Below are 42,080 nucleotides of genomic sequence, written 5' to 3'. Positions count from 1 at the left end.
CAGGCGGCTATCTTCCTTTCCTCATCCAGTCCGGCGCCACCTTTGGCATTGACCGGAAAGCCTACGAAATCGTTTCGCGACAGGCGAACCTTACGGCAACAAGCCTCTCTCTCCGGCAACAATGCCAGAGCAAACTCCTGCCTCGCCTACAGATCGCCCCACTCGCATCGAAGACAAAGCTTCGCCATCCACGGCGTAGCCGCGCCCCTCGCTGTCTGCCATTTTGGCTTGGTCGTCGAGCCTGATGCTCGCTGCCTTCGATGCCCCAGACACTACAAAAATCGCTGTGGAAAGGGCAAGGGCGCGGCTAACTGATTTTTTACGAATCTGCTCATGTCGCCGCCGGAATTCACTGAGCCCACAGGGGGCGAATTCGATAAAGTGTTCTGATTCAAAACGTTCTCGTCCCACCTCGGATACCGGCTCTGCCGGAGAAATAAATTGAAAAAAATTGCTTGACAGGGAGTTGTCCCTCTCTGGTCATCCCCGGTATGGACAATTTGTGGACAACCATGCGCAAGCATCTGATTTCATTGGGAAATTTCTGACAGCGCAATTTTGACGACTTCGCCTGCGTGACGTTTTTTTGAATGGCGGGACCGGGTGCACGCCGGCAAAGCACAATCCGCACCCCAGAGTTGAAGCGGGGGCGTCTTGCCAAGTCATTGCTTGGCAAACAAAAAAACCCGGCGGCGTAACCACCGGGTCGATGTGCGGAGAAGTCAGCCGTGGATCAGACGGACAGGGCCTTGAGGCGCTGAGCCAGGCGCGACACCTTGCGGGATGCGGTATTGCCGTGCAGAACGCCCTTGCCCGCGGCGCGCATCAGTTCGGGCTGGGCCGCCTGGAAGGCGGCTGCGGCGGCAGCCTTGTCGCCTGCCGCCAGCGCTTCCTCGACCTTGCGAACGAAGGAGCGAACGCGCGAACGGCGGTTCTTGTTGACCGCCGTGCGACGGGCGATCTTACGCGTAGCCTTTTTGGCCGAGGAGGTATTGGCCATGATGCCTCTCTATGATCTACCGAATGGCGCCCTACAGCGCGATGCGCGGGCGCAAAAAACACTCGGGACAGCCGCGGGCCGTCCCGGTTGTCGCGGCTTATAGTGCAGCTTTGGCGGGGCGTCAACGCTGCAGTTCCCGTCAGACTCAAGAAGCCAATGGACGGAACCGCATAAATTACGTATTTTAGGTATGTCGAACCTCGGAGCGTGCCACTTGAAGCAATTCACCTTCAGCGACATGAATCGGGCATCAGGCGAAATACTCGAGACCGCCTTGGTGGAGCCCGTTGCGCTTACCAAGCGCGGCAAGGAAAAGCTCGTCATCCTGTCCGCCGCTGAGTACCGCAAGCTTGTTGGCCGTCCCCATGTCACGGCCTACACACTGGAGGGTGCACCGGATGACGTTCATGAAGAGCTGATGACCGGCCTCGACGCAATCATTGGCAGCGATGACGACAATGCTTAAGGCCGGCGACGTCCTGCGCTACTACTATCTTTGGGCGAGACAGGCGACCACGGCGAGGAATCAGGCCGCAAGGACCGGCCGGTTTGTCTTCTGGTGAAGACCCCGACCGAGCCGGCCAGGCTGTTCCTGTTTGCGATCACGACGCAAAAGCCGGACCAGTCCACCGTACACATCGCCATCAGCGAAATTGAATGCCGCCGTGGCGGTCTCCGTTTCCCGTCCTGGCTTATCCTCGACGAGTACAATCGGGTTGAGCTCGACGAAGCCTATGATTTCGTGACGACGACACCGGTCGGCGCCTTCAGCCCGGCTTTCGTGCGCAAGGTCGCCACGCTGATCAAGCAGGCGGCGGCACAGCGCCGCGTCCGCGCCGTCATCCGCAAATAGCGGGCAACCCGCGGCCGTTCCAGGTCCGCGCGTCGAGCGGGCCAGGAACGGTGCGAGCGGAGGGAAAGCCGCGGCCCCGCATCCCCCTCGTGCGGCATGGCCTCCTGTTGTCCCGGGCGATGGCGGAAACACCGGTCCGGAAGGCGGCGCGAGGGCGTCGCCTCGATTGCGGCGAGCACGGCGTCCCGCAGGCACGAGGGAAGATGCCCGGCCCTTCTGATTGCTCTACCTTGCGCGAGGCTTGCCGCCGGGCAGAGACGGCTCGACCCCAGGACGATAGGAAAGATGGTATCGGCCGGAGGGCAGGACAACCGGAGCAAATCGCCTTCCGGGCCTGTCGGCGATTCGGCCTTTGTGTATGAGGCTGCTCGGCAACGCTGGCCTGTAGAAGGGGCGGCCGAGGCCGAATGGCGCTGTGGTCGGCGACGAGAATCGACGACCTGCCGGGGACTGACCTGCCGGGGACTTGCGCCCGGCATCGGCCTTCGCGTGCCGGACCCGAGGGCGGATATCGGTTGCCCAATACGGCAGCGCAGACGGATTCGACGCTGCCGCTGCTCGGGAAGCCCTCGTGTGGCGGCCCGCCCAGCCGCTCAGCGGTTGGCGAAATTCGCCGGTCGCTTTTCGGCGAAGGCGGCCATGCCTTCCTTTTGGTCGTCCAGGGCGAACATGGAATGGAACACGCGGCGCTCGAAGCGCAGCCCTTCGGCCAGCGTCGTCTCGTAGGAGCGGTTCACCGCTTCCTTGGTCATCATCACAGCCGGCAGCGAGAAGCCGGCGACCTTATCGGCGGCATCGAGCGTTTCCTGGAGCAGGTCGGCGACAGGGACGACCCGCGAGACCAGGCCTGAGCGCTCCGCCTCCGCGGCATCCATCATCCGGCCGGTCAGGCACATGTCCATCGCCTTCGACTTGCCGACGAAACGCGTCAGCCGCTGCGATCCGCCCATGCCCGGCATGACGCCCAGCGTGATCTCGGGCTGGCCGAATTTGGCGTTGTCGGCGGCGATGATGAAATCGCACATCATGGCAAGTTCGCAGCCGCCGCCGAGCGCATAGCCGGCCACGGCCGCGATGACCGGCTTGCGGATGCGGGTCAGCGCCTCCCATCCGGCGAAGAAGTCCTCCATATAGACGTCGATATAGCTCTTCGGCTGCATCTGCTTGATGTCGGCGCCGGCGGCGAAGGCCTTTTCGGAGCCCGTGAGCACGATGGCCCCGATCCCGGGGTCGGCATCGAACGCCTGCAGCGCCGAGATCACGTCCTGCAGCACCTGTGTGTTCAGCGCGTTGAGCGCCTTCGGCCGGTTGAGCGTCACCAGCCCGACCTTGCCCCGCATTTCGACCAGGATCGTCTCGTAGGTCATGGGAATGCCTCCTTCCGGCGCTTCGGATTGCCACATACGGACGGCTTAGCTCAGCGCTGGCAGGCGGGGCAATAGAAAGTCGAGCGGCCGCTCTGCACAATCCGGGTGATGATTCCCTCACAGCCCGGCCTGCGGCAGGGTTCGCCCTCGCGGTCGTAGACGCTGAAGGCGTGCTGGAAATAGCCGAGCGAGCCGTCGGCCTGGACATAGTCGCGCAGCGACGAGCCGCCGGCGGCGATGGCGTCGGCGATCACGTCGCGCACCGCCCCGGCGAGGCGGTCGGCGCGAACGGAGCGCTTGCCCGGGCCCGGCGCGATCGAGCCGGCCGAGCGGCGCGGCGAGAGGCCGGCGCGCCACAGGGCCTCGCAGACGTAGATGTTGCCGAGCCCGGCGATGAGCTTCTGGTCGAGCAGCGCGGCCTTGAGCGGCGCGGCGCGCCCCTTGAAAAGACTGCCGATCAGTTCGCCGTCCAGCGTGTTTCCGGTCGGCTCGACGCCGAGGCCAGCGAGCATGGGGTGCTCGCGCCATGTCTTTTCCTCCGCCAGCAGCATGAAGCCGAACCGGCGCGGATCGTTGAAGACGACACGCGAGCGCTCGCCGGTCGGCGCGGCCATGTGGAAAACGACATGGTCGTGCGCGGTATCCTTGGAGCGCTCGTGATGGAAGCGGCCGGGCGTTGCGGCGTCTCCTTCGGCCTCGACGCGGAACGATCCCGACATGCCGAGATGGCAGATCAGCACCGGTCCGCCCTCGAGATGCGCGGTCAGATATTTCGCCCGCCTGCCGAGAGATTGGACGAACTTGCCGCCCAGGCGCTCGCCGAACTTCTCGGGAAAGGGAAATCGCAGGTCCGGTCGCCGGGTCTCCACCCGCTCTATCCGCGAGCCTTCCAGCACCGGCTGCAATCCGCGCCGGACGGTCTCGACCTCGGGTAGCTCAGGCATGATGGCCGATCGACGCCGTGCCGGTCTCACGGCCTGCCGCCGGGGAACCGCGAAACAAATTGAAGACGCGCGCCATTCTTGAAGAGCCGGACGGGGTTTCCTGATGGATGCCAGACATAGGTACGATCCGGCCGCTTGGCAATTCGTAAGAGGTCAGCAGTTTGCGCAGGGGATCGTCGGGCTCATGCGCGGCCGCAGATAGTAGCCTTCGTCCATCTTCAAGACCCCGTTCGTCAGTATGACGTCCATCACGCCAAGTCCTGCTTCCCGGCTGGCCGCCCAGGTGAGGATGGGCTTGTAGTCGAGGCAGCCCTTCACGTGAATGAGAAAGGTGCCCCTGACCTTGAGCCTCGGCGGCAGGTCGGGCGTGGAGCCGACGGCCGCCGCCTGGCAGGGAGCGGTCGCACCGGCATTTGCCCACGACCAGGCAATCTGGGCCTTGGGTGCGTCCTCGTCGGTGATTTCGATGGCTGTCGCGACAAATCTGATGTCGCTTCGCCCATAGGGTTTCAGGATCGCTTTGCCGACATCCATGATGTCGCCGAGCTGGCTGGCGGTCATTGCCTGCTGCTGGGTAACGAGGTCGGCGACCGTGCTGGCCGCCCGGGCGAGCTTCTTGTTCGTCTCGATGCCCTGGCTGACCTCGATGGTGACGAAATACATGGCCATCAACAGTGGCACGACCAGTGCGAATTCCAGCGCCGCGACCCCTTTCCGGTCGGCGCCGAGACGCCGAAGCGAACGGCGCAGGCGAGAGACGCCGTGGTTGAGCACGATCGGCATCGTTCGTCCCATCATGGCACCTCAGTCATCGAACGGTTCGTTCTGCCATACGGCCATCGCGAAATGCGTCGTGGCGGCCGTGTCTCCGGGAGCCTTGCCCAGCCACTGCGCATAGCTGGTGATGGCGGGCCATGGATACTTCACCCGCAGGACGTTCCTCGTGAGCGCCTTGCCGAGCTGGGTCTTGGGATCGTTCCAGCTCGTCGTCATCGCCGCGGCCGTCTGGAAGGTCTGGATCTCGCGCAGATCGAAGACCAGGCCCGGGCAGCCCTTCGCCACGATGACCTCGAGTTCGTCGCAGATCAGGCTCCGCAGTTCCTGGTCGGTGTCGACATCGGCCGGCTTCAACTGCCCCGTGCGCATCCTGCGGGCGAGGTCGTCGGTCGTGTTGGCCAGGACCTCCTGGCCGGCGAAGGAGATGCAGCTCTCGAAAATCGCCAAAACGAGCGCGCAGAACGGCAGGGCGAGCAGGACGAACTCGACCGACGTGCTTCCGCTTCGATTGCGCAGGAACGACCGGGGAGAAGGGCGCGGCGCTCCGCTGCGCCGCCCGTATCCGCCACGAGACTGCTCGATGCTCATGCCTGGCCCTGCCCGATGCCGAAGTGCAACCCGGCGGAACCCTAGCCGATACCCGTTGAAGTCCGGTTTGGATGGTTTCTAAAACTGCGGGCGACGCCTTGAGATTCCGGTAACCATCCCTTCGCCCGCAGCGGCAGCGTCATTGGCCGCCATTCATCTCGTTTTCCGAGGTCCTCTCGGCGTCGCCCTTGTAGGAGCTCTCGCAATAAGGGGTGCATGACAATGTCTGCACATGGGAGCGACGGTAGATGCGCACGGACAGCGGGTCATGCCGGGAAACGATGACCTGTTCGTCGACGATCGGGCTGCCCTCCTTGTCGAGCACCACGATATTGGTCACGCCGAATCCCTTGCCGGTCAGGACGATGGTCGTGGCATCTTGCACCGCTGCATCGGCGATTGCCGGATTGCCGATAACGATCGTGTCGGCCGGCCGGGCGATCTTGACGATCTTGGCTTGGTTCAGGACGACCGCAATCCCGGTGTCGGCAAAGGCGGGCGTCGCGAGGAGCGCCGCGACGACGGCAAGCAGGCTTGAGCGTCGGGCTGCGCGGCGCGCCATTTCTCGATCTCCGGACACGGGACTGTTTGGCGAAGGATGAACGAGATTGGTGAAGCGAGGGTTAAAGAGGCGGCGAGCGGATCGCGGACCGGCCTCGTCGACGGCGAGAACCCCGGCACGTCTTGCGATTTCAGGTCAAGCCGGCCGTGTGCCTGTTCAAATGCGATTAACCACAGCTTATGAAGCAAATACGAAAGCTTTCGGTAAGGCTGTTTATTAAGCGCATCGAAAGAGCTTCCCGATAGATTGCGAACCATCCGATCGATCCATCAGAGTTTTCGACGGTAGTGCTGTAACACGTGGAGTCAGGAGCTCTCGCATGTCTAAGCTTTTTGCGCGCTTTGCAAAGGACGAGTCCGGCGCAACCGCTATCGAATACGGCCTCATCGCCGCACTCATCGCTCTCGCCATCATGGTCGGAGCGTCCCAGTTGGGCGGCGCGATCGATGCCAAGTTCACGAACATCGCCGAAAGGCTCGAAAACGCCAACTGATCTCCTTAGGGAGATTCTTGTCGAGAGATCATGCAGGGCCGTCCTTTGGGCGGCCCTTCATGCATCGGAAAATCAAGATCGGACTGCTCGACCGAAAGCGACAATGCCGGTTGATGCGGCCCGGTCATAAACTGCCGCTCGAACCAAGGCACCGGCTGGTCACCATGCTCGAAGCATCCATATTGGTCATATTCCCGTTCTGTATGGTCTTCGCCGCGATTTCCGACATGCTGTCGATGACGATCGCCAACCGGGTCCCGGCGCTGCTGGTCGTCGCCTTTGCGGTCATCGGCCCGATGACCGGGATGGACTGGCAGACCTTCGGCTGGCATTTCGCAGCCGGCGGGATCGTGCTCGCGGCGACCTTCGCGCTTTTTGCCGTCGGCGGCATGGGCGGTGGCGACGCCAAGCTGCTCGCGGCGACGTCGCTCTGGTTCGGCATGAGCCTGGAACTCCTTTCTTATCTGGTTGCGGCCACATTTCTGGGAGGGCTTCTCACGATCGCCATCCTCGCGCTGCGCAAATCGCCGCTCGTCTTTCATGTGTCGGACAACCTTTTCCTGCGCAATCTCGCCGACGAAAGGCTCGGGGTGCCCTATGGCATCGCGCTGGGTATCGGCGGATTGCTCACCTATCCGTCGTCGCCGCCGATGGCGTGGGCGCTGGGCCGTCTCGCCGGGCACTGACGGCTGCCGAACCTTCGCGGACCGGCGGTCGCCCATCGGGCGCTATTCTGGTCAAACCCTGAATTAATCTCGTCCGTAAGGAATCCATTAACCATAATTTGACGATTGCCGCCGCAATGTCCGTACCGGCTAGGGTTAACCGGGCAGGGGTATGGTGCGATGGCGGCGTCGAGGCTGATCATTCTGGGCGTGGCGGTGGCCGCGGCTGGCGGTGCCGGCTATGTCGCCAAGAACATGGCGGTCACGCCGCAGGCGGTCGTCGCCGCCGCCTTGCCCGCGGAGCCCGCGATCGAACTTACCGATGTCCTGGTCCTCTCCGCCGACGTGCCCATGGGCGGCCTGGTCGACGGCGCGCTGGCCTGGCAATCGTGGCCCGCAGACGGCATCAACGAGAATTTCATCACCAAGGCGGCCGAGCCCGAAGCGCTCGAGGCACTGAAGGGCTCGCTGGCGCGCGTGGCCATGTTCGCCGGAGAGCCGCTGCGGCGCCGCAAGCTGGTCGGCGACGGCAAGAGCTTCATGTCGTCGATCCTGCCGTCGGGCCGGCGCGCCATCGCAACCCAGATCTCGGCCGATACCTCCGCCGGCGGCTTCATCCTGCCGAACGACTATGTCGACGTCATCATGACGCGCCGCGCCGCCGCGGGCGGCGCGGATGCTTTCGTAACCGAGACGATCCTCAAGAACATCAGGGTTCTGGCCATCGACCAGACCATCCAGGAAGACGAAGAAGGCAAGAAGGTGAAGGTCGGCCAGACGGCGACGCTGGAGCTTACCCCGCGACAGGCCGAGATCATCACCGTCGCCCAGCAGATGGCCGACCGGCTGACGCTTTCGCTGCGTTCGGTGGCCGACAGCCAGGAAAAACCGACCGGGGAGGCCGACTATCTCGTCTCGGGCAGCGGGCGGCGCGGCACGGTGCGGCTGATCAGGTCGGGCGAGGTTTCGGAAGTGGGTGCCAGGAAATGAAGACGAGCGGGACGACACCCACGGGCAAGACCGCGCGGATCCCGCGGCTGGAGATGCTTGCCGCCATGGCCGCTGTCGCCCTTGCGGCCGGCGCATCGACCGTCGGCTTCGCCGAAGCGGCGGGACAGGGCGCGGTGAACATCGAGACGTCCACATCGCGCAGCCAGCGTGTGAAGCTGGGCCTGAACAAGTCGATCGTGGTCGACCTGCCGGCCGACGCCTATGACATCCTCGTCGCCAATCCCGCCGTTGCCGACGCCGTGACCCGGACGGCGCGCCGCATCTATCTGTTCGGCAAGTCGGTCGGCCAGACCAATATCTTCGTCTTCGGCGCCAATGGCGAACAGGTCGCCAGCCTCGACCTCGCCATCGAACGCGACGTCGCCGGTCTCGAGGACTATCTGAAACGCTTCATCCCGAATTCGGATATCGACGTCGAGCTCATCAACGACAACGTCGTGCTGACGGGGACGGTCGACACGCCGCTCGACGCGCAGCGCGCCGCGAGGCTCGCCGAGGTGTTCGTCAGCGGCGGCGAGGCGACGACCGGCCAGTATTCGCAGACCGCGGCTGGCGGCTCCGTCAATGGCGGCGTCGACATCAACAATCCCGACCACGAGCGTCGCACGAGCCAGATCGTCAATCTGCTGCAGATCGTCGGCGAGGATCAGGTCACGCTGAAGGTCACGGTGGCGGAGGTCAGCCGCAACGTGATGAAGCAGCTCGGCGTGAACATGTTCGGAACCGGTGGCAACCAGAACGGCATCACCTGGGGTGCGATAAGCGACAATCCGATGGGGCTCGGCAGCGCGCTTTCCTCGTCGCAGCTCGCCATCGGGACCTCGTCGCTCAAGGCCTATGTGAATGCCATGGAGCAGGCCGGCGTCATGAAGACGCTGGCTGAACCGACATTGACCGCCGTGTCCGGCGAGAAGGCGACGTTCAAGGTCGGCGGTGAGTTCAATCTTCTGACCGACCAGTCCGTTCAGCAGGGCGATACGAGCAAGGGCCAGTCGGATCAGGTCGTCTACACGGTCGAGAAGCTCGAATACGGTATCGGTCTCGAGTTCCTGCCGGTGGTTCTGTCGCCGGGACGGATCAGCCTCAAGGTACGCACTTCGGTTTCCGAGCCCACGACGGAAGGGTCGTTCTCCATACCGGCGGCCTCCCAGGGCGGTCGTTTCAACGTTCCCGGCGCCACGGCTCTTTCCATCCGCAAGCGCCTCGCCGACACGACGGTGGAACTGCCGTCCGGCGGCTCCATGATGATCGCCGGCCTCGTGCGCGACGACATCCGCCAGGCTGTCAACGGACTGCCCGGCCTGTCGAAGATCCCGGTCCTCGGCACTCTCTTTCGCAGCCGCAACTTCGTGCGCAACGAGACCGAGCTGGTGGTCATCATCACGCCCTATCTGGCCCGTCCGGTGGCCCGCAACGAACTGGCCAAGCCCGACGACAACTTCAATCCTCCCAGCGACGGCGCAGGCATGTTCCTGGGGCGGGTCAATCGCGTCTACGGAACCATGCAGACCAGCAGGCCGAACGGCCGGTATTACGGCGTCGTAGGCTACATCTACAAATGATCGGAAACGGCCATGGCTGAAACGACGGCAGTGCACGCGACCATGACCGCATCGGCGGCACGGCAAGTCCTGCGGCTCTCCCTCCCGCTCTGCGCGGCGGCTCTGGTGCTGGCTTCAGGCTGCGCCAGGCGCGACAGCGTCACCGTCGGTTCGGTTCCCGACGACTACCGGACCAACCACCCGATCGTGATCGCCGAGAAGGAGCAGAATCTCGACCTGCCGGTGGGTGCGAGCGACCGCGGCATGACGCGCGGGCAGAAGGTCGCCATCGAGGGCTTCCTCTACGGCTATGACCGAAGTGCGGCGCCCGTCGTCCGGGTGATGGTGCCGTCGGGCTCGGCCAACCACGTCGCTGCCTCCGAAGCCTCGTCGGATTTCGTGCGCGTGCTCCGGTCCAACGGCGTGCCAGAGGGGCGCATCGCCGTCATATCCTACCAGGCCGGATCTCCCGAACTGTCGCCGCCGGTGCGGCTCTCCTTTTCCGCCATGAGAGCCCAGACCGGCAAATGCGGCCGCTGGCCCGAGGATCTCCTGAACACGGTGGAAAACAAGCACTATGCCGATTTCGGCTGCTCGTCGCAGAACAATCTGGCCGCCCAGATTGCCAACCCCGAGGACCTTCTGGGACCGCGCAAACCCAGCCCGGTCGACGCGGACAACCGCTCCGACGCGATCGACCAGTATCAGGCCCGCGCGATCTCGGGCGAATTCATCGACACGTCGGAAGTGAGCTACTGAGATCGAGACAGGCAGATGACCAATTTGGCTTACGATCCCGGACATGGCGACGACCTGGCATCGCAGCAGGATGTCGTCGCCATGCACGCCCTGCGGCCGGTGCCGCGCATATCCATCCAGGCATTCTGCGAGACCGAAAGCATCGCCAGCCCGATCGAGCGGGCGGGCGAGGACCGGCGCATGGCCAAGACACATCTCAAGGTTCATATGGGCGGCATCGGCACGGCCATCGACTATTACAAGAGCGCGCCGACGCCGAACCTCATCCTGCTGGAATCGCGCAGCGAACCAAAGCATCTGATGGATCAGTTGCGCCAGCTCGCCGAGCACTGCGATCCCGGCACCAAGGTCGTGGTCGTGGGCCACTACAACGATGTCTGGCTGTATCGGGAGCTGATCCGTTCCGGCATTTCGGAATATGTCGTGGCGCCTGTCTCCATGGCCGACATCGTCAGCGTGGTCGCCGCGATCTTCACCGACCCCGAGGCCGAGCCGATCGGGCGCTCCATCGCCTTCGTCGGCGCCAAGGGCGGGGTGGGCTCCTCGACCATCGCCCACAACGTCGCCTGGGCCATGTCGACGCTTTTCAGTTCGGAGGTCGTGGTCGCCGATCTCGACCTGGCCTTCGGCACGGCCAATATCAATTTCGACCAGGATCCCGCACAGGGCATCGCCGAGGCGGTTTTCGCCCCGGAACGCATCGACGAGGTCTACCTCGACCGGCTCCTGGCACAGTGCGCGGAACGTCTTTCGCTGCTGGCGGCGCCGTCCACCCTCGACCGTGTCTATGATTTCGACCCCGACGCCTTCACCCAGATCATCGACGTCGCCCAGCGCACCGCCCCGCTGCTGGTGCTCGACGTTCCTCATCTCTGGAGCGGCTGGGCCAAGAGCATCCTGACCCAGGCCGACGATGTGGTCATCACTGCGACGCCGGAGCTCGCCAATCTGCGCAACACCAAGAACCTGGTCGACATGCTGAAGAAGCTCAGGCCCAACGATCCGGCGCCGAGGCTCATCATCAATCAGGCCGGCGTTCCGAAGCGCCCCGAGATCTCGGCCGCCGACTTCGCCGAGCCGCTCGGCATCGCGCCGATGGCCGTCATCCCCTTCGACGCCCAGCTGTTCGGCAACGCGGCGAACAATGGCCGCATGCTGGGCGAGATGGAAAAGCAGAACCCGATCGTTCTGAAGATCAACGAGATCGCCCACATGCTGACCGGCCGCAGCGAGGTCAAGGCGCGGACGAAGCCGGGCCTGTCGAGCCTGCTCGGCAAGCTGAAGCGCGGAAAGAAATAGAGCGCCATGTTCGGCAAGCGAGGCAGTGAAGACGGAAGCCGGGTGGTGCCGGAATTCCGTCCGCCGGCACCGTCCCCCGCGGCGGCGAGCCGCCCGCCTGTGGTCACGCCGGCCGGATCCGCGCCCGCCGCCGCACCGCGCCGCGCCGCCGAGGCGCCGGCACCCACGCCCCCGGCGCCGCCGCGCAGCCAGCAGCGCGAGCGCAGCGAAACCTATTACGATACCAAGTCCCAGGTCTTCTCGGCTCTTATCGACACGATCGACCTGTCGCAGCTCGCCAACCTCGATCCGGAGAGCGCGCGCGAGGAAATCCGCGATATCGTCAACGACATCATCGCGATCAAGAACTTCGCGATGTCGATCTCCGAGCAGGAGGAACTGCTCGACGACATCTGCAACGACGTGCTCGGCTACGGGCCGCTGGAGCCGCTCCTGGCCCGCGACGACATCGCCGACATCATGGTGAACGGCGCCCGGCAGGTCTTCATCGAGGTCAACGGCAAGGTCGAGCAGACCGGCATCCGCTTCCGCGACAACCAGCAACTGCTCAACATCTGCCAGCGCATCGTCAGCCAGGTTGGCCGCCGCGTCGACGAGTCCTCGCCGATCTGCGACGCGCGCCTTCCCGACGGGTCCCGCGTCAACGTGATCGCACCGCCGCTCGCCATCGACGGCGCCGCGCTCACCATCCGCAAGTTCAAGAAGGACAAGCTGACGCTTGACCAACTCGTGCGCTTCGGCGCGATCTCGCCGGAAGGCGCCGAGGTGCTGAAGATCATCGGGCGCGTCCGCTGCAATGTCGTCATCTCCGGCGGCACCGGCTCGGGCAAGACCACGCTGCTCAACTGCCTGACCAACTATGTCGATCGCGACGAGCGCGTGATCACCTGCGAGGACTCCGCCGAACTGCAGCTCCAGCAGCCGCACGTCGTCCGGCTGGAGACGCGTCCGCCCAACCTAGAGGGCGAGGGTGAGGTGACCATGCGCGATCTCGTCAAGAACTGCCTGCGCATGCGACCCGAAAGGATCATCGTGGGCGAGGTGCGCGGCCCCGAAGTGTTCGACCTGCTGCAGGCCATGAACACCGGCCATGACGGCTCGATGGGCACGATCCACTCGAACTCGCCGCGCGAATGCCTGAACCGCATGGAGTCCATGATCGCCATGGGCGGGTACGCGCTGCCGCAAAAGACCGTGCGCGAGATCATCGTCGGCTCGGTCGACGTCATCATCCAGGCAGCGCGTTTGCGCGACGGCTCACGCCGCATCACCCACGTCACCGAGGTTGTCGGCATGGAGGGCGACGTCATCATCACGCAGGACCTCATCCTCTACGACATCAAGGGCGAGGATCAGAACGGCCGTCTGCTCGGCCATCACATCTCCACGGGCATCGGACGCCCGAGCTTCTGGGACCGGGCCCGCTATTATGGCGAGGAGCAGCGGCTGGCCAACGCGCTCGAAGCCATGGAAAAGCAGGCCGGCTGACGAGGGCGGGAGCGATGTTCGGCATCGACAGGGACATATTGGTATTCGTGGTCCTGGCCGCCGTGAGCGCGGGCGCGATTGCCTATGCGCTGCTCTTCAAGAGGATCGCCAACGAACGCAACGTCGAGAAGCGCCTCGACACGGTGCGGCGCGCCGACACCGACCATGCCGGCGTGAAAGCCTCACGCGACCGCGCGGCCGAGGCCGCCAAGCGGCGCAAGTCGGTCCAGGATTCGCTGAAGGAACTCGAGGAGAAGCAGAAGGTCCGCGACCGGAACAGCAAGAAGGCGCCGCTCAAGGTGCAGATCAGGCAGGCCGACCTGTCGCTCTCCATCGAGCGCTTCTATCTCTTTTCGGCGGTCGTCGGCGTGGTTCTGGGAACTGTGGCCTATCTCGCCGGCGCGCCGCTGCTCGTCGCCCTCGGCGCGCTCGTGGTCGGCGCGGTCGGCCTGCCGCGCTGGTTCGTCTCGTTCCTGCGGGCGCGCCGGGTCAAGGCCTTCCTCGAGGAGTTTCCCAATGCGCTTGATATCATGGTGCGTGCCGTGAAGTCGGGCCTGCCGCTCAACGACGGCATCCGGCTCATCGCCAGCGACTCCCCGGAGCCTGTGCGCACCGAATTCCGGCGCATCGTGGAAGCGCAGCAGATGGGGCTTTCGACGCCCGAGGCGGCCCTGCGCATGGGCGAGACGATGCCGTGCCCCGAAGCGGGCTTTTTCGGGATCGTCATCCAGATCCAGCAGCAGGCAGGCGGCAATCTCTCCGAGGCGCTCGGCAACCTGTCCAAGGTGCTGCGCGACCGCAAGAAGATGAAGGCCAAGATCCAGGCCTTGTCCATGGAAGCCAAGGCCTCGGCCGTGATCATCGGCGCGCTGCCCTTCCTCGTCGCTTTTCTCGTCTATCTTTCCAGCCCGGCCTACATCATGCCGCTGTTCGTCACGAGCACGGGACACATGATCCTCATCGTCTCCGGCGTCTGGATGGCGATCGGTATCTTCGTCATGCGCAGCATGATGAATTTCGAGATATGATACCAATGGTCGATCTCATCGACCGTTGGCGCGCGCGACCGGGCCCCGCGCCCGTTGGCGCGAAAGCCGGGCGGGCCGGATGGGCCGCGCCGGCGATCGAGGTCGCGTGGATGCGCAGCATCCGCGCCCGCTGGATGTGCGAACATCCAGTGCCAGGCAAGGGGCGGAGGCTGGAGCCGTGACCGAAACCATCGTCGAGACCGTCACCGATCCTTCCTTCATGATTGCGATGCTGGTTGCGATCGCCGTCTTCGCGACCTTGTTGACATTGCTCCAGACGCTCGGCGGCAACTCGCTGAAGTCCCGCATGAAGGCTGTTGCCCTCGAGCGGGAGGAACTGCGGGCCCGCCAGCGGATGCGGCTCGCGGCGGAGGCGGACCGGCGGCGCAAGGGGTTGCGCGAAGAGCAGTCGATCGGCATGCGCAACGTCGTGGAGCGGCTCGATCTGCGCCGCGCGCTGGCCGACGAGAAGACGCTGAATTCGCTTCGCGTGGCCGGCTTTCGCGGACAGAATCCGCTGACGCGCTTCCTGTTCTTCCGTCTTGTGCTGCCTTTCGTCGGGCTCGCTCTGGCGGCGTTCTACGTGTTCCTGCTCGACGGCCTGGCTGAGCGCCCGCTCTTCATGAAGCTGTTCGTCTGCATCCTGGCCGCCTATGCCGGCTTCTATCTGCCGGTGCTCTACGTGTCCAACCGCGCGACCAAGCGCAAGGCGTCGATCCAGAAGGCATGGCCCGACGCGCTCGACCTGACGCTGATCTGCGTGGAATCGGGCATGTCGGTGGAGGCGGCCTTCCGCCGCGTGGCTGAGGAGATCGGTTCGCAGTCGGTCGAACTCGCCGAGGAACTCGTGCTGACCAATGCGGAGCTTTCCTTCCTTCCGGAACGCAAGCAGGCTTACGACAATCTCGGCTCGCGCACCGGGCTGGAAACGGTGAAGTCGGTGGCCCAGGCGCTGATCCAGGCCGAACGCTACGGCACGCCGGTAGCGCAGGCCCTGCGGGTGCTGGCCAATGAAAGCCGCGAGATGCGCATGAACGCCGCCGAGAAGAAGGCGGCTGCCCTACCGCCCAAGCTGACCGTGCCGATGATCCTGTTCTTCCTGCCGGTGCTGTTCGCCGTGATCCTGGGCCCGGCCGGCATCACCGTCAGCGAGCGCGGAATTTTCTAGCGGGCGGTTCACCGAAAATCGGCATCGCTTTTCTGAAGACACGTTGTGCGATTTTGTAAGCGATAGGGCCCAGTGCGTAGCATACCCTCATCCGACCGCGCGGAGCCTGTCCTCGGGCTTGCCGGAGGCAAGACCCGTGGGCGCGGCCACCTTCTCCCACAAGGGGAGAAGGAAGGGCTGACGCAACGCTTCCGCCAGTCATTGACGTTGGCGATTTTGCAGAGCCGGCAAGGCCAGGCTCCTGCCTTCTCCCCTTGTGGCAGAAGGTGGCCTCGCGAAGCGAGGTCGGATGTGGGGTGCGCCACGCAGTGCGCTCTCGGACGGTGCGCCGGCTCAATCGTCGAGCCGCCCGATGGCGGTCCGCGTCAATTGACCTTGGCTTCCTGCTTGTCGGCCTTCTTCAACTGGCTCCAGGCGTTCTGCTGCGACAGCATGGAACGCAGATAGGCGACATTGGCCTGGGCCTGCTCGGGCGACAGCTCCTGGCGGGCGATCTGCTCGGCTTCGTCGAAACGGCCCTGCAGCCCGACCACGAGAGCGAGGTTCTGGCGGACCCGGCTGTCGGCGCCGGGTTTTTCGGCGGCGGACCGCAGATAGGTTTCGGCCGTTCGGAGGTCGCCTTCCAGCACATAGGACATGCCGAGATTGGAAAGGATCGAAGGTTCGTCCGGCTTGAGGTCGAGGGCGCGCCGGTAGAGATTGCGTGCCTCGGCCGACTGGCCGAGCTGGTCGAGGATGGCGGCCTCGGCCGAGACCAGCTTCCAGTCGGGATATTCGGGCGTCTGCGCGCGGCGCACGGCGTCGAGCGCCGGCTCGAGCTGCCCGGCGGAGGCAAGCGCCTTGCCATAGGCGGCGAGCACGTCGCGGTCCTTCGGATAGCCGATCGCGAGCTTGCGCATTACGGCCAGCGCCTGGTCGGAACGGCCGTTCATCTGCAGGACGGCCGCGTAGCGCATTGCCGTCGCCTTGTTCTTGGGATCGCGCGCAAAGGCCGCGCCGAGCGCATTGGCCGCACCCTGAAGCTCGTTTGTCGACATCTGCTCGACCGGCTTGCCGGAGGTGGAGCGGGAGATCGAGCCCGTGGTCATGTTCCGGTCGGCGCAACCCGCGACGCCGGCGGCCAGGAGCAGAAGGGAGACGGTCAGGAGCCGTCGTCCAGCGGTTCGCTTTTCGTGGATGGTCGACATCGCCGCTCCCGTTCCGTCACGGCCCCCCGGCGGCCGTCCTGCCGTTCCGGAGAAATATTCCGTTAACCCTAACGGATGGTTAAGACATGCCCTCTATGAGCGTCATGCAACGAGCTGGAGTATGCGATGCCGTTGGAACTGATCGAAAAGAAGCCGCGTGGCAGCCTGCCCGTCCACCTGGTCGGCAAGAACGGGCTTGAAGCGGCGGGGCTGGAGCCGTCGGCGCTGGCCTGGGCGAAGGCAAACGGGTTCTCTGGCGAGGCGGGCAAGGTACTGATGTTGCCCGGCGAGGACGGCAAGCTGGCCGGCGCGCTATTGGGCATGGGCAATGGCGACAACGGCTTCGGCGCGCTGGCCACGGGAACGCTGGCCCGCAGCCTGCCCGAAGGCGACTGGCATTTCGTGGCGACACCTGCCTCGGCCGAGATCGCCACGCTGGGTCTCGCGCTCGGCGGCTACGCCTTCACCCGCTACGGCAAGAAGCCGGGCCAGGCGCTGCGCTTCGCCGCGCCGGCCGGCGTCGATCTCGGCAGGGTGAGACGCATTGCCGAGGGCGTGTTCCTCGCCCGCGACCTTATCAACACGCCGACCAACGATTTGGGGCCGGAGGCTCTCGAAGAGGCCGTCCGCAAACTCGCCAGGACGCATAAGGCCACTGTCTCGGTGGTCAAAGGCGACGCCCTGCTCGCCGGGAACTTTCCGATGATCCATGCGGTCGGGCGCGCCTCGGCCGAAGCGCCCCGGCTGATCGACCTCGGCTGGGGCCCGAAATCGGCGCCCAGGGTGACGCTGGTCGGCAAGGGCGTGTGCTTCGATACCGGCGGGCTCGACATCAAGCCGGCAAGCGGCATGCTCCTGATGAAGAAGGACATGGGCGGTGCGGCCAATGTGCTCGGCCTCGCCGCGATGATCATGGCATCGGGCCTGAAGGTCAGGCTGCGCGTGCTGATCCCCGCTGTCGAAAACGCCATTTCAGGCAACGCCTTCCGCCCGGGCGACGTCTTGCAGAGCCGCAAAGGCCTCACCGTCGAAATCGGCAACACCGACGCCGAAGGCCGGCTGATCCTCGCCGACGCCCTGGCGCTGGCCGACGAGGAGGAGCCGCAGCTCCTGGTCGACATGGCGACCTTGACGGGTGCCGCACGCGTGGCGCTCGGACCGGACCTGCCGCCGTTCTACACATCGGACGAGGCGCTTGCGGCCGAAATCACGAAGGCGGCGCAGACTGCCGCCGATCCGCTCTGGCGCCAGCCGCTGTGGAAGCCCTACGACGCCAAGCTGTCGTCGAAGGTGGCCGACATGAACAACGTCACGTCAGACGGTTTCGCAGGCTCGATCACCGCGGCACTGTTCCTCAAGCGGTTCGTGGAGAAGACCGAAAGCTGGGCTCATTTCGACATCTTCGGCTGGAGCCCTGCCGACCGGCCGCATTGCCCGACCGGCGGCGAGGCGCAAGGCATCCGGGCCCTGGAGCAACTGATCAGTCGGCGCTACGCCGGCTGACGGGTTGCGCGGCATCGCGATTCCGTCTTCAATGGAACGGGACCGAAACAATTTGCGGGCATGCTTCCATGGCAGTCGTCTTGCGGCCGATCGAAGCGCTGCGATTGTGGCAGCAGGTGAGCCTTTCCCAGGTGCATGAGGGCACGCCTGATCTCACCATGCGGCAGTGGGCGATCCTGCTTACCATCTATCTCGACCCGCCGCCGCATACGGTGCGCGGGCTCGCCGCCCGGCTCGGCGTGACGAAACCCGTCGTTACGAGGGCCCTGGACACGATGGGCGCGCTCAAATTCGTCTCGCGCCATCGCGACCAGAAAGACAAGCGCAACGTTCTGGTGAAGCGCACCGTCGACGGGGCGCTCTTCGTCGAGCGCTTCGGGGACGATATCATCGCGCGTGCCGGAGAACTTCCGCTGTGACGACTTTGGACAAGCGGCTGCATGCCTATCGCCCCGATCTCGCCGACATGCGCCTCGAAGGCCAGGTCGAGGCAGCGCGTTTCGTCGCCGGCCGGCCGGCGCGCATCGCGGCGGCGATAGCCGACGTCAGGGGCGCGCCGCGGCCCGATGCCGGCCTATCGACGCAGATGATGCGCGGCGAGGATGTCGTCCTGTTCGACGAGGCTGAGGGCTGGTGCTGGATCCAGTCCGAACGCGATCGCTATGTCGGCTATGTCGCCGATACTGCGCTCGAGCCACGCGGCGGGGCCGCGACCCATGTCGTTTCCGTGCCGCGCACCTTCGTCTATCCCGGCCCCGACATGAAGCTGCCGCGTGGCGATGCCCTCTCGCTCGGTACGGAACTGGTTGTGACGGGTGCGGCCGAGACGCGCGGCACCGCCTATGCGCTGCTTGCCTCCGGCGAGGCGGTGATCGCCCGGCACATCGCGCCGGTCGGCCGGCATGCGGCCGATTATGTCGCGGTCGCGGAGGAACTCTTGGGCACGCCCTATCTGTGGGGCGGCGTCTCGGCCTTCGGCATCGACTGCTCGGGCCTGGTGCAACTCGCCATGCACATGGCGGGAAGGGAAGTGCTGCGCGATTCCGACATGCAGGCCGCGACGGCCGGCGAGGCCTTCGATCCCGGCCTGGACTTCGCGGACCTTGCGCGTGGCGATCTGGTCTTCTGGAAGGGCCATGTCGGCATCATGCTCGATGCCACGACACTGATTCACGCGAACGGCCACACCATGATGGTTTCGCGCGAGCCATTGCGCGAGGCGATCGACCGCATAGGCTATCTCTATGGCGGCCCCACGGGGTTCAGGAGACCGTAGGGCGGGCAACGGCTGGAGGAAACCGCGGCCCGGACAGATATGCTTCAGTCCCCCATCTTCAGCGCCTGGATGAAGGCTTCCTGCGGGATGTCCACCTTGCCGAACTGGCGCATCCGCTTCTTGCCTTCCTTCTGCTTCTCCAGGAGCTTGCGCTTGCGGGTGACGTCGCCGCCATAGCACTTGGCGGTCACGTCCTTCCTGAGCGCCGAGATGGTCTCGCGCGCGATGATGCGGCCGCCGATGGCAGCCTGGATCGGAATCTTGAACATGTGCTGCGGGATGAGCTCCTTGAGCTTCTCGCACATGGTGCGCCCGCGCTTCTCCGCCGCCGTGCGGTGGACCAGCATGGACAGCGCATCGACCGGCTCGTCATTGACCAGGATCGACATCTTCACGAGGTCGCCCTCGCGATAGTCGGTGAGGTGATAGTCGAAGGAGGCGTAACCCTTGGAGATCGACTTCAGCCGGTCGTAGAAATCGAACACGACCTCGTTGAGCGGCAGGTCGTAGACCAGCATGGCACGCTTGCCGACATAGGAAAGGTCGGCCTGGATGCCGCGCCTGTCCTGGCACAGTTTCAGGATGCTGCCGAGATAGTCGTCGGGCGTCAGGATGGTGGCGCGGATCCACGGCTCCTCGATATGGTCGATGCGGACCAGATCGGGCATGTCGGCCGGGTTGTGCAATTCCTTCACCGTGCCGTCGGTCAGATGCATGCGATAGACCACGCTCGGCGCAGTGGCGATGAGATCGAGGTTGAATTCGCGCTCCAGCCGCTCCTGAATGATCTCCAGATGCAGCAGGCCGAGGAAGCCGCAGCGGAAACCGAAGCCAAGCGCGGCCGAGGTCTCCATCTCGAACGAGAAGGAGGCGTCGTTGAGGCGCAGCTTGCCCATGGCGGCGCGCAGGTCCTCGAAATCGGCGGCGTCGACAGGGAACAGGCCGCAGAAGACGACCGGCTGCGCCGGCTTGAAGCCGGGCAGGGGGGTGTCGGTCGGCCGGCGGTCCTCGGTGATGGTGTCGCCGACGCGCGTATCGGCCACTTCCTTGATCGAAGCGGTGATGAAACCAAACTCTCCCGGGCCGATCTCGTCGGCCTGGATCATCTTCGGCGTGAAATAGCCGGTGCGCTCGACCGGATATTTCGCGCCCGTCCCCATCATGCGGATGGTCTGGCCTTTCTTCAGCACGCCGTCGATGACGCGCACCAGCACGATGACGCCGAGATAGGCGTCGTACCAGCTGTCGACCAGCATGGCCTTGAGCGGCGCCGAGGCGTCGCCTTCGCGCGGCGGCGGCAACTGCTGCACGATCGCCTCCAGCACGTCCTCGATGCCGATGCCTGTCTTGGCCGAGATCAGCACGGCCTGGCTGGCGTCGATGCCGATCACCTCCTCGACCTGCTCGCGGATACGGTCGGGCTCGGCGGCCGGCAGGTCTATCTTGTTGAGCACCACGACGATCTCGTGGTTGTTGTCGATCGCCTGATAGACATTGGCGAGCGTCTGCGCCTCGACGCCCTGGGAGGCGTCGACGACCAGCAGCGACCCCTCGCAGGCGGCGAGCGACCGGGAGACCTCATAGGCGAAGTCGACATGGCCCGGCGTGTCGATGAGGTTGAGGACATATTCCTCGCCGTTCCTGGCGCGGTAGCGCAGGCGCACGGTCTGTGCCTTGATGGTGATGCCGCGCTCGCGCTCGATATCCATGTTGTCGAGCACCTGCTCCTTCATCTCGCGCGCGTCGAGCCCGCCCGTCATCTGGATGAGGCGGTCGGCGAGGGTGGACTTGCCATGGTCGATATGCGCGACGATGGAGAAGTTGCGGATGTGGGAGATCGGGGTGCTCATGGAGCGAGCGCTATAAAGCATTCGCGGCGAAAGTGGAAACCGGTTTTCGGCGCGCAATCGCGGCAATACGGCAGGATTTGCAGGGGTGCCGAGAGTGCATCCGGGATTTTCCCCGAAATAGGGAAAGTCGTTGCCGAAGCCAGGTCCTTATCGTCATGCGGGTCGCGGCTAGACTCTCCTGCAGACGTTGCGGGAGAGAAGCGATGATCGAAGCTGGAATTCCGAAAGACATGACGGCGGATACGCCCACGGCAGCGGATGCAACCGACCTGGAGCGCGGACCATGCGGCGGCATCTGCGCGCTCTGTCCGAAGCGCCACGCCGCGGTTCGGTCGGCGCTCGCCGCCGGGGAAGGCGAGCGCAACGGACGGAAACATTAGATTTCGGATGTCATAACGATGCCGAAACGGTTCTGGTTGCGGCCAGGCAAGTTGCCGCGCGTCCAACCGAACGCGCGGCAAAGGGATAATCAGGCCAGCCAGGTCTTCTCGAAATGCTGCTCATAGGCCTGGTGCATGCTGTAGCCTTTGACGTTGGGCCGCATATGGCAGAAAAGCTTGCGCCAGAAGGGCTGAACGATAACGCCGGAATCCTGCAGGATCTGCTGCAGTTCCTTCATCACGGCGCGGCGCTGGTCGGCATCGGCGATGGCATTGGCCTGCTGCAGCTTGGCGTCGAAATCGGGGTCGGAGAAGCCGCTCTCGTTCCATGCCGTCCCGGACTGATAGGCCAATGCGAGCGTCTGTATGCCGAGCGGTCGGGCGTTCCAGTTGGTGGTCGAGAAGGGATATTTCGTCCAGTCGTTCCAGAAGGTCGATTCCGGATAGACGGTTCGCTTCACCTTGAAGCCGGCGTCACGCATCTGCTGGGCGATCACGTCGGACGACTCCTTGCGATAGTCCGCATCGACCGAGATCAGTTCGAACTCGTGGTCGGCCTGGCCCGCCTCGGCGAGCAGGGCGCAAGCCTTTTCCGGGTTGCGGCGAACCGGCGGCAGTGCGGCATAGTCCGGGTGCATCGGCCCGACATGATGGTTCTCCGCGACCGCGCCCATGCCGTTGGCGCCGAGCTTGAGCACCACCTCGTTGTCGACGGGGCGAGCTGGATGGCGTTGCGCACGCGCTTGTCGTCATAGGGCTTGGCGTTGACATTGGTGCGCGCGACGATGGTCGTCGCGGTCACGATCTCGGACATAACGAGCCCCATGGCGTCGAGCATGGCTACGTCGGATGTCTGGGTCTGGCCGTTGAGATCGATCTCGCCGGATTCGAAGGCCGACACGGTGGCGGCGGAGTCGGTGCCGTAGTCGATCCAATCGATGCCGTCGAGATGGACGTCGCCGCCCCACCAGGAACCGTCCGGCCGGCGCCGCACGGAAGCCTTCACACCGACATCCATGGCGGTCAGCTCGAACGGGCCGGTGCCGATCGGCTGGGCGGAGAGCAACTCCCCGCGCTCGTCGAAGGAATGATGAACGATCAGGGCCGGATAGTCGGTCATGGCCGGGATGATGGTGATGTCGGGCCGCGACAGCTTGAGCACCACCGTGTGGTCGTCCTTGATGGAGATGGCGCCTTCGCGCGCCTTCTTGGTGTCGGGGTCGACGAGGGCGCTCATTCTGCCGGCCATCGAGTTGCCCGGCGCATCCTTGTCGCACCAGCGGGTGATGTTGAAGGCCACGTCCTTGGCGGTGAAGTCGTCGCCGTTCGACCATTTCACCCCTTTGCGCGCATTGAGCACATATTCGGTTGCGTCGGCGTTGACCTGCCAGCTTTCCAGCAGCATCGGGCGGAAGGTGAAGTCGTGGTTCCAGCGCACCAGCGGCTCGAGAAACTGCATGGCGACGTTGCCCATCTGCGAGACGCTGAATTTTCGTGGGTCGTCGAGCGCCATCACCTGCATGCTGACGCGCAATACACCGCCCCTTCTCGGCTGGACCGTTTCCTCTGCGGCGGCGGGCACGGGCAGGCCGATAAGGGCGTAGGCGGCGGCCGCGCTCGCGCCCAGCGTGCCGGCGAGCGCGAAGAACTCACGCCGGTCGAGCCGCCCGCGCCTGGTCTCGCTGGCGAACATCGCGATGGCCGGATGCTGCTTGCTGGATGTCATGTCGGTTTCTCCCATTGTTGATTTCACGTCCAAAGCTGTTGGATTTCTGGCTCCGCGGTTCGGCTCGCCACGGTTTGATGGCTGATCGAAGCGCCTGGGGATCGGAGGGCTCGCCGGAATGAATTTGCTGACCGCGATGAAGGTGTTCGACCGCGTCTGCCTGCTGGGCAGCCTGTCGGCGGCCGCCCGCGACCTCAACATGTCGACGACGGCGGTCAGCCGCACCATCAAGGAACTGGAGGACGACCTCGGCGTTCGCCTGATCAACCGCACGACACGCCGGCTCGCACTGACGGAGGCCGGACGCGAATATGGCAGCCGCGCCCGAACGCTTCTCGACGAGGTGCAGGAACTTCAGGACGCCACACGCGGGCTGCACCGGGAGGCGCGCGGCGTGATCCGCATCTCCTGCTCCAACGTGCTCGGCCACACCCGCATCACCAGGCTGGTGCCGAAGTTCCTCGAGGAGAATCCGCTGATAACGGTCGAATTCAACCTCACCTCTCGCTATGTCGTCGGCGTGGTCGAGGAGGGCTATGACGTCGCCATCCGCTTCGAGCAGCAGAACGATTCCGCGCTCATCTCGCGCCGGCTCGGCGAGGTGCGCAACTATGTGTGCGCGACGCCGGAATATTGCGAGAGACATGGCCGGCCGATGCATCCCGGGGAACTGGCGGGGCACAGCTGCGTGCTCAGCAACTTCGCCAAGCGCATCGGCACCTGGCCCTTCACCACGCCCGAAGGGCCGTTCGCGGCGCCCGTCGGCGGACGCATATCGACCAACAGCGTCGAGGCCGCCTATCAGATGACGCTGGCCGGTTTCGGCATCGGCAACCTGCCGAGCCTGCTCGTCAACAATGCCGTCCGTAGCGGCCAGCTTGAAGTGCTGCTCGAGGAGTTCCGACCGGAATCGAGCCCGATCTACGCGCTTTATCCACACCGCACCTATGTCGCGGCCAAGGTGCGCGCCTTCGTCGATTTCCTGATCCGGGAATTGTCCCCGGACCTGGAGGGGTAGTCTGAACTCCACATTGTCGGTGAGCGCGCGGCGCCCCCTCACCCAGCCTCCGCGGAGGCCGGGTGAGGGGGGCGGGGCGGGAAGGAACGGGTGACACGCCGACCGTTGCTCTCGCCTGCACGCAAACGCCTTCGGGACCCCGCGCGAACGCGGGATCCCGTCACAAGCGACACGGCGCGGTCCGGTCACTTCCACCATTCGGTCGTGTCGTAGGATGGGCCCGGCTCCTCGAAGAGCTTGTCGTATTTGCACAGCTTCGGGGTGTCGCCGAGCGGGGTGGAGACACCGTCCTTGAAGGCCCATTCGCCGCGCGGGCTGGCGTCGGCCCGCACATAGCTCGACAGGAGGAAGGCGCGGTCGTGCCCGGACTGGTTGGGCGCCGAGCCGTGCACCGTCAACAGCCCCCACATTGCGAGATCGCCGGGCTCCAACTCGAGCGCGACGATATCGGACGGGTCGATACCGACCTCGGCCAATTCGTCCTCGGCGGTCAGGCCCTTCATGAGCTGACCGTGTCCTTCGTCCGAGAGAGCGAGATAACCACGCTTGTGGCTTCCCGGCACGACCTGAAGGCAGCCGTTTTCCCGCGTTGCGCGATCCACTGCGAGGCCGGTCGTGACAGTCGCGTCGACGACCGTGTCATACTCGCTCTGGCTGCGGAAGCGCAGGTCCTGATGGAAGCGATAGCCGGTGACATTCGCGCCCGGCGGCTTCCAGTGGAGTTGCTGCGCGATCTGCTTGATGTCGCGCCCGATCAGGCCTTCGAGCAGCTTGAGATAGTCGGGGTTGCGCCGGAACTCCTCGAAATACTTGTTTACCCAGGAGAACCAGTAGGCCTGAAGCACGTAACGCTTGCCGAACTGCGCTTCGGGCAGGATCTGGAAATTGAGATTTCCGTGGCGATAGGTGGCCTGATGTTTCAGGCCTTCGTCGTAGACGGCCCGGGATTCCGTCTGGAGGCGGATGAGTTCGTCGCCGTCGACGAAACCTCTGACAACGGCATATCCCTCTTCGCGGTACTGTTCGACGGCATCCCGCGCCTGCGCTGCCGATATCATGACGACCTCTTCGCCGGTTGATCCCGGAAGCGATCATAACCGGGGGTGGTCGAGCGATAAGGCGCTCAATCGGGAAACGACTTTCCCGAAAATCGGCAAAATGGCTCAGGCCGACAGCGCGAGCATGGCGACGGGCGGCAGGATCCCGATCTGGAATTCGGCATGGGCGAACATCAAGCTTTCGAGGTCGTGCCGCGCGAAGATCCTGTGCGGTGCTGAACTGCCAGCCCGGCAACATTCTGGGCATTCCGAAAGCCGGGCAGTGGCGGCTGCAAAAAGCTGGGGCGGCGGCCGAATCGAAGTGCCGGCACGTCCGCCCCAGGGGCCTACCGAAATCCAGAGGCTTGGGGGCAAGTCCTGGAGCTTCGGCTGGAAGTTCGAACTCTGACCGGAATCCCTTCGTGGCGGTGGTGCAGGGCTCCAAGACGGCGTGCCGGCGCGATCGCCCCGCCAGGCTCTCGATTGCCATAGCCGTCGGCTCTTGGTTCCTGCCCGCCGGTTGCCAGGGTCCCGCCTCGGCGGCATGAGCTTTATCACGGGGCGACTGAGTCGCGTCTGGCTATTTCTGGGTGCATTATGCCTGAATCGCCGACCGCATCGGGGCGCAACCGATCCAGATATTGGTATTGGTCTCGCAACTTGTCGTTTTGGGGGCCTTCGCTCGCAGACTTACCGTGCCAGAAGCAGCCGCGGCGACATCTGCAGCCGGCGCGTGCAGCTTTCGTAACGTCATGCCCCATTTGGGAGTAGACTGCTGCAGATATCGGCGCGATAGCTTAGGCTCTTTTGTAGCTGGCCCCAACCGGCGACATCCCGGCGGAGGTCTCCACTGTGGGGCGCTTCCGCCGGCTTTTTCCCCCCACCCAATCCCGCTGCGATCGCCAGTTTTCGCTTGGTCGAAGCGGCAAGCCTCGCGCAATGTCGGGCTGCTACAGCGTGTCGCGTGAAAAAGAATTCACGCGACACGCTGTAGATACCTGATCTTGCGCATGTCTTTATCCCGAATCCGCGGCACACTTTCGGGAGACATGCTTTGGACTCGGCTGCTCGATGACCTGTGCCACGAGGACTCGCCTTGCCGATCGTCGGTCCGGTTTCCGCTGCAAGGACCTTTCGCGCCGAAGCCGTCGCCGGCCGCGCCGCGCGGCGTTCGCCGGGCCCGTCCATTCGACCTGTCCGTCCAGGCTTGCCGTCCGTCGCCGAGACCGGCCCGGAACGGCCGCGCGTTCCAGTACCGATCCTGCCGGAGCAATGCGCAAGGCCGGTTTCGGCGAGGTTTGAGACCAGCGCCAAGGCCGCCTGCAACATCGAGCCGCCGCTTCGTGAAGGCGGCTGGGCCGAGGCGATCACGCTGCTGACCATCGTGGCGGCCGTCTGCCTCGGCGTGTGGATGCTGTTCTGACGTCTCACCATCGCGCCACGCGCGGCGCGAGCACGGCGCCGAGCAAAGCGAGCATTGCGACCGCGATCGTGTACCAGGTCGCGACGAACAATGGCGAGTCGTCCGTGCAGTGGGCGGCGTAGAACGTCGCGGCGAGCCCGCCGGCAGCGAGGCCCGCGACGGCGCCGGCAAGCACCGGTCGTGTCGGCGCCCCATGGCGAAGCGCCGTGAGGAAGATGGCGAGCGGGCCGATCCCGATCAGAGGAATGAAGGTGAGGCACACTGCCAGATTGGTGCCGACCAACCGTGTGGCCAGTTGATCGGCTGGGACGGCCAGGATCTCGGCGACGACTGCGAGGCCGAGCAGAGCCGGCGCCATCAGAAGCCAGGACCAGGCGCGCAGTCCGGGCGCGGGCCGCGACAAGGCCCGCACCGACCCGAAGGCGGTCACTGCGAGCAGCGTCGTCACGACGAACTTGAACGGGAAGCGAACGGTCTGGACGGCGGCTGCGATGTCGGTGCGAGGACCGAGCACGATGAAGAAGACCACCGCTGCGACCGCTGCGCCGAGGGCGGCGGCGATCCACCAGGCACGGCCAATCGGCATGACCGGCCGGATATCGGCGCTCAGCGCCTTGATGAGATCGTCGGTCTTCATCTCATTCACGTCCGAACTTTCGCGCTATCGCGGCAAGCCCGCGATGCAGCGCGACCCGAATGGCGACCTCGCTCATGCCGAGCCTGCGCGCCGTCTCGGCGATCGACTGGCCCTCCACCGAGATCGCCGAGACGACCGCCCGCTGGCCCGGAGACAGCGTGCCCAGGGCCCGGTCGATGTCGCGGTCGCTCGCCCCTTCTCGTTCGGGCTGGGCAATCGTTTCGGCGACGTCGTCGAGATCGACCGTAAGGTGACGGCCGCGGCGGCGGAACGCATCGATCAGCTTGTGGCGAGCGATCGTGTAGACCCAGGGCAAGACCGCGGCATCGGCCATCCAGGTATGGCGTTTCAGGTGAATTGCGAGCAGCGTATCCTGCACGACGTCCTCGGGATCGACCCCGCCCTGCACGATCTTCCGGCGAACGAAGCCGCGCACGAGCAAGGCGGTCCGTTCCAGAAATTCGGCATAGGCTCTTTCATCTCCTGCGATTGCTCTACGCAGAAGCCTGGCGAGTTCGGCCTCGTCCTTGCCGGTCACCAATGCTTCCTCCCCACTACGCATCGAGGCCGGGTTTGTTACGCGGCTGCGCGAATATCCTCCAAGGGCGATCGGCTGTCGATCACGAACTTGTGTCCGCGCTGCCGGGTAACGGACGGGCTGCCCCCTTCGAAAGGCAGATGCGCGGCCGATCCCGGTGCGCGAAAACCATCAAGAGGAGATGTTCCATGAACCGTTCGACGCTTGCGCTCGCCCTTGCCGGCTCTTTGACCTCGGCATTCGCTTCGGCAACCTTTGCCGCACCGCTTCCCGCCTCCGAGATGGTCGGCAAGGAGAAATGCTACGGCATCGCGCTCAAGGGCCAGAACGACTGCGCCGCCGGCGCCGGCACGACTTGCGCGGGCACGTCGACCAAGGACTATCAGGCCAATGCCTGGAAAGCCGTTCCGGCCGGAACATGCACGACGATGGAGGTCGATGGCCACAAGGGGTCGCTGGAGCCCATGGAGAGCTGACGCCGAGCGGGAGGCTCGGGCGACCGCGCCTCCCGCGCCAGCGGTTGCGCCGATCGAAACGACGCTGCCGTTCCGCCTGTTGTTCGCGCATCGGATTGCGATGCTCTGCCCGTTTCGGGAGGAAAGCGATGACCGCATCGACCACAGCCGTTGCGCTGCCGCGCCGCGCTGGGCTCGGCCTCAAGCCGGAGCACTATGCCGATGTCCTCGAAGACCGGCCGGATGTCGGATTCTTCGAGGTCCATGCCGAGAATTACATGGGGGCCGGCGGGCCGCCGCTTCGCTTTCTCGATGCGGTCGCGGAACTTTATCCCTTGTCCCTTCACGGGGTCGGTCTGTCGATCGGCGCCGAAGGCCCGCTCGACCGTGAGCACCTGAAGCGGCTGCGGGGCCTGATCGACCGCTACGAGCCGTGCAGTTTCTCGGAGCATCTCGCCTGGTCGACACACGATACCGGCTTCCTCAACGATCTCCTGCCGCTACCCTACACGGCCGAGACCCTTGCTCGCGTGGTCGACCATGTGGACGAGACCCAAGAGGCGCTCGGGCGCCGGCTGTTCCTCGAAAATCCATCGACCTATGTGCTGTTCAGGGAAAGCACGATCGAAGAGGTCGACTTTCTCGGGCAGGTCGCCCAGCGCACCGGATGCGGGCTGTTGCTCGACGTCAACAATGTGATGGTGTCGTCGGTGAACCACCGGCTGGACGCGGTCGCCTATGTCGACCGCTTCCCGATCCGGCATGTGGGCGAGATCCATCTCGCCGGCTACGAGGAAACAGTCGACGGCATCGGCGATCGCCTGCTGATCGACGCCCACGGCACTGCCGTCAGCAGCGACGTGATCGCGCTCTACCGCCATGTGCTCTCGCGCAGCGGTGCGCTGCCGACGCTCATCGAATGGGACAACGATGTCCCCGACTTTCCGACGCTGCATGCCGAAGCTCGCCGCGTCGACCTGATGCTGGCCGATGACCTGGCCCGTCGTGACCATCGCCCGGCGGCTTGAGCCATGTCGTCCGACAGTCTTCGCTCTTTCGCCGAAGCTTTGCTCGACCCCGAGAGGCCGGTCCCGGATACCGTCATGACGTTCCGCGGCGACATCGACGCCGTACGCTTTGCCGTCTATCGCAACAATGTCCATGCCGGTCTGACGCGCGCGCTGGCGCAGCGGTTTCCCGTGACGGAACGTCTGGTCGGCAAGGATTTCTTCGCCGGAATGGCGCGTGCCTATCTGCAGGGCCACATGCCTTCGTCGCCGCTCATGTTTCGCCATGGAGACGACTTTCCGGACTTTGCTCGGTCGTTCGAACCGGCGCGGGGACTAGCCTATCTGCCCGACGTCGCGCAGATCGAAGCAGCGTGGAGCCGGGCCTATCACGCTGCAGACGCGGCTCCCCTGGCCGCTGCCGAACTGGCGTCCATCCGACCGGAGATGCTGCCGGCTTCGAGGCTCGTTCCACATCCGTCGGCGTGCCTTATCCGCTCGCAGCACCCAATCGGTTCGATCTGGGCCGCGCATCAGAAGCCCACGGTCGTGCGGCCCGCGGACTGGAGACCCGAAGCCGTTCTGGTCGTGCGGCCCGACATGGCGGTCGTCGTGCATGTGCTGCCGCCGAGCGATGTCCTGTTCGCCGCGGCGCTTCTCGGCGGTGCGGCGCTCGGCGAAGCGGCTGAGGAAGCGTCCGGCGCGGACGAGCAATTCGATTTCGGATCCGCTCTCCTCGGCCTTGTCGGACTCGGCGCTTTCAGCGGAATCCAGCAGGACAGAGGAATGCCTTCATGACGAGCGAAACGAAGCCGTTTGAGATCGTATCGGGGGTGTCCGGCTGGGCAGCTCGCGCCGAGCGTCTGCTCGCGGCCATTCCGGCATCCCTGCCGTTGCTGGCGCTGCGCGTCGCCTTGGCGGTGCCCTTCTTCAAGTCGGGCCTGACCAAGTGGGATGGGTTCCTGCAACTCTCCGACGGAGCGAAGTTCCTGTTCATGGAAGAGTTCAGGCTGCACGTCTTCGGCCACGCGTTCGCTTATCCGTTCCCGATCGCCATGGCGACGGCCGCGGGCATTGCCGAGATCGTCCTCCCGGTGCTTCTGGTCATCGGCCTTTTCACCCGATTCGCCGCATTTGGATTGCTTGTGATGACCGCCGTGATCCAGAGCACCATTCCCGACGGCTGGGCGAACTTCCATCTGCCATGGGCGGCAATGGCCCTTGCCCTCGTCGTTTTCGGCGGCGGTCGGCTCGGCGTCGACGCAATCCTCGGGACGTCTCGGACCTGACCTTCATCGACGCAGGCGGCGCTGAAAAATGCCCAATGCGCGTCGCCCTGCGGGCTGGACCATCATACGCACCACTCCGACATCTTGACGGTGAAAGGCGTTTCTCCGAGAAGTTGGCCGGGCCACCGTCGAAAGCAGTGGCCGGGATCTTCGGGGAGACCGACTTGACCTTGTCCGGCATGCTGCAACTCGGTGTTTCGACCGTGGTCTTCCTGGTTGCGGCGACCGTAGCGAAGTCGTGGGCGTTGCAGCCGGGCATCGGCAAGCTGCTCGTCACCCTCGCGCTCTATTCCGCCGGCAACCTGATCATGCTGCGCCTCGTCCGCGAGTTCGGAATGGCTTCGGCTTTCAGCCTCTCGGCGGTGATCCAACTGGTCGCCGTGAACGCCATCGCGCTCGCCTATTTCGGCGAGCGGCTGAGCATGATCCAGTCGAGCGGCATCGTCCTGGCCATCGTCGCCGTCTGCCTTATCACGCTCGGGCCCGCCCTGGGCAAATAGCTTCCTTCCACCGGTCGGAGCACCTGCGCCCGAGCCGGGAACAAGAAGCCGGTGATCGGCCGACCGTTCGGAGTGGCTCCGCGGTTTCCTCGGCCGGCGGTGTCTCATCCCCTTCCATGCAGCGTCTGCTCGCACGCCGATATCGGCTCGGCGCTGTTCGGCGGCATCTGTGTCACCGGCACGATTGCGCGGACGGCCACGAATGTGCGCGCCGGCGCGCATGGCCCGGTCTCGGGCATGCTGCATGCGCTCTTCCTGCTTTTGTTCATGCTGGTGGCGGCGCCGCTCGCCAGCTATATCCCGCTCGCCGCGCTGGCCGGTGTGCTGGCCATTGTCTCCTGGAACATGGTCGAGAAGTCCGCTTTCGCTGCCCTTCTGCGCTCGTCCTGGGGCGACGCGGTGGTACTGCTCGTCACCTTCGGACTCGTCGTCTTCCGCGACCTCACGGAAGGCATCGTCGTCGGTTTCCTGCTAGGTTCCGTGTTGTTCATCCACCGCATGGCGACGACCATCGCGGTCGAGACCCATGCGGCGCCGCTGGTCATGGAGGACATGGCCGACAGCAGCAATGGCGGGCGTGCCGCCTATGATCCGGGCGTCGCCGCCGATCCGGACACGGTGGTCTACCGGATCAGCGGGGCCTTCTTCTTCGGCGCTGCTTCGGCGGTCGGCACCGTTCTCGACCGGATCGCCGATCACCGCCGGAACTTCATCCTCGACTGCGCGGCCGTTCCGTTCCTCGATTCCACGGCGGCCAATGTCATCGAGGGCGCCGCGCACAAGGCCCGGCGCGCCGGTGTCAGGCTGTTCATCACGGGTGCCTCGCCCGAGCTCAGGCGTATGCTGATGACACATGGCGTGCGCCCGCCGCTCGTCCGCTACAAGGCCACCATTTCGGGAGCGTTGCAGCAGATCAGGGACGAAGCCGCGCAGGCGATCGGCTGAGACAGTGACAACCGAAGCGGCGTCGGCTGTTCCGGCTGCACTGAATGATGGGCCGACCGGAGCCGAGATCGCTCCGTTCGGCCCGGATGCGACTTCAGATCACGACGAATTCGCCGGCCGTGAGCGGCTGCTTGCTGGTGAGCGTCGCGATCCGGACGGCGGCACCGAAGGTGATGCCGTCGCCGGTCAGGTCGCCCGGGCCGGGCGTGTTTCGATGAGCAGCCGCGCAGCGAGCATGCCGACCAACATCGCGGGAACGAAGGCGAGCGTGCCTGTCGCACCGAGGCCGAGTGCCGTGATTGCCGGCCCGGGGCAGAAGCCGCCAAGCCCCCAGCCGATGCCGAAGATGGCCGGCCCGGCCAGCACTCGGCCGTCGATGCCGTTGCGATCAGGCAGATGGAATGTCTTGCCGGCGATCGGCCGACCGCGCCGTAGCACCAGCCGGTAGCCCAGGAAGGTCACGATGACGGCCGCGGCCATGACAAGGGCCAGCGAGGGATCCCAGTTTCCGAACAGGTCGAGGAAATTGAGGACCTTCGCAGGGTCGGACATGCCCGAAACGACGAGCCCGATGCCGAAGAGCAGGCCAAGTCCGAAATTGACGGGGAAGGACATCAAGGCGCCTCAGATCACATGACGGACGATGAATACGGTGACGAAAGCGACGATCATGAAGACCGCTGTGGCGACCAGCGAACTCATGGAGAGCCGCGAAAGACCGCATACCCCATGGCCGCTGGTACAACCGTTGCCGTAGACCGAGCCGAAGCCGACGAGCAGGCCGGCGACGACCATCAAGGGGAGGTTGGAGGAGACCGTCTGCGTGATCCCGCCGCCCGCGAGCGTCGCGATCCCCAGGGGCGCGGCGACGAGGCCGGCAACGAAGCCGGCGCGCGAGAGGAAGGCGCCGTCACGATAGGGCGGCAGCAGCCGGCCCGCGATGCCGCTGATGCCGGCGATACGGCCTTCCCAAAGCATCAGGAGCACGGCCGACAGGCCGATCAGCGTGCCGCCGGCGAGCGACGCGAAAGGAGTAAATTCGGTCATTGGGGTCTTTCGATGTGTCGAAGGATGGTGTCGTAACGACGGCCGATGGGATCGGCCGTTGGCGAGCGCGACCGCGTGGCCCAGGCCCTTTGGCGCGAAGCCGGGCGGCCGCGCAGGCGATTGCGGTCAGGCGGATGCATGAGCATCCACCGGGGGGATGCGTCAGCATCCAGTGCCGTGGATATCAGGATCGGCTTGCTCCGGCGCCTCGCAGAACAGGCGGTGCATCAGGGCGACGAATTCGGCGACGCGACCGTCGGCCAAGCGGTAGAAGACCGATTTCGATTCCTTGCGTCCGACGATGAAGCCGGCCTCGCGCAACTCCGCGATCTGCTGGGAAAGCCCCGGCTGGCGGATACCGAGCGTTTCCTCGAGGTCGCGCACGGAACGTTCGCCCTCGACGAGCGTGCAGACGATCATCAGCCGGTTCGGATTGGCGAGTTTCTTCAGGAATTCGGCCGCCTCGGCTGCATAGTCGAGCATGTCGGCCGTTCCGGCGCGGAGGTGGCTTTTCACCGCCTCATTCCCAGGCTGCGCCATCGAGCGCGTCGAGCGGGAATTTGAGATAGCGCTTGCCGTTCGCCTCGGGCTCGGGCAGAAGGCCGCCATTCATGTTCACCTGCAACGCGTGCAGGATGAGCTTTGGCATGGGCAGCGTCTTGTCGCGCGCCTCGCGGATCGCGACGTACTCCGCTTCGGTCCTGCATTTCGCAACATGGATGTTGGTCGCCTTCTGCTCGGCAACGGTCGATTCCCACAGCGGGCCGCGTCCGTTGGGCTGGTAATCGTGGCCGGTGAAGAGACGCGTCTCGTCGGGCAGCGCGAGAATCTCCTGGATGGACCGCCACAGGCGGGCCGCACTCCCGCCCGGGAAATCGGCGCGCGCGGTGCCGCTGTCGGGCATGAAGAGCGTATCGTGGATGAAGGCCGCGTCGCCGATCACATATGTAATCGACGCCAGCGTGTGTCCGGGCGAGAACAGCACCTTCGCCGGGATGGAGCCTACCGAGAAGGTTTGTCCCTCGGCGAAGAGCCTGTCCCATTGCGAGCCGTCGGCGGGAAAGTCCGGCCGGTTGTAGATCGCCTTCCAGAGTTGCTGGACCTCCGTCACCTTCTTCCCGATCGCCGTTGGTGCGCCGGTTTTCTGCTTGAGATAGCGGGCGGCCGAGAAGTGGTCGGCATGAGGATGCGTGTCGAGGATCCATTCGACTTCGAGATCCTGCTTCCGGATGTAGTCGAGGATCGCGTCGGCGTTGCGGGTCGCGGTCGAACCGGATTTCTCGTCGAAGTCGAGGACAGGATCGATAACGGCGCATTTCCTGGTCGCGGGATCGCTGACGACATATTGGATGGAGTATGTGCGCTTGTCGAAAAAGCCCGTGACGTCCGGCTTGCCGGTCATGGTCGTCTCCAGATTGCCCCGTGCATGAGGGTTGATGAAAGCTGCGGTGAGGCGAAAAAATTGCGGAACTGAAAATCGCATAAATTCGATTGCGAAAAAATGCAATCGAAAGATCGTAATCGATTGATGGAGGCCGACGGGAGCGCATCCCGTCTGATTTCGGCCTAACCCTTGGCTTCCGGGGCGTAGAGATGGCAACGCACCGCGGTGCCTTCGGCATTGTAGACAGGCGGCGTCTCGGTTCGACAACGCTCCATGACGTGCGGGCAGCGCGGATGGAAATGGCAGCCGCGGGGCGGCTTGATCGGATTGGGGATCTCGCCGGCGATGGGTTCGCGCTCGACCGTCTCCATGCTGATATCGGGTACGGCGTCGAGCAGCATGCGCGTATAGGGGTGCTTCGGCTGAGCGAACAGCATTGCCGCCGGAGCTTCCTCGACGAGACGGCCGAGATAGAGCACCCCGACGCGGCTCGCCATGTGCCGGACGACGGCGAGATTGTGGCTGATGAAGAGATAGGTGAGACCGAGGCTCTGCTGGAGGTCGCGCAGCAGGTTCAGCACCTGCGCCTGCACCGAGACGTCGAGAGCCGAAGTCGGTTCGTCGCAGACGATGAAGTCGGGCTCGGAGGCGAGCGCACGGGCGATGGCGATGCGCTGGCGCTGGCCGCCGGAGAATTCGTGCGGGAACTTGCCGGCGTCGCGCGGGTCGAGCCCGACCAGCGACAGCAATTCGCCGACGCGCTGTTCCCGCTCCCGCGCATCCGCCTTCAGGCCGAAGGCCTTGATGGGCTCGGCCACGATGGCGCCCACGCGCCAGCGCGGATTGAGGCTGGCGAACGGGTCCTGGAAGATCATCTGGATCTGTCGGCGGATGCGGCGCTGCCGGGCAGCGCTGCGTTCCGCCCATATGTCGGCGTCGGCGATGCGGACCGTGCCGGCGCTGGGCGGCAGCAGGCCGACGGCCATCCTGGCGATGGTCGACTTGCCCGAGCCGGACTCGCCCACCAGTGCGTAGGTTTCACCGCGCCGGATGGAAAGCGCGACGCCGTCGACAGCGGTGAGGGTTACCTTGCCACTGCCGTCGAGCATGCGGTTCAGCCAGCGCTTCGACAGGTCGAAGACGCGGGCGAGGCCCTCGATGTCGACCAGCGGGGCTTCGGTATGGCCGGACAGCGGCGTTGCATCCAGGCGTGCGCTCATCGGTTGGCCTCCCCGGGGCGGGCTCGGACAGTGATCCCGGCGGCCGAGGCCGCGGCAAGTGCGCTTTCGGGCGCGGCCGGTCCGCCCGTGTCGAGCAGGAAACAGGAAGCCTGGCTCCGGCCGGCCTCGTATATGCCAGGCCGCTCGGCCGGGCATCGCTCGAAACGGAACGAGCAGCGCGGATTGAAGGCGCAGCCGGCAGAGATAGCGCCGAGCCGCGGCATTGAGCCGGGAATCTGCGCAAGACGCTCGTCCGGATCGCCGGCGAGCGAGGGAATCGCCGCCATCAGCCCGTGCGTGTAGGGGTGTTGCGGGTGCCTGATGACGTCGCGTACCGCCCCGAGTTCGGCGAGCCGGCCGGCATAGAGCACGCAGACCCGGTCGGCGGTCTCGGCGATGACGCCCATGTCGTGGGTGATCAGCATGACGGAGGTTCCACGCTCCTTGCACAGCCGCCTGATGAGGGCGATGATCTGCGCCTGGACGGAGACGTCAAGCGCGGTGGTCGGCTCGTCCGCGATGATGAGTTCGGGGTCGGCGGCAAGCGCGAGCGCGATCACGACGCGCTGGCGCATGCCGCCGGAGAACTGATGCGGATAGGCGGAGAGCCTGGCGCCCGCCGCCGGAATGCCGACCTCGACGAGCAGCCGTTCCGCCTTTTCCGCCGCCGCCTTCGGCGAGACCCGCTGATGGGTCAGGATGGTTTCGGTCAGTTGGTCGCCGATCCGGTACAGCGGGTTCAGGCTGGTCAGCGGATCCTGGAAGATCATGCCGACGCGCTTGCCGCGGATGCGGCGCATGGCCGGTGGCGGGAGATTGTCGATACGCTCGGATCCCAGCCGGATCTCGCCGCCGGCGATCCGCGCCGGCGGATCGAGCAGGCCGATGATCGACTGGCCTGTGATCGATTTGCCGGCGCCGGATTCGCCGACCATGCCGAGCACCTCGCCGGGGGCGATGTCGAAGGACAGGTCGTCGATTGCCACCAGCACCCCGCGGCGCGTGGGGATCTCGACACGAAGATTCTGGACGGAAAGGGTTGGGGTCATCTGAGTTTCGGATTGAGCGCATCGCGCAGCCAGTCGCCGAGCAGGTTGACGGCGAGCGCGAGGACGGCGAGCGTGATGCCGGGGAACATGGTGATCCACCATTCGCCGGAGAACAGGAAGTCGTTGCCGATGCGGATCAGCGTGCCGAGCGAGGGTTGCGTGGGCGGCACGCCGACGCCGAGGAAGGAGAGCGTGGCTTCCGTTATGATCGCCAGGGCGAGGTTGATGGTGGCGATGACGAGCACGGGACCGAGCACGTTTGGAAGTACGTGGCGGAACATGATGGTGACGGGCCTCAGCCCGATCAGCCGGGCCGCCAGCACATATTCCTTATTGGCTTCGACAAGCACGGAGCCGCGCACCGTGCGGGCGTACTGGACCCAGAAGCTCAAGCCGATCGCCAGGACCAGCACGGTGAAGACGATGTCCTGATAGGCCTGCGGACCGGCGAGCGCGCGCGCCATGCCGTCGATCAGCAGCGCCGTCAGGAGCGCCGGAAAAGTGAGCTGCACGTCGGCGATGCGCATGATGATCGTGTCTGTCATGCCGCCGGCATAGCCGGCGATAAGGCCGAGGCTGACGCCGAGCACCATGGCGAAGATGACGCTGGCGAAACCGACGGCCAGCGAGATGCGCATGCCATAGAGGATGGTCGACAGCACGTCGCGGCCCTGGTCGTCGGTACCGAGCAGGAAGCCGGGCTGGCCGTCCGCCGACCAGGCAGGCGGGTAGAAACTGTCCATGACCGAGATGGCCGCGGGGTCGAAGGGATTCTGCGGCGCGATCAGCGGGGCGAAAAGCGCGGCCAGAATCAGCATGAGGCTTACGATTGCCGACGCCACCGTCAATGGCGAGCGCCGGAAGGAATAGAAGAGATCGCTGTCGATGATGCGGCGCGCAAGCCCGGCGCGCGCCGGCTGATGTCCGATCGTATCGGTCATGCCTTGGCTCCTCCGACGCGGATACGAGGATCGACGACCACATAGAGCATGTCGACGACGAAATTGATCGCGGTGAAGAGGAAGGCGATCAGGAGAAGGTAGGCGGCCATGACCGGTATGTCGGCATTCTGAACGGCCTGCAGGAACAGCAGCCCCATGCCCGGCCATTGGAAGACGGTCTCGGTGACGATCGAGAAGGCGATGATGGAGCCGAGCTGGAGCCCGGTGATGGTGATGACGGGCACCAGCGTGTTCTTGAGCGCGTGGCCGAAATTGATCGCGCGGCGGGTGAGGCCGCGCGCGCGGGCGAATTTGATGTAGTCGGTGCGCAGCACCTCGAGCATCTCGCTGCGCACCAGCCGCATGATCAGCGTCATCTGGAACATGCCGAGCGTGATCGAGGGAAGGATGAGCGAGACGAGACCCGAACGCGTGAGCAGGCCGGTCGTCCAGAAGCCGCCAAGGGAGACCGTCTCGCCGCGTCCGAAGGATGGCAGCCAGCCGAAATTCACTGAGAAGACGTAGATGAACAGGATGCCGATCAGGAAGGTCGGCAGCGATACGCCGACGAGGCTTACGGCGAGGAACGCCCGCGACAGCAGCGTGTCGCGATAGAGCCCGGTGTAGACGCCCATCGGCAGGCCGACAAGCAGCGCGAACAGCGCCGATACCAGCGACAGTTCCAGCGTGGCCGGCAGCCTGGCTGCGATCAGCTGAGCCACCGGCTGCTTGATCTGGTAGGAGATTCCGAAGTCGAATTGCACCGCCTTGCCGACGAAACGGCCGAACTGGACCAGCACCGGATCGTTCAGCCCGAGCTGCTCACGCAATTCGGCGCGCTGTTCGAGCGTGGTGTCGACGCCGACGAGCTGGTTCACGGGATCGCCCACGAACCGGAACATAAGGAAAGAAATGAGCGCCACGACCAGCATCACGCCGGCCATCTGGATGAGGCGCCTGATTGCGAATGCGAGCATGCCGAACCTCTGGCTGCCGGGCCTGAAGCCGGCCGCCCGGATGAAATCCGAACAGCCGGCCGGCCCTGTGTGCCGGCATCGGCCCGAGACCTGTCGTCACGGCCGATATGATCGAGGAAACGCCGCCTCGAGCGGCGCACCCCGTCCGAACGTCACTTCAGCGTGGCCCAGTAGAACAGCACCTGGTCGTCGGGCCGTTGCACGATGTCGAGGTTCTTGCGCTTGCCCCAGGCCAGCGATTGCTGATGGAGCGGGATGTGCGACGTCTCGTCGACCATGATCCGATAGGCCTGGCTGATCAGATCGTTGCGCTTGGCAAGGTCGGCTTCGACGAGGATCTGCTTGGCCAGTTCGTCGACCTTCGTGTTGCAGTAGCCGCCGAGATTGAAGGGGCCTCCCTTGCCGGTCGCGTCGCGGCAGGTCGCCAGGCTGACCAGCACGTTCCACGAATCGAACGAGCCGGGCGTCCAGCCGAGCAGGAAGAAGTCGGTGTCGTAGCCGCCGGGCGCCAGCACCTTGGCGAAATACTTGGCCTTGGGCTGGGCGTTCAGGTTCACCTTGACCCCGACCTTGGCGAGCATCGAGACCACGGCCTGGCAGATCGCCTCGTCATTGACATAGCGGTCGTTCGGGCAGTCCATGCCGATGGTGAAGCCGTCGGGATAGCCGGCATCGGCAAGCAGCTTCTTCGCTGCTTCCGGATCATAGGGCCAGCGCTCGAAGTCGCCCGACTTCTCGAAGAGCTGGCTGGCGATCAACAGCGGAACCGGGGTCGAAAGATCGCGCATCACGCGCTTCCTGATCGCCTCGATGTCGATCGCCTGATAGAACGCCTTGCGGACATTGGCGTCGCGGAACGGGTTCTTGCCCTTGACGTCCGACGTCGGCAGTTCGTCGCGGAACTGGTTGAAGCCGAGATGGATCACGCGCAGTTCCGGTCCGGTCAGGGCGTCGGTGTTGGGATCGGACTTGATGCGTTCGATGTCCTGAACCGGAACCGGCTCGATCAGGTCCACGTCGCCCGAGAGCAGCGCTGCCACGCGCGTTCCATCGGCCGCGATCGGGGTGAACACCACGCCGTCGAGATTGTGTTCGACCTTGCCCCACCAGCCCTTGTTGACCTTGTAGACCGTCTTGACGCCGGGTTCGTGCGATTCGATGGTGAAGGGGCCGGTGCCATTGGCCATGTAGGCCGAAGGCGCCGGATTGGTGTCCTTGGCCGAAACCGGCTTGACCGCGCCTTCCTTCTCCGCCCACTCCTTGTCGATGATGTACCAGGTGTCCCACTCGGCGAACAGGATGGGATTGGGCGTCTTCAGCTCGACCTCGACCGTATGGTCATCGATCTTCTTCCAGACCGAATCGGCCGGGATGCGCGTCTTCAGGTCGGATCCGTCCGCGCGCACGCGCTCGGCCGAGAAGACCACGTCGTCGGCCGTGAAGTCGTTGCCGTTGGCAAATTTCACGCCCTTGCGAAGATGGAAGCGCCAATGCAGCGGGTCGACCATCTCCCAGCTTTCGGCGAGTCCGGGGATGATCTTCAGGTCCTTGTCGCGCTTCGTCAGCCCTTCATAGACGTTGCCGAGCATGCCGAGCGTGAATGTCTCGTTGAGCGTATAGGGGTCGAGCGCATTCAACGATCCCTGGAAGGCGAAACGCAAAGTCTTGCCCTCCTCGGCCGAGGCGATAGCCGTCGTCGCGGCCAGCATCGCGCCGAGCAGAAGTCCGCCGCGCCCGACCCTTCGGGTCACGGAACGGGCTGCCGATCGTAGATCCATTTCTGAGGTCCTCCAACCTTATAGTTGTATATTTAACGTGTGACATAATTTCCTGCGACGGCAAAGTTGAACCTTTTGTGAATCGCCGCCACGGGCCTCTGGAGGCCGTTACAATGCTCCAACAATCCCGGGATGGGAATAGGGGACGTGCGGATCCGCGGGATGCCCTTGCTGCCGCGCCGGCCGAGGCCGTGGTCTACCCTCTTCACCTTCGGCCGGTACGCGCCCATATTGGCCGGGGAGGCGGCATGCAACCAGACACATTTCTCGACAGGATCGGCCGGTTTCTGGCCAGGCGGCTGGTGCAGGAATCCTCAGGCTACGAGCCCTACACGCCGTCCGATCCCGAGACATTGAGGCGCACGCTCGAGCCCGGCGACATCCTGCTGATCGAAGGCAACCAGCGGATCTCGGCGGCGATCAAATACCTCACGCAGTCGACCTGGTCGCATTCGGCTCTCTATGTCGGCGACGCTTTGCCGGATCCGGACGACGGCACGGAGCGGCGGCGGCTGATCGAGGTCAATCTCGGCGAGGGCTGCGTGGCGGTGCCGCTATCCAAATACCGCACCTACAATACCCGCATCTGCCGCGCCAGCGGGCTGACGCCCGAGGATCGTGAGCAGGTCGTCCGTTTCATGATCGAACGGCTCGGCCTCAAATACGACCTGAAGAACATTTTCGACATGCTGCGCTACTTCATGCCGGCTCCGCCGGTGCCTGTGCGATGGCGCCGGCGCATGATCGCCTTCGGCTCGGGCGACCCGACCCGGGCGATCTGCTCGTCGATGATCGCCGAGGCCTATGGGCAGATCCGCTATCCGATCCTGCCGGAGATCACGCGAGCCCCGGGCCGGGCGTCGGCAGAGTCCTCCTATTCGCGCAGCGAGATCCTGCATATCCGCCATCACTCGCTCTACACGCCGCGCGATTTCGATCTGTCGCCCTATTTCCGCATCGTCAAGCCCACGCTGGAATATGGTTTCGACTATCGATCGGTGACATGGGCCGAGGCTGCCGACAAGGCGGCAGACTAGCGAGTCGGCCCGAAATCGCGCTCGATTTCCGGAAGGCACGATGCGCAGATTCAAAGCGATAGAGTGTCCGTTGCGCGTCCGGACGCGCGGCGCACTGGTGGCTAGGCGAGTCCGGCGGCCCGAACCGCTTCGAACCAGGAGCGGCTGACCGGCAGAAGCGTTTCATCGCTCATCCTGAGGAAAAGCCTGCCGTCCCTGCGCAGGCTGCCGGCGACGGCGTCGAGCGCCACCCAGTGCGAGCGGTGGATCTGCAGGCCCGGCACGCCTTCCAGTTCCGCGATGGCGTCGGCGAGCCGCATGAGCACCAGCGTGCTCCCCTTTTCGGTATGCACG

The 42,080-nt window shown here is 64.9% G+C and carries 45 protein-coding genes and 2 pseudogenes (1 of these 47 cut by a window edge); 25 read left to right on the top strand and 22 right to left on the bottom strand.

Annotated features, from left to right (window positions below):
* Window positions 1-733: 733 nt before the first annotated feature.
* The gene (gene rpsT / locus JN280_RS39140; RefSeq protein ID WP_202309507.1) at window positions 734-1,000 is read right to left on the bottom strand and encodes a 30S ribosomal protein S20; all 267 of its coding nucleotides are present in this window, start codon (window positions 998-1,000) and stop codon (window positions 734-736) included.
* Between the two features lie 214 nt (window positions 1,001-1,214).
* Here rpsT and JN280_RS39135 point away from each other — a divergent pair, with 214 nt between their 5' ends.
* Together JN280_RS39135 and JN280_RS39130 are read left to right on the top strand one after the other, a co-directional pair.
* Window positions 1,215-1,466, top strand: coding sequence for a type II toxin-antitoxin system prevent-host-death family antitoxin (locus JN280_RS39135; RefSeq protein ID WP_202309506.1), 252 nt, complete (start codon window positions 1,215-1,217; stop codon window positions 1,464-1,466).
* 93 nt (window positions 1,467-1,559) lie between these two features.
* Entirely contained in the window at window positions 1,560-1,853 is a 294-nt protein-coding gene (locus JN280_RS39130; RefSeq protein WP_342216154.1) for a hypothetical protein, read from the top strand.
* 593 nt (window positions 1,854-2,446) lie between these two features.
* On the opposite strand, the gene JN280_RS39125 is transcribed toward JN280_RS39130, so the two are convergent.
* The 5 genes from JN280_RS39125 to JN280_RS39105 all read right to left on the bottom strand — a co-directional run bounded on the left by JN280_RS39125 (window position 2,447) and on the right by JN280_RS39105 (window position 6,091).
* Window positions 2,447-3,220: an enoyl-CoA hydratase gene (locus JN280_RS39125; RefSeq protein WP_202309505.1), complete on the bottom strand. Its 774-nt coding sequence runs from the start codon at window positions 3,218-3,220 to the stop codon at window positions 2,447-2,449.
* A gap of 50 nt (window positions 3,221-3,270) precedes the next feature.
* Complete coding sequence (mutM, locus tag JN280_RS39120; RefSeq protein ID WP_202309504.1) at window positions 3,271-4,164, bottom strand: bifunctional DNA-formamidopyrimidine glycosylase/DNA-(apurinic or apyrimidinic site) lyase; 894 nt, start codon at window positions 4,162-4,164, stop codon at window positions 3,271-3,273.
* 153 nt (window positions 4,165-4,317) lie between these two features.
* A complete protein-coding gene (locus JN280_RS39115) occupies window positions 4,318-4,962 on the bottom strand; it encodes a TadE/TadG family type IV pilus assembly protein (RefSeq protein ID WP_244742732.1) in 645 nt (214 codons plus the stop codon).
* 6 nt (window positions 4,963-4,968) lie between these two features.
* The gene (locus JN280_RS39110; RefSeq protein ID WP_202309503.1) at window positions 4,969-5,529 is read right to left on the bottom strand and encodes a TadE/TadG family type IV pilus assembly protein; all 561 of its coding nucleotides are present in this window, start codon (window positions 5,527-5,529) and stop codon (window positions 4,969-4,971) included.
* 139 nt (window positions 5,530-5,668) lie between these two features.
* Window positions 5,669-6,091 (bottom strand): pilus assembly protein N-terminal domain-containing protein, encoded by a 423-nt coding sequence (locus JN280_RS39105; RefSeq protein WP_202309502.1) that lies wholly within the window; start codon window positions 6,089-6,091, stop codon window positions 5,669-5,671.
* Window positions 6,092-6,410: 319 nt separating this feature from the next.
* On the opposite strand from JN280_RS39105, the gene JN280_RS39100 reads away from it, so the two are divergent.
* From JN280_RS39100 to JN280_RS39060, 9 genes are all read left to right on the top strand, one after another.
* Window positions 6,411-6,584 (top strand): Flp family type IVb pilin, encoded by a 174-nt coding sequence (locus JN280_RS39100; RefSeq protein ID WP_202309501.1) that lies wholly within the window; start codon window positions 6,411-6,413, stop codon window positions 6,582-6,584.
* Window positions 6,585-6,748: 164 nt separating this feature from the next.
* Window positions 6,749-7,270, top strand: a complete 522-nt coding sequence (locus JN280_RS39095; protein WP_202315337.1) for an A24 family peptidase — start codon at window positions 6,749-6,751, stop codon at window positions 7,268-7,270.
* Between the two features lie 159 nt (window positions 7,271-7,429).
* The gene (gene cpaB, locus JN280_RS39090) at window positions 7,430-8,239 is read left to right on the top strand and encodes a Flp pilus assembly protein CpaB (RefSeq protein WP_202309500.1); all 810 of its coding nucleotides are present in this window, start codon (window positions 7,430-7,432) and stop codon (window positions 8,237-8,239) included.
* A complete protein-coding gene (locus tag JN280_RS39085) occupies window positions 8,236-9,822 on the top strand; it encodes a type II and III secretion system protein family protein (protein ID WP_202309499.1) in 1,587 nt (528 codons plus the stop codon). The genes cpaB and JN280_RS39085 overlap by 4 nt, the downstream gene beginning before the upstream one ends.
* 12 nt (window positions 9,823-9,834) lie before the next feature.
* Window positions 9,835-10,560, top strand: coding sequence for a CpaD family pilus assembly protein (locus JN280_RS39080; RefSeq protein ID WP_202309498.1), 726 nt, complete (start codon window positions 9,835-9,837; stop codon window positions 10,558-10,560).
* A 15-nt stretch (window positions 10,561-10,575) separates the two neighbouring features.
* The gene (locus JN280_RS39075; protein WP_202309497.1) at window positions 10,576-11,859 is read left to right on the top strand and encodes an AAA family ATPase; all 1,284 of its coding nucleotides are present in this window, start codon (window positions 10,576-10,578) and stop codon (window positions 11,857-11,859) included.
* A gap of 6 nt (window positions 11,860-11,865) precedes the next feature.
* Window positions 11,866-13,347: a CpaF family protein gene (locus tag JN280_RS39070; RefSeq protein ID WP_202309496.1), complete on the top strand. Its 1,482-nt coding sequence runs from the start codon at window positions 11,866-11,868 to the stop codon at window positions 13,345-13,347.
* 14 nt (window positions 13,348-13,361) lie between these two features.
* Window positions 13,362-14,375 carry a type II secretion system F family protein gene (locus JN280_RS39065; RefSeq protein WP_202309495.1) on the top strand — a complete coding sequence of 338 codons (1,014 nt, stop codon included), beginning with the start codon at window positions 13,362-13,364 and terminating at the stop codon, window positions 14,373-14,375.
* A gap of 220 nt (window positions 14,376-14,595) precedes the next feature.
* Window positions 14,596-15,543 (top strand): type II secretion system F family protein, encoded by a 948-nt coding sequence (locus JN280_RS39060; RefSeq protein ID WP_446720781.1) that lies wholly within the window; start codon window positions 14,596-14,598, stop codon window positions 15,541-15,543.
* Between the two features lie 365 nt (window positions 15,544-15,908).
* Here JN280_RS39060 and JN280_RS39055 read toward each other — a convergent pair whose 3' ends face one another.
* A complete protein-coding gene (locus JN280_RS39055) occupies window positions 15,909-16,730 on the bottom strand; it encodes a tetratricopeptide repeat protein (RefSeq protein ID WP_202309493.1) in 822 nt (273 codons plus the stop codon).
* Window positions 16,731-16,856: 126 nt separating this feature from the next.
* Between JN280_RS39055 and JN280_RS39050 the strand changes: the two genes are divergently transcribed.
* The 3 genes from JN280_RS39050 (at window position 16,857) to JN280_RS39040 (ending at window position 19,509) form a co-directional block, all read left to right on the top strand.
* Window positions 16,857-18,233 (top strand): leucyl aminopeptidase family protein, encoded by a 1,377-nt coding sequence (locus JN280_RS39050; RefSeq protein WP_202309492.1) that lies wholly within the window; start codon window positions 16,857-16,859, stop codon window positions 18,231-18,233.
* Between the two features lie 68 nt (window positions 18,234-18,301).
* The gene (locus JN280_RS39045) at window positions 18,302-18,652 is read left to right on the top strand and encodes a MarR family winged helix-turn-helix transcriptional regulator (protein ID WP_202309491.1); all 351 of its coding nucleotides are present in this window, start codon (window positions 18,302-18,304) and stop codon (window positions 18,650-18,652) included.
* Window positions 18,653-18,699: 47 nt separating this feature from the next.
* A complete protein-coding gene (locus JN280_RS39040) occupies window positions 18,700-19,509 on the top strand; it encodes a C40 family peptidase (RefSeq protein WP_202315336.1) in 810 nt (269 codons plus the stop codon).
* Window positions 19,510-19,553: 44 nt separating this feature from the next.
* Here the strand turns inward: JN280_RS39040 and lepA are convergent, their stop codons facing one another.
* On the bottom strand, window positions 19,554-21,359 hold the full coding sequence (gene lepA / locus JN280_RS39035; RefSeq protein WP_202309490.1) for a translation elongation factor 4: 1,806 nt from the start codon (window positions 21,357-21,359) through the stop codon (window positions 19,554-19,556).
* A gap of 203 nt (window positions 21,360-21,562) precedes the next feature.
* Here lepA and JN280_RS39030 point away from each other — a divergent pair, with 203 nt between their 5' ends.
* Window positions 21,563-21,739, top strand: a complete 177-nt coding sequence (locus tag JN280_RS39030; RefSeq protein WP_202309489.1) for a hypothetical protein — start codon at window positions 21,563-21,565, stop codon at window positions 21,737-21,739.
* A gap of 89 nt (window positions 21,740-21,828) precedes the next feature.
* Here JN280_RS39030 and JN280_RS39025 read toward each other — a convergent pair.
* A pseudogene (locus tag JN280_RS39025) lies at window positions 21,829-23,465 on the bottom strand (ABC transporter substrate-binding protein).
* 118 nt (window positions 23,466-23,583) lie between these two features.
* On the opposite strand from JN280_RS39025, the gene JN280_RS39020 reads away from it, so the two are divergent.
* The gene (locus JN280_RS39020) at window positions 23,584-24,483 is read left to right on the top strand and encodes a LysR family transcriptional regulator (RefSeq protein ID WP_202309488.1); all 900 of its coding nucleotides are present in this window, start codon (window positions 23,584-23,586) and stop codon (window positions 24,481-24,483) included.
* 185 nt (window positions 24,484-24,668) lie between these two features.
* On the opposite strand, the gene JN280_RS39015 is transcribed toward JN280_RS39020, so the two are convergent.
* A complete protein-coding gene (locus tag JN280_RS39015; RefSeq protein WP_202309487.1) occupies window positions 24,669-25,541 on the bottom strand; it encodes a phytanoyl-CoA dioxygenase family protein in 873 nt (290 codons plus the stop codon).
* Between JN280_RS39015 and JN280_RS39010 the strand changes: the two genes are divergently transcribed.
* Window positions 25,540-25,929, top strand: coding sequence for a hypothetical protein (locus tag JN280_RS39010; protein WP_202309486.1), 390 nt, complete (start codon window positions 25,540-25,542; stop codon window positions 25,927-25,929). The genes JN280_RS39015 and JN280_RS39010 overlap by 2 nt on opposite strands.
* A 687-nt stretch (window positions 25,930-26,616) precedes the next feature.
* Window positions 26,617-26,943 (top strand): hypothetical protein, encoded by a 327-nt coding sequence (locus JN280_RS39005; RefSeq protein ID WP_202309485.1) that lies wholly within the window; start codon window positions 26,617-26,619, stop codon window positions 26,941-26,943.
* Window positions 26,944-26,947: 4 nt separating this feature from the next.
* Here JN280_RS39005 and JN280_RS39000 read toward each other — a convergent pair whose 3' ends face one another.
* Entirely contained in the window at window positions 26,948-27,580 is a 633-nt protein-coding gene (locus JN280_RS39000) for an NrsF family protein (RefSeq protein WP_202315335.1), read from the bottom strand.
* A gap of 1 nt (window position 27,581) precedes the next feature.
* Window positions 27,582-28,118: a sigma-70 family RNA polymerase sigma factor gene (locus tag JN280_RS38995; RefSeq protein WP_202309484.1), complete on the bottom strand. Its 537-nt coding sequence runs from the start codon at window positions 28,116-28,118 to the stop codon at window positions 27,582-27,584.
* 188 nt (window positions 28,119-28,306) lie between these two features.
* Here JN280_RS38995 and JN280_RS38990 point away from each other — a divergent pair, with 188 nt between their 5' ends.
* From JN280_RS38990 to JN280_RS38965, 6 genes and pseudogenes are all read left to right on the top strand, one after another.
* Window positions 28,307-28,594 (top strand): BufA1 family periplasmic bufferin-type metallophore, encoded by a 288-nt coding sequence (locus JN280_RS38990; RefSeq protein WP_202309483.1) that lies wholly within the window; start codon window positions 28,307-28,309, stop codon window positions 28,592-28,594.
* 128 nt (window positions 28,595-28,722) lie between these two features.
* A complete protein-coding gene (gene bufB, locus JN280_RS38985) occupies window positions 28,723-29,601 on the top strand; it encodes an MNIO family bufferin maturase (protein ID WP_202309482.1) in 879 nt (292 codons plus the stop codon).
* Between the two features lie 3 nt (window positions 29,602-29,604).
* Window positions 29,605-30,378, top strand: coding sequence for an HvfC/BufC N-terminal domain-containing protein (locus JN280_RS38980; RefSeq protein ID WP_202309481.1), 774 nt, complete (start codon window positions 29,605-29,607; stop codon window positions 30,376-30,378).
* Window positions 30,375-30,869 (top strand): DoxX family protein, encoded by a 495-nt coding sequence (locus tag JN280_RS38975; RefSeq protein WP_202309480.1) that lies wholly within the window; start codon window positions 30,375-30,377, stop codon window positions 30,867-30,869. Before JN280_RS38980 ends, JN280_RS38975 begins: the two co-directional genes overlap by 4 nt.
* A gap of 164 nt (window positions 30,870-31,033) precedes the next feature.
* Window positions 31,034-31,369: a hypothetical protein gene (locus JN280_RS38970; protein WP_202309479.1), complete on the top strand. Its 336-nt coding sequence runs from the start codon at window positions 31,034-31,036 to the stop codon at window positions 31,367-31,369.
* 135 nt (window positions 31,370-31,504) lie between these two features.
* Window positions 31,505-32,314 (top strand): annotated as a pseudogene (locus JN280_RS38965) (SulP family inorganic anion transporter); the annotation flags it as partial.
* Between the two features lie 186 nt (window positions 32,315-32,500).
* On the opposite strand, the gene JN280_RS38960 reads toward JN280_RS38965, so the two are convergent.
* The 9 genes from JN280_RS38960 to JN280_RS38920 form a co-directional block, all read right to left on the bottom strand.
* Window positions 32,501-32,929 carry a DUF6691 family protein gene (locus tag JN280_RS38960; protein WP_202309477.1) on the bottom strand — a complete coding sequence of 143 codons (429 nt, stop codon included), beginning with the start codon at window positions 32,927-32,929 and terminating at the stop codon, window positions 32,501-32,503.
* A 9-nt stretch (window positions 32,930-32,938) separates the two neighbouring features.
* Window positions 32,939-33,361: a YeeE/YedE family protein gene (locus JN280_RS38955; protein ID WP_202309476.1), complete on the bottom strand. Its 423-nt coding sequence runs from the start codon at window positions 33,359-33,361 to the stop codon at window positions 32,939-32,941.
* 162 nt (window positions 33,362-33,523) lie between these two features.
* Window positions 33,524-33,844, bottom strand: coding sequence for an ArsR/SmtB family transcription factor (locus tag JN280_RS38950; RefSeq protein ID WP_244743710.1), 321 nt, complete (start codon window positions 33,842-33,844; stop codon window positions 33,524-33,526).
* Window positions 33,845-33,881: 37 nt separating this feature from the next.
* Window positions 33,882-34,763, bottom strand: coding sequence for an MBL fold metallo-hydrolase (locus JN280_RS38945; RefSeq protein WP_202309474.1), 882 nt, complete (start codon window positions 34,761-34,763; stop codon window positions 33,882-33,884).
* A 164-nt stretch (window positions 34,764-34,927) separates the two neighbouring features.
* Window positions 34,928-35,965 (bottom strand): ABC transporter ATP-binding protein, encoded by a 1,038-nt coding sequence (locus JN280_RS38940; protein ID WP_202309473.1) that lies wholly within the window; start codon window positions 35,963-35,965, stop codon window positions 34,928-34,930.
* The gene (locus tag JN280_RS38935) at window positions 35,962-37,014 is read right to left on the bottom strand and encodes an ABC transporter ATP-binding protein (RefSeq protein WP_202309472.1); all 1,053 of its coding nucleotides are present in this window, start codon (window positions 37,012-37,014) and stop codon (window positions 35,962-35,964) included. The genes JN280_RS38940 and JN280_RS38935 overlap by 4 nt, the downstream gene beginning before the upstream one ends.
* Window positions 37,011-37,955 (bottom strand): ABC transporter permease, encoded by a 945-nt coding sequence (locus JN280_RS38930; RefSeq protein ID WP_202309471.1) that lies wholly within the window; start codon window positions 37,953-37,955, stop codon window positions 37,011-37,013. Before JN280_RS38930 ends, JN280_RS38935 begins: the two co-directional genes overlap by 4 nt.
* Window positions 37,952-38,932, bottom strand: coding sequence for an ABC transporter permease (locus tag JN280_RS38925; protein WP_202309470.1), 981 nt, complete (start codon window positions 38,930-38,932; stop codon window positions 37,952-37,954). The genes JN280_RS38930 and JN280_RS38925 overlap by 4 nt, the downstream gene beginning before the upstream one ends.
* 152 nt (window positions 38,933-39,084) lie before the next feature.
* Complete coding sequence (locus JN280_RS38920) at window positions 39,085-40,710, bottom strand: ABC transporter substrate-binding protein (protein WP_446720805.1); 1,626 nt, start codon at window positions 40,708-40,710, stop codon at window positions 39,085-39,087.
* 248 nt (window positions 40,711-40,958) lie between these two features.
* Here JN280_RS38920 and JN280_RS38915 point away from each other — a divergent pair, with 248 nt between their 5' ends.
* Window positions 40,959-41,747, top strand: coding sequence for a YiiX/YebB-like N1pC/P60 family cysteine hydrolase (locus JN280_RS38915; RefSeq protein WP_202309469.1), 789 nt, complete (start codon window positions 40,959-40,961; stop codon window positions 41,745-41,747).
* A gap of 101 nt (window positions 41,748-41,848) precedes the next feature.
* Here the strand turns inward: JN280_RS38915 and JN280_RS38910 are convergent, their stop codons facing one another.
* A protein-coding gene (locus JN280_RS38910; protein WP_202309468.1) for a LytTR family DNA-binding domain-containing protein crosses the window boundary here: on the bottom strand, window positions 41,849-42,080 show its 3' end. It continues 575 nt past the right edge of the window; only the last 232 of its 807 coding nucleotides appear in the window; its start codon lies beyond the right edge, outside the window — the gene reads right to left on this strand; it ends in the stop codon at window positions 41,849-41,851.

Origin of the sequence: Mesorhizobium sp. L-8-10 (genome assembly GCF_016756635.1) — a bacterium.
Taxonomy (GTDB): domain Bacteria; phylum Pseudomonadota; class Alphaproteobacteria; order Rhizobiales; family Rhizobiaceae.
Note: the sequence above shows the minus strand (reverse complement) of the source record. Positions and strands in the feature narration are given on the sequence as shown.

Coding starts and splice junctions, on each gene's coding strand:
- JN280_RS38915 (WP_202309469.1), top strand. CDS start 40,959: ATGCAACCAGACACATTTCTCGACAGGATCGGCCGGTTTCTGGCCAGG.
- JN280_RS39125 (WP_202309505.1), bottom strand. CDS start 3,220: ATGACCTACGAGACGATCCTGGTCGAAATGCGGGGCAAGGTCGGGCTG.
- JN280_RS39020 (WP_202309488.1), top strand. CDS start 23,584: ATGAATTTGCTGACCGCGATGAAGGTGTTCGACCGCGTCTGCCTGCTG.
- JN280_RS38960 (WP_202309477.1), bottom strand. CDS start 32,929: ATGTCCTTCCCCGTCAATTTCGGACTTGGCCTGCTCTTCGGCATCGGG.
- rpsT (WP_202309507.1), bottom strand. CDS start 1,000: ATGGCCAATACCTCCTCGGCCAAAAAGGCTACGCGTAAGATCGCCCGT.
- JN280_RS38930 (WP_202309471.1), bottom strand. CDS start 37,955: ATGACCGATACGATCGGACATCAGCCGGCGCGCGCCGGGCTTGCGCGC.
- lepA (WP_202309490.1), bottom strand. CDS start 21,359: ATGAGCACCCCGATCTCCCACATCCGCAACTTCTCCATCGTCGCGCAT.
- JN280_RS39060 (WP_446720781.1), top strand. CDS start 14,596: ATGATTGCGATGCTGGTTGCGATCGCCGTCTTCGCGACCTTGTTGACA.
- JN280_RS38950 (WP_244743710.1), bottom strand. CDS start 33,844: ATGCTCGACTATGCAGCCGAGGCGGCCGAATTCCTGAAGAAACTCGCC.
- JN280_RS39105 (WP_202309502.1), bottom strand. CDS start 6,091: ATGGCGCGCCGCGCAGCCCGACGCTCAAGCCTGCTTGCCGTCGTCGCG.
- JN280_RS38990 (WP_202309483.1), top strand. CDS start 28,307: ATGAACCGTTCGACGCTTGCGCTCGCCCTTGCCGGCTCTTTGACCTCG.
- JN280_RS38935 (WP_202309472.1), bottom strand. CDS start 37,014: ATGACCCCAACCCTTTCCGTCCAGAATCTTCGTGTCGAGATCCCCACG.
- cpaB (WP_202309500.1), top strand. CDS start 7,430: ATGGCGGCGTCGAGGCTGATCATTCTGGGCGTGGCGGTGGCCGCGGCT.
- JN280_RS39095 (WP_202315337.1), top strand. CDS start 6,749: ATGCTCGAAGCATCCATATTGGTCATATTCCCGTTCTGTATGGTCTTC.
- JN280_RS39045 (WP_202309491.1), top strand. CDS start 18,302: ATGGCAGTCGTCTTGCGGCCGATCGAAGCGCTGCGATTGTGGCAGCAG.
- JN280_RS39030 (WP_202309489.1), top strand. CDS start 21,563: ATGATCGAAGCTGGAATTCCGAAAGACATGACGGCGGATACGCCCACG.
- JN280_RS38955 (WP_202309476.1), bottom strand. CDS start 33,361: ATGACCGAATTTACTCCTTTCGCGTCGCTCGCCGGCGGCACGCTGATC.
- JN280_RS39065 (WP_202309495.1), top strand. CDS start 13,362: ATGTTCGGCATCGACAGGGACATATTGGTATTCGTGGTCCTGGCCGCC.
- JN280_RS39010 (WP_202309486.1), top strand. CDS start 25,540: ATGACGACCTCTTCGCCGGTTGATCCCGGAAGCGATCATAACCGGGGG.
- JN280_RS39115 (WP_244742732.1), bottom strand. CDS start 4,962: ATGATGGGACGAACGATGCCGATCGTGCTCAACCACGGCGTCTCTCGC.
- JN280_RS39110 (WP_202309503.1), bottom strand. CDS start 5,529: ATGAGCATCGAGCAGTCTCGTGGCGGATACGGGCGGCGCAGCGGAGCG.
- JN280_RS39080 (WP_202309498.1), top strand. CDS start 9,835: ATGGCTGAAACGACGGCAGTGCACGCGACCATGACCGCATCGGCGGCA.
- JN280_RS39055 (WP_202309493.1), bottom strand. CDS start 16,730: ATGTCGACCATCCACGAAAAGCGAACCGCTGGACGACGGCTCCTGACC.
- JN280_RS38980 (WP_202309481.1), top strand. CDS start 29,605: ATGTCGTCCGACAGTCTTCGCTCTTTCGCCGAAGCTTTGCTCGACCCC.
- JN280_RS38920 (WP_446720805.1), bottom strand. CDS start 40,710: ATGGATCTACGATCGGCAGCCCGTTCCGTGACCCGAAGGGTCGGGCGC.
- JN280_RS39000 (WP_202315335.1), bottom strand. CDS start 27,580: ATGAAGACCGACGATCTCATCAAGGCGCTGAGCGCCGATATCCGGCCG.
- JN280_RS39085 (WP_202309499.1), top strand. CDS start 8,236: ATGAAGACGAGCGGGACGACACCCACGGGCAAGACCGCGCGGATCCCG.
- bufB (WP_202309482.1), top strand. CDS start 28,723: ATGACCGCATCGACCACAGCCGTTGCGCTGCCGCGCCGCGCTGGGCTC.
- JN280_RS39100 (WP_202309501.1), top strand. CDS start 6,411: ATGTCTAAGCTTTTTGCGCGCTTTGCAAAGGACGAGTCCGGCGCAACC.
- JN280_RS39075 (WP_202309497.1), top strand. CDS start 10,576: ATGACCAATTTGGCTTACGATCCCGGACATGGCGACGACCTGGCATCG.
- JN280_RS39040 (WP_202315336.1), top strand. CDS start 18,700: ATGCGCCTCGAAGGCCAGGTCGAGGCAGCGCGTTTCGTCGCCGGCCGG.
- JN280_RS38940 (WP_202309473.1), bottom strand. CDS start 35,965: ATGAGCGCACGCCTGGATGCAACGCCGCTGTCCGGCCATACCGAAGCC.
- JN280_RS39015 (WP_202309487.1), bottom strand. CDS start 25,541: ATGATATCGGCAGCGCAGGCGCGGGATGCCGTCGAACAGTACCGCGAA.
- mutM (WP_202309504.1), bottom strand. CDS start 4,164: ATGCCTGAGCTACCCGAGGTCGAGACCGTCCGGCGCGGATTGCAGCCG.
- JN280_RS39070 (WP_202309496.1), top strand. CDS start 11,866: ATGTTCGGCAAGCGAGGCAGTGAAGACGGAAGCCGGGTGGTGCCGGAA.
- JN280_RS39050 (WP_202309492.1), top strand. CDS start 16,857: ATGCCGTTGGAACTGATCGAAAAGAAGCCGCGTGGCAGCCTGCCCGTC.
- JN280_RS38945 (WP_202309474.1), bottom strand. CDS start 34,763: ATGACCGGCAAGCCGGACGTCACGGGCTTTTTCGACAAGCGCACATAC.
- JN280_RS38925 (WP_202309470.1), bottom strand. CDS start 38,932: ATGCTCGCATTCGCAATCAGGCGCCTCATCCAGATGGCCGGCGTGATG.
- JN280_RS38975 (WP_202309480.1), top strand. CDS start 30,375: ATGACGAGCGAAACGAAGCCGTTTGAGATCGTATCGGGGGTGTCCGGC.